Genomic DNA, 54,668 nt, shown 5'->3' with positions numbered 1-54,668 from the left:
AACGAAACGGCAGTGAACGAAACGATCGGGAACGAAACGGCAGTGAACGAAACGACGGTAAACGAGACGACGAACGAAACGACAACTGACGACGGGGCTGTGGGCGATCCAGAATCCGGGACCGGATCGACAGGCGAACCTGACGGCACCGGAACAACGGACGATGAGACCGCTGCGAAAGAGGCCGGCAGTACCACGACGCCCGAATCGGACAACCAGACCGGGTGAACGTCGAGATAGGGAGTGGTTCACGAAGTCAGCGGACGGCTGTGCTCGTTCTGTTTCTCCCTCACTGATACTGCCGGACAGAACGATGCAACCATCGCTCACCGTGAATCGGCCGTCACCTCGTGTGATGGTTAGAGACTGGTGGGCGAGTCTGTATTTACTTCTGTCCGGCAGTATGAGCACCCCGTAGAGGAAGGGTCACGCCACAAACGGGATCCCGACTGTCCCCGGCCGTCTACCGGGAGCCTCCACAGCCGTCGATCCACTACCGACCCTCGTTCCGGAGCCCCTTTCTCCGCAGCGCGCCGATATCGGATATGAGCATCATCCACGTCGTTTGCGGCGCCGGGACCGGCCCGACCGAGAAGGCCGCCTACGACGCCGCTCTCGCGGACGTGAACCTCCACAACTACAACCTCGTCCCCATCTCCTCAGTCGTCCCCGCCGAGGCCGAGGTGGTCCGGGTCGAGCGGGCGCCCGACCTCGGCCCGGCGGGCAACCGACTCAACGTCGTCCAGGCGACAGCCACCGCGGTCGGCCCCGAAACCGTCGCCGCCGGCGTCGGTTGGACGACCGGTCCGGGGCCGGGGCTGTTCTACGAGGCCGACGCCGAGAGCGAGGCCGAGATAATCCGACAGCTGGAACGCGGACTCGACGCCGGTCGGGAGCTTCGCGACTGGGCGTTCGACCACGAGGAGACGCTGGTCGAGTCGGCCGAGGCGACGCCCGGTGAGCACACCTGCGTGGTCGTACTCGCGGCCTACGGCGAGAGCGAGCCGGTACTGTAACGCGATTTTTCCGAATACCGGCGCCTCAGCCGATGACATGCCCCCGACAGACCGTGTGAAACCGACACACAGAGGGCGGTGGGTTTATCCGTGGATACCGCGAAAATGGGTTAAGATGAATGGAACTAACTACGCAGGGAGCGCCGGCGTCGTCGGTGGGGGTCGGCGATCGAACGACGTCGAGCTCTCAGCGGATCAGAAACAGGGCCTGCGACGCGCCGTCGCGGGCATCGTTTCTCGAACTGAGTCCTATCTGCCGGAAGGCTACGTTGTCGGTTCGGAGCTCTCCTACGGGACCAACGGCCCGCAGGCGACGGTCGCCGTTCGACCGCCCGCGGGCCATCCCGTGAGCGCCGGCTTCACGCCCGACGCGGAGGATCTGGAGGCCGGCCTCGACGACGCCGACCGAGACGAGGTGGCACAGGGACTCGCGGCGAGTGCCGCAGCACAGATGATGCACGCCGTTGGCGAGAACCCCGTTCCGACGGCACGCTAGCACGATGGCGGCGCAAGACGGTCCACACGGTGTTTTCACCGACTCCTCCCGTGCAGCCGTCGCTGATACCTCGAGACCGAACCAGGGTGACCACTCGTGACGCTGTCGACCGCGAGCGCCGCGCTGGAAGCCGTCAGCGACCCGTACTTCGTCGTCGATGAAACGGGAACGCTCTGGGAGTGGAACGACACCGTCTCGGAACTGACGGGTGTCGACGATCAACGGCTCTCGGAGTACGCTGCCGCCGACCTGTTCGTCGACGAGGACGGTGACACGGTCGGTGCAGGCGTCGAAACGGCCAGAGCGTCCGGGAAGGCGACAATCGAGGCAACCCTCCGGCTCGCCGACGGAAGCGTCTGTCCCTACGAGTTCGACCTCGCTGGGCTCGAGGACGGCACCGTCGCCGCGCTCGGCCGGGACATCAGCGAACGTCGGGCGCAGCATGAAGCGACCCAGAGCCGCGAGCGTATGCTCAGGGGGGTGTACGACGTGATCTCGGACACCGACCGCTCCTTCGAGGAGCGGGTTCGTGCGCTGCTCATGCTCGGCCGGAACGAACTCGACGTCGACTACGGGACGCTCTCCCGAATCGAGGAGGAAGAGTACGTCTTCGAGGTCGTCCACACCGAGGACGATACGATCCAGGCGGACGAGATCGTGCCGCTCTCGGAGACCAACTGCGAACTGGTCGCGACCGACGAGCAGACGCTCGTGCTCAGCGATATCGGGACAGACGCCATCGAAGAGACTGACCGCGACGGCTACGAGGAGTGGGGAATCGCCAGTTACCTCGGTGCCCCGGTTTTCGTCGAGGGCGAGGTGTACGGCACGTTCTGTTTTTACGACACTGAGCCCCGGGCAGAGCCGTTCTCGGCCTGGCACGTGACGCTGGTAGAGCTGATGAGCCGGTGGGTAGGCTACGCACTCCAGCGCCGGCACGACCACGAATAGCTCCGCCGACAGAACGAACGCTCGACAGCTTCACCGCTATCGTGAGCCCCGACCTGCAGATCCGCTGTACGTGCTCTAGGGCCCGCTCGAACTCGTGGAGGGCGACGAAGACGAGAACATCCAGCGGGCGGAGCGAGCCGTCGACCGGATGGAGAAGGTCATCGACGACCTGCTCGTGCTCGCGGCTCTGTGATTTTGTCGGGGGACCCTTTGGAGGTGGTGTCCGTCGGATTCGTCTGGCGGGTTTGACCCCGACCGTCGGCTAAAACCCTCGAATCTGTGTAGAGTTTGGCTACTCAGACGCCTACTTCCCCCAGAACGGGTCCCGATTCCGCATCTTGTCCAGATACGCGTTCAGCGCCTCCCGCTCGTCGGCGGGAATCTCCTCTTTCAGCTCCTGTTCCAGGATCTTGGCGTGTTTCTCGGGGAGATCGATCCAGAGTTCGTCGCCTTCCTCGATCTGCCGACCCACGGTCGGCCCGTCGATGGCGACGCTGACGCGACTGCCCGCGCGGGCCTCGCTCACGTCCTCGCTCTGCTCCTGCATCCCCGAGAGCTCGCCGACGCGGACCTTCTCGCCGTCCTCGAACTTCGCCACGCGGCGGTTGTTCTGGATCGTGCCGGCGAGAATCTCGACGCCGACGACCGCCGGGTTGTTCTGGCGGAACGTGTGGTCCTCCAGAATCCGGAACCGGGCGGGCCGGTGAATCTTATCGAGCACCGTCTCCTGCTGCTCGCGCTGGAGCTCCTCGACGAACTCATCGTAATCCTCGACGAGCTGGTAGATGACGTCGTGGCTGAACAGCTTCACGTCGTGCCGTTCGAGTTCGCGCTCGGCGTCGGCGAGCGTGTCGACGTTGAACCCGAGGATGACGCGGTTCTCCTCCTCGTTGGCGGTGCTCGCGACGGCAACGTCCCGCGGCGCGATGTCGCCCACCTCGGCCCGGAGGATGGGGATCTCGGTCTCCTGAAGCGCGTTGGCCATCGCCTCGAGGCTGCCGAGCGTGTCGGCCTTGACGACGACGCCCTGCTCTTGCGTGTCGACCTCGATCTCCGAGAGCTCCTGTTCGACCTCCTCGATGACGTCCTCGAGCGGGCGCCCACGGACGACTCGGACCGGCGCGCCGGCCATCGCGTCGTCGAGGTCCGGCGCCGCCAGCTTCACTCCCGAGGCCGCCTGGACCTTGTCGAGGCGCTCGAACTGCTTTTCGGTGCGGATCTCCGAGAGCGCCTGCGGCCGCAGCAGGGCACGGGCCTCCGTGACGATCGGTCCCTCGACGCCGCCGACGACGACGCTGTCGCCCTCCTCGACGGTGCCGTCGTAGAGCACCACGTCGATGGTGGCGCCGAACCCTTTCTCGTCTTTCACTTCCAGCACCGTCCCCTTCCCGGGGCCGGAGAGGTCGATCTCCATCTCCTCTTTCATATAGCGCTGGGAGAGCCCCATCAGCACCGCGAGCAGGTCGGGGATCCCCTCGCCGGTCATCGCCGAGATTGGGACGACACCGATATTTCCCTGGAAGTTCTGGACGCGCCAGTAGAGGTCCGCCGAGAACCCCGCATCGGAGAGCTGGCCGATGATCTCGTAGAGGTTCTCGTCGAGCATCCCGCGGGCGCGCTCGGACTGGGCCTCGTAGGTCACCTCGACGGGCGCATCGGGCTGGGGGTTCCAGCCGGGCGTCGTGTCGATCTTGTTCGCGGCGACGACGAACGGGGTGCCGGTGCGCCGGAGGATGTCCAGCGCCTCCTCTGTCTGGGGCTGGAACCCGTCGTTCACGTCGATGACGAGCACCGCGATGTCGGCGAGCGCGCCGCCGCGGGCCCGCAGCGTCGAGAACGAGTGGTGGCCCGGCGTGTCGATAAACAGCAGCCCGGGGAGGTCGAAGTCGTCAGCCAGCACGAGTTCGCCAGCCATCGACGAGACCGTCTCCAGCGGGACTGCCGTGGCCCCGATATGCTGGGTGATCGCGCCGGCCTCGCCTTCGGAGACGGCGGAGCCGCGGATCTTGTCGAGCAAGCTCGTCTTCCCGTGGTCGACGTGGCCGAGGACGGCGACGATCGGCGTTCGGAGCGACTCGCGGGAGGCGTCTGCATCAGCGTCTGAGTTGGCGTCAGGCATCGAAAATCACCGAGAGAACTCTCTTCTCAGAATTTTATCGGGGACGGCAGTTACCTGTTTCGACTCCCGCATGAGACCGCGGCGAGGTTCTGTGGCCGCCGAGCCGAGTCCGCGGCGGTTCAGATAGTCACGACGTCGTCTCCGTCATCGGAGCACGAGGCTGCGGTCGGTCGCTCGCCGTGACTGGCTATGCGCGCCGCGGTCAGTTGGGGCACACTCACGGAGATATCCCCGTGGCGTTTATTTGGTAGCACGCTGTTCAACGGGGTATGGCCGATATACTCGCCGAGAATCTCTCGGGGAAAGCAGTCATGGGCTCAGACGGCACGGAGCTGGGCATGCTGTACAACATCACGATGGACCTCAAAACGGGCGAGCTTCACGACCTGCTGGTCTCGCCCAACGAGGACACACCTCGAGGGAAGATCAACTTCGAGCGCGACGAAGGCGGCCGGTTCCGGGTCCCCGTCTCCCGGGTGCAGGCCGTGAAAGACTACATCGTCATCCGTCGGTAGATGGAGGTCCTCGACACGTCCGCGTTTATCCACGAGTACCACAGCGATGCCGACGCGGTCTCCATCCCGCTCGTCCAGGAGGAACTGGAGGACGAGCACGCCTATCGCTTCGACGCGATGGAGGGCGCCGGCATGGAGATCCACCTCCCCGCAGAGGAGACGGTGAACCGCGTTCGCCGCGCCGCCGGGGAGACCGGCGACGCCGGGGAGCTGTCAGACACCGATACGCGGCTCCTCGCCGCCGCCTTCGAACTCGATGCGACGCTGGTCACTGACGACTACGCGATGCAGAACGTCGCCGAGAAACTCGGCATCGACGTGCAGGTAATCGCCCGCGAGGGCATCGAAGAGGAACGCGAGTGGACGTTCCAGTGTGTTGGTTGTGGTCGGGAGTTCGACGAAGACCGCGAGCGCTGTCCGATCTGCGGGAGCGATCTCTCGCGGAAGAACCCGGCTTAAGCACCGGTATCAGCGAGTTTTGCGGTGTCTTGATTCACAGGGACGATGGGTGTCGGAAGCGGTGGCTCTATTCGGCAGGTTTTGAGAATTAACTAGCGCTCGAAAGAGGGTCAACAACACAGGTAAGCCCTGCCCGCTCGGCTCGGGGGCCTCGCTGCGTCCGTACGCGACCCGGCGCGAGGGATGTGTGAGTAAAAGGAGCGAATCGGCTGGGGAGGCTGTGGCCGGTGCCGTGTGGTTGGGCGGGACTGATAGTGATTACTGCGAATAGTGTCATCGACGGTGTCGAAAGCCGCCGGTTCAGGGGCTCCCCTCACCGACACGGATGGTCACGGCGGGACAGACTCGCAGTAATCACTATCAAACGACACGGAATCAACCCGTCACAGCGAGATACTGAATCGCGAACGCGACGGCGTTGAACCCGCCATGTGCGAGCGTCGGAACGACCAGGTTCCCCGTTCGCTCGTACAGCACGCCAAGCACCGACCCGAGCAGGAACGCGATGAGCACGTAGGCGAGCGCACCCATCACCGACCCCGAGCCGACCGAGTAGTGCAACAGCCCGAACAGCGCACTCGCACCGACGATGGCCGGCCACGCGCCCCAAGCACGCTTCAGTAGCCCCTGGATCGCCCCGCGGAACAGCAGTTCCTCGGCGGGCCCGACGACGAGAACGGAGAACAGAACCATCCAGAGGAAGTAGACCGGCTGGTGGCTCTCCGGGTCGATCGCGCGGTTCTGGACGGGCGCGATTCCGAGGGCGCCGAGCGCCGCGAGCAGTCCGTACTGGAGCACGTAGAGGAGCACGAGGCCGCCGATGGCGAGCGCGAGTTCCCGGCGGTCCGGCGCGTCGGCAGGGAGCAGCGACCGGTCGCCCGCAGCGGCGACGAACAGTAGCGCCGGCGCGACGAACCCCGCGAACTGGAAGGCGGTCTGTGCGAGCTGGAACGCCGTGGTCCCGGCGGCGACGCCGATGGGCGCCGCGAGCGCCTCCCACGCGCCAACGGCGAAGCTCGCGCCCACGATCCCGCCGACGAAGAGAATACACGCCTGCACCGTGCCCAGAAGCCGCGAATCCGACGCCGTCGACGGCTGGCTCATACGGAACGAAGTCGGCCGTCGGGGATATCCGTAACGGTCGCGCCTACTCCACGAGGAGCTGCGCTCGGTCCCGGACCTGCTCGGACTCCGCGAACTCGCCGCCGCCGAGCAGGCCGCGCGCCGCCTTCTTCCCCCACTCGACAGCGGGCTGGGTGAACGTCGAGAGCCCGGCGAGTTCGCCGTAACAGATGCAGGCCGCTTCCATCCCGAACAGCAGTTCGCCGAGTCCTCGCTCGTCGACGCGGTCGATCTCCACCCGGACGTTCGGGCAGTCCGCAGCCGCCAGGCTCGCCTCCGTCGCGTCGAGCTCCGCGTCGAGCAGCGTGCCGAGCGAGGAGCCCCCGAGGTACGAGAGCCCCGAAAGCTCCGTCTCGGGAATATCCCGGTCCGCGCGCTCGGTCGGGCGCACGAGCGTGACGAGTTTGTCCCGCGGGCCAGCCCGGTAGAGCTGGAGCTGGGAGTGCTGGTCCGTCGCGCCGAGTGCGCGGGCGGGCGTCTGGCCCTGGCCGTCCTTCCCGAGACTCTCGGCCCAGAGCTGGGCGAACCACTCCGCGAACGTCTCCAGGGACTCGGCGTAGGGCATGAACGCGTTCGTCGCCGCGCCGCGCTCGGCCAGCGCGTAGCTCACCGCGCCGTAGGCGTAGGCGGGGGCGTCGTAGAGCGAGCCCGAGAGCCGGTCTCGCTCCGCGGCGGCGCCAGCGAGCACGGCGTCGATGTCGTGGCCCTGGATGGCCGCACAAGCAAGCCCGACCGTCGAGAGCGCGGCGAAGCGGCCCGGGACGCCTTCCGGGACGGGAAGGGCGGGCAGGTCGTGTTTTTCAGCAAGGTTCCGAAGGTTCCCCTCGGATCCGGTGGTGACGACAGTGCGCTCGGTCCAGTCGACGCCCTCGCGCTGCATCGCCTCCCGGACGACCAGGAAGTTCGCCAGCGTCTCCGCGGTCGTCCCGGATTTCGAGACGACGTTGACGGCGGTCCGCGAGAGGTCGAGGGAATCGAGCAGGCGCGTCGTCTGCTCGGGGTCGACGTTGTCGAGGAAGTACGCGGCTGTCTCACTCTCGAGCGCGTTCGCGATGGTTGCGGCGCCGAGGGCGCTCCCGCCGATGCCGACCGTGAGCACCGTCTCGCTGTCCTCGAACGGCGCCACTGCAGCACGAATCTCGTCAGTATCGGTTCGTTCGGGCAGGTTGAGCGCGGCGTAGCCGAACTCGTCGGTCTCCATCCCCGTGGTGATACGGTCGTGGACGGCCGCCACCTCCGCGTCCAACTCGTCGAGCGCCTCGCGGTCGAGTGCAGGCTCGCCCCCGAGCGCGTTGGCGATGTCGATGCGCATAGCGGAGGGCGGGCCGGGAGGGGGAAGTAGCTTCTGAGAACGGCTAATAAACTGGATACTGCGATAGCGAATCGCGGTTGTACGATAACGAGAGTAGCCCCGGTACCAAGCTAAGACAGTTCCGACAGCTGGACGACGACTCGGCAAGAAGCTCGAGCGGTTCGGCGAGGAGAGCATCCCCCTGACAGCGAGGCTGACACCCACACCCGGCGGTCGTAGAGCGTCTGCGCGACGGCGCTGGCTCGGGGCGTTTAACCATCCCCACCGCGAAACACAGCCGATGGGAGACGGCTACCGCGGCCTGTTCGGCGCGTTCCCCTACGCCTTCACGCGAAGCGAGTCGAAGCTGTTCAAAACGTACGTGGTTGTTGGGGGCCTCGCCGCCGGTCTGCTTGCGCTCGTGTTCGCACTCGCGGTGGTCGTCGTCTTCGGGCGGACCGCCGGCATGCAGGGGGGGAGCCTCACGCTCTCGCGTTCGTTCGTCGCACTCATCGGCCTGCTCTCGGTGCTGCCCGTAGTCGCGCCGGTGCTACTGGTCGCGCGAGCGCGCCGGAAGGGCGAGGTGGGCTCGCCAGCCTACGAGCCGCTGCTGGCGGTCGGCGGCTACGCGTTCCTTCTCTCGCTCTACCTCGTCGCCATCGCGTCGATGCCCGAGACGTTCGTGCTGGATGGCGAGACGATGACGAGACCGCAACCCAGCGGCGTGTTCGCGCCGGTAGTCGCTGCACTCTACGCACTCCCACCGATCGCGTCGCCGCTGATCGCACTCGTTCCTGTCGGGGTCATCGCCGCCGTGCAGCGGTGGGTAAGCTGAGTCGGTGACGGCCAGCCGTCCAGCGCAGTGGGCTGCGACGGTGATGGCCAGCCGTCCAGCGCGATGGGCTAACCCCCGAGGAGAGCGAAATCCCGAAACCCCTCGGGCGCCCAGTTCGCGTATGAGCGATATCGAGGGCGGGACCGAGGGCGTTTTCCTCGTTACCCACGCAGACGACGAGAGTGCAGTGCTGAAAAACGTCGACAGCGGGCAGGTTCACACGCTCTCCTCGAACCCCGGCGTCGAGCAGGAGGACGTCATCGAGGGCACCGTCGCTCCTGAACCGCCGCTGGACGTGACCGCCGAACTCGTCGAGGTGGACGAGCGCCGCCCGCTAACTCTGGAGGAGAGCCGGGAGCCGCCGACGACCCAGGAACGCGAAATTGCCGAGAGCCAGGAGGTCGGGGAACTCACCCGGAAAGAGCGCGCGGGAATCGGGGAGCTCCACGTCATCTCTGTCCCGGAGGAGGAGACCGAGGCCGCCGTGCAGGACGTGCTCGACGACCGCGAGGCAGCGCTCTCGCGGGCGGCTCGACTGGGCGTGAACCGGGTAGAAATTCGGTCGGAGCCCGGGCTGGTCAGCGTCCGGTATCTGCCCTGACACGGCTGTTAGTCGCTTCCGCCGGCCGCCTCACTCTACGCGTCCGGCCGACCTGCGCCGGCCGCCTCACTCTACGCGTCCGGCCGACCTGCGCCGGCCGCCTCACTCTACGCGTCCGGCTACCTCGGACAGGCTGCTTCGCTTTGCACCAACCACCCGCCCTCAATCGGCGCGTCGCGGGTCGTGAACTCGACTTCCGTCTCGGGGCCGACCCTCTCACCGTCCGTTTCCTCGATGCGGAGCGACACGTCCAGCGAGTCGCCACAGCAGCCCACGTCGACGAACTCCTCGAACTCGTCGCCGACGGCGACATCGCCGAGCGTCTTCCGGAGATAGCCGACGTAGCGGTCGGCGGTTAGCTGGTCACGGCCCCAGTCGCTGAGCTCCTCCGGGTAGGATATGACGACCTGACTTGCAGTTCCCATACCCGAAAATAGGGGTCGCGCGTGCCTAAACGTTCGGTCCAGTTCGCGGTCCTCGATGATCTCCACCCATTCTCGGTCGACGCGCCCGCTCCCGACGACTGAGGAGTCGACGAGTTCGTCTCCCACCTGACCCGGTTCCCTAATCGCTCGGGACCAACACAACCGAAATATGTAGATTCAGGACCCGGCGGGACGGTAGCCCGTCGCGCCGGCTTAGAGAACCCGGTTGACGTAGGGTTCGTCGGTGCCGAAGCGGCGGTAGTTCTCCCCGATTATCTCGGCCCAGCGGCCGGCTTTCTTCGGCGTCGAGCCCGCCATATGCGGGGTCAGCAGCACGTTCGAGAGGTCCCAGAGCGGCGAGTCCGCGGGAAGCGGTTCGGTCTCGAACACGTCGAGTGCGGCCCCGCGGATCTGGCCGTACTGGAGCGCACGGGTCAGCGCCGCCTCGTCGGCGACGGCGCCGCGGGCAATATTGACGAGGACGGCGTCACGGGAGAGCAGGCGGAACTCGGCGCTCCCGATGAGCCCCTCGGTTTCCTCGGATAGCGGACAGGCGAGCACGAGATAGTCCGCGCGCTGGCAGAGTTCGGTGTAGCCGTCGGTGCCGAACGCCTCGTCCACGGCGTCGGGCATAGTCTCCGGGTTCCGTTTCGTGCCGAGCACCTCCATCCCGAACGCCGAGCCGAGTTCGGCGACGCGGCTGCCGATCGAACCGACGCCGACGATGCCGAGGGTTTTCCCTTTCAGTTCGCCGCCCTCGACGCGCTCCCAGCTGTTGCGCTCCTTGTTGTGCTGGGACTCCAAGAACCGCCGCTCGAAGCTGAGCATGGCGCCAAGCACCTGCTCGCCGATTGGTTCGGCGTGGACTCCCGAGGCGTTCGTGAGCACGATACCGGCCTCCGCCATCGCCTCCCGCGGGTAGCTGTCGACGCCGGCCGAGAGCGCCTGAACCCACTGCACGTCCGCCCGGGTGAGCAGGTCGGCGTCGAGTCGGCCGGTGACGAGCGCGTCGGCCCGGTCGAGGCGTTCATCGGTCTCCTCGGGCGTCGCCGCGGACAGGATCTCCGCGTCTGGAAGCTCCTTCGCCAGTGCTTCGAAAAGGTCTTCGGCGGTTTCAGGCGGGACGGTATGGGTAACCAGCAGTGTCGGGTCGGTCATGGCCGCCGGTTTCCCCGCCCGCGTCAAAAGCACTCGTGTCGTGGCTCCTTCTCGGGGTCGAGCTTACTCGTCGTCGAACGCCAGCGCAACCGAGTTGATGCAGAACCGCTTCCCCGTCGGTTCAGGGCCGTCGTCGAACACGTGGCCAAGGTGGCCCTCGCAGTTGGCACAGACGACCTCGATGCGGGACATACCGTGGCGGTCGTCCTGACGAGTATCGACGGCGTCGTTCTCGGCAGCGTAGAAGCTGGGCCAGCCACAGCCGGATTCGTACTTGGTCTCGGAGTCGAACAGCACCTCGCCACAGCCCTTGCAGCGGTAGATACCGTCGTCGCTCCGGTCGACGTGCTCGCCGCTGAACCTGGCCTCGGTGCCGCGCTCGCGCAGGATCTCGTACTCCTCGTCGCTCAGTTCTTCGCGCCATTCTTGCTCGGATCTGGTTTCGGGCTCGGTTTCGCTCATTAGTGACTGTAAGGGTTCTGGTGGCCTAACGGTTCCGCTAATTCGGGGTCAGTTGGGAGGAACCGAGGTGGGAAAACGCGAACAGCGTGAGCGGCAACCCCCTCCGAAACGCGAGCGGCGACGGCGCCGCAAGCAGTTGCGGCCGCTGGGCAGAAGGCGGTGCGGGACGATTGGTCAGGGGAACTCCGCGGTCGTCCCTGGAGAAGCGGTCCCAGAAGTAGTCGTCATCACAATAGTTTCCGCGGCCGGACCCCGAACCCCACCGTAAGCCAACCCACTACCCTATTCCACAGAAAACCGAACTACCGAACAATCCCACGCACGTCGTGCAGGTCATCGACGACGTGGGTCGGCCGAACCGACAGCTCGTGATGCCGCCTGTGGGGTCGGCGAATGAACGCCGAGTCGATACCAGCGTTCACCGCTGCCGTGATGTCGTCCTCCCGATCCCCGACGTAAAGCGCGTCCTCGGCATCCAGATCCACGAGCGCGCGCTCGATGAAATACGGGTCGGGCTTCTTGCGTCGCAGGTCGGCCATCGTCGGTTGCCGACCGTAGGCCGTGTCGAACAGCTCCGAGACGCCGAAGTGGTCGAGCAGGAAATCCACCGTCTCCTGCTGGTTCGAGCTCACGACTCCCATCGGAAGGTCGAGATCCGAGAGCGTCGGCACGTCTTCGAACAGCGGTTTCCCGCCCGACTGGACGTACTCCCGCTGGGCCTCGTGAGAGGTGCGATCACGGATGCGCCAGAACTCCTCGATCGAGAGGTCGTAGGCGTCACAGACCGCCGAGAGCGACTCGGGGGTGACGCCGACGACGATCTCCTCAACATGCTCGGGGTCGGGGTCCTCAACACCGGCCTCGTCGAACGCCTGCCAGGCTGCCTCGTGGAGGACATCGTACGCCGTCGTGTCCACGAGGACGCCGTCGTTGTCGAAGACGACTGCGTCGTAGGTCATATGTATCCGAGACGGAGCCCGGTGAAAAAGGTTGTGTGGGGCCTCAGAGCATGTATTATCCGATATACTGGCGCCCACTGAGATCACGACCCACACAACGACGAGCATCCATCGACGACCGCTTCAACAGGTGTCCCTGTGGTCCACTGGCCTCTGCGGGAGCCGAACCCACGGCCAGCAGACAGTCCGTCAGTCCAACCCCTCGGCGTCCCACCCGTCGCGGTAGCCCTCGAACCGCGAAAGAGTCCGTCGATGCTGGTCCGGCCCACGATGGGTTCCCCGTCAGGTGTGTCCGTCCCGAGGCCGACCCACTCGTCTCGCAGTTCCGCCTCCGCCAGCACAGGAAGCAGCCGTTCGGCCCAGCGAAGCGCCGAGTCGTGGGATTTGAGCATCGGTAACGTGTACGACAGCGGCTCGTCGAGCTGGAGGGCGAACACGGGTGAGTACATATGTTCGAGCGGGAGGTCGAGCCCCGCAAGCGCGGCGACGCTGTGGTTCCACGGCCCTGGCGCACAGACGACGTAATCGGGGTCGACCCTCCCGCTGCCATCCGTTTCGAGACGGGTCACCGTTTCGTCTGCCGTATCGATATCCGTGACCTCGGTGTTCGTCTCGAACCGCACACCGTTGGCGGTGGCGCGCTCGACGAACTCCAACGCCAACGCCAGAGCGCCCCCTCGACGAGCTCCGTCTCGAGTGGCGGGATGATGAACTGGTCCCGAACCCTATCGCCCGGAACGGAGGTAGCCGGAGTGGTGACGAACGGCCTCCGTACCGCCGTCGTCCGCGTTGGCGTCGGAGGGACCCGGCTCTTCGAGTGCGCGCGCGCCGCTCATCGACGTGGCGACGCTCGCTCCGACGAGACCGCCGCCGACGATGGCGTACCGGGACCGACCCATCAGGTCGGCCGTTCGGGGATGCGCTAGAGAGTGACTGTAGTGTGTTGAATGTGCTTGCGGCGGGGGCCGCCTGTTCCGTTCCTGGCGGTCCTGTCGTCCCTCGACCGTTCGCTCAGAACCGCGGCCCGTCGTCGTCTTCTTCCTCCTCCCGCTCGTACGGGCCCTCTCGCTCCTGGCGCTCGACGAACTCCTCGAGTTTCCGCCGGCCGAGGAAATCCGTCTTGCCGGTGAGTTCGAGCAGCACGAGCGCGACGAGGAAGAGCCCGATGACGAGTTCGATGAGTGCGACCATAGGGGGCGTGAGGAGTCCACGGGCAAAACAGCACCGCGAAGGGCGGCCCACGCCAGGACAGGACGAGCATCGGCAGTTACCTGCAAACCACTGAGTATCGAATGAAACTTGCGTTGGCGCGTGCGTCGGCAGCAGCCAGCCGACGCACTCAGTCGTCGTCGGCCGCTGCTTCCGCGCCGCCACCATCCTCGTGAATCCGCTCGCCACGGTGGAGCCGTGAGGCGATGGAGAACGTCTGCTCGCGCTCCCGCCGGGTCGGATAGTGGGCAGCGAGATAGCGCGCGACTGCGGTGGCGAGCACGCGTTGCTCCTCCGGATCGTCCCGCAGGTCGAACTGCCGGAGCCCCGCCTCCAGCGCCTGGAACGTGTGGAAGCCGGTGTCCTCCTGCAGCAGCGCGCCGCCGAGTTCGGCCTTCAGTCGCGCGGGGTCGCCGCCGGCATCGAGGAAGTTGGCGGCGTACCGGCCGGCCGCGTTCACCTCACCCTCCATCTCGAAGCAGTGGAGCAACCCCCGGATCTCCTCGTCGGGGTCGGCACCCTCGTCGACGCCGGGCACCGGTGCCGCGGGCGTGTTGAGGAAGCGGTCGAGATAAACGTTCGTCGCTGCGTCGTAGACGCCGCGGTAGAGCGGCGTTGAAGGGGCGCGCTGGGCAGCCCGGTGGACCGCGTTCGCGAACGTGAACGTGTGATGGACCGTGTTCCAGTCGTTGAACTCGTTGGCCGTCGAGAACTGTGCGACCCGCTTGCCCGCGGCGAAGGCGACGGCTCGGGCCAGCTGTTCTACGCTCGCACCGTTGCGAATCGCCTCGTCGAGGGTGTCGTACACCTGCTCGGGCTCCTCGCTGTGGAGCCGGTCGGTGAACTCGTCGGGCTCGGTCCACTCCGAACCGGCGCCCTCGGCGACCATCTCGTCCAGCCGGTCGAACGACTCGGCACAGCGGGACGCCAGGTCGTAGGGCTGGCGCCAGGCGGAGAGCTCCTCACTGCGCTGAGCGTTGGCGAGTCCGCGAACCAGCGACGCGAGCACGTCGGCCGTTTCGGGATGGTCCCAGCCGATGTGGTCCAGCGCCTCGGTGGCCTTGTTCAGGTGGTCGAACCGGTGGCCGGTGTCGAGATAGCGGTGGTCCGTCGCGGCCACCGTCAGCAGCTCGGTCAGCTGCTCGGGGCTGCAGTCCGATGCCACGGCGGTTCGGAGCACGCGCTCGGCGCCGTCGGCGTCCCGCACCTCGATGTTCTCCCGGAACCAGGACTCCAGGCGTTCGAACGGCACGTCCGTGGCCTCGAACGCCTCCTGGTCGAACTTCGGCGGCTGGTCGGCACAGTCACTGGCGACCTGGACGAGCCCCTGATAGAGCGCTCGTTCGCGGTCCTTCCCCGCGAGGTCGTCCAGCCGGTTCACCAGCGCTGTCAGGATAGTCAGCCCCGAGCTCCAGCCACCCTCGCGGTATTTCGTGCCGAAGACGACCGCCGTCTCGAACGGTTCGACGGGGGCGACCCCGGCGCCGAGCAGGCCGACCGCGGATTTCGCGAGCACCAGCCGGAGATTCTGTTCCAGCCCGTCCTCCAGACGAGTGGCCCAGTGAACCGTCGGCGGCTCGTCCCGCTGTGGGTCCGGGTCGACGTAGACGGTGCCGTCGATGATCTCGACGGGGTAGCTCTCCACGTCGTCGGCCCAGGGGTCGAACGTGTCGCCACAGGAGAGTTCGAACCGCGCGTGGTGCCAGTGGCAGGTGAGCACCCCGTCGTCGACGCTTCCCTCCTCCAGCGGGAACCCCATGTGGGGACAGCGGTTGTTGACCGCGCGAAACTCCCCTTCGTGGAAGAAGACGACAATGGGAGTCCCCTCGGCGTTTGTAACTGTCCGTCCCTCCTCGCGGAGCGTTGGGGCATCTGCGACGGCGACGTAGCTGTCAGGAACTGCTTCGCTATCGGACATGGGAACCAGTAACGTCGCAGACGACTAAAACGTGTCCTGAAACTCGTTTCAGTAACGAACCGGAACGCATCCCGCTGACCGCTTGCGAACCCTCGAGCGCTCCGCGTCGTCCGACTCGCGCTCCGGCTCAGTCGGCGACGATCGTCGGCGCGTCGGCGCCGTTGGCCATCGCGAGCACGTCCTCGAAGAAGTCGAGCGAGTCGTGCGGGCCGGGGTTGGCTTCGGGGTGGTACTGGCGGGTGATGCAGTCGATACCGACGCCCTTCAGCCCCTCGGCGGTGCCGTCGTTGACGTTGACCTGGGTGACCGCGAGGTCGCCCGGGTCGGCAACGCTGTAGCCGTGGTTCTGGGTCGTCATCACCACGCGATCGGTTTCGAGGTCACGTACCGGCTGGTTCAGGCCGCGGTGGCCGAACTCCATCTTCTCGGTCTCCCCACCCAGTGCGCGGGCGACGACCTGCTGACCGAGACAGATGCCGGCGACGGGCGTCCTGCCCGCGAACTCGTCAACCACCTGGCCCGCGGCCTCGAAGTTCGCCGGGTCGCCCGGGCCGTTCGAAATGAACAGGAGGTCGGGGTCGAGGTCGGCGACGGCCTCGGGCGTCGTGTCGTAGGGGAGGACGTGCACCTCGGCGTTGCGCGCGGTCAGCGCCTCGATGATGGAGCGCTTGGCGCCGCAGTCGATAAGGGCGACGCGGGCGCCGTTACCCTGGTACACCTGTGGTTCGGAGACGCTGACGGTCGCGCCGATATCGGTGTGGTCGCTCATCTCGACGGCCTGGTCGAGCTGCTCGCGAGCCTGCTCGGGCGTGGCGTCCGGGCCGGCGGCGACGCCGCAACGCATCGCGCCCTCCTCACGGACTGCGGTGACGAGTTCACGCGTGTCGATGCCGTCGATGGCGGGGACGCCCGCTTCCGTCAGCCAGTCGGCGACGTCGTCAGTGAACTCTCGGGCGACAGCGATTCGTGGCTGGACGGAATCGGACTCGAAGCGCTCCTCCCGGACCCCGTAGTTCCCGATGAGGGGGTAGGAGAACGTCAGCACCTGTTCGGCGTATGATGGGTCGGTCAGGCTCTCCTCGTAGCCAGTGTAGGCGGTGGTGAAAACCAGCTCGCCCCGACCCGTGCCGGGGGACTGCGAGTGACCCTCGACGACACGTCCGTCGGCCAGCGCGAGATACGCGCTCATTACGATATACGAACAACTGACGGGTAATAACTGTGTCGTTCGAAGGTTTCTTACGAAATTCGTAACCGGTATGACGGACGGGCCACATGGGGGTGTATGGACGAGCTCGACCGCGAGATTCTGAGCATTCTCCGGCGGGACGCACGAACCCCCTACACAGAGATCGCCGAGCGCGTCGGCACCAGCGAGGGGACGGTGCGCAACCGCGTCGAGGGGATGGTCGAAGACGGCGTTATCGAACGGTTCACGGTGACGACCCGCACCGGGAACGTGAAGGCGATGATCGAGATCTCGGTCGCGATGGATGTCAACACCGACGAGGTTGGCGAGCGATTGGCCGAGTGGGAGGAGGTGGATTTCGTCTGGCAGGTCTCCGGCGAGGACGATATCGTGCTCGTCGTCGACTGTGTGGACACGCGGGCCGTCAACGAACTCATCGGCCGCGCGCGCGAACAGGAAGAAGTCGAGAACAGCACCACGCGCCTCATTCTGGACGAGAAACTGGGGACGTAGGGAGTCGGCACCGAAGCGTCCTTATCGGTGGTGGACGAGTACTCGTCCATGAGCACCGAGAACGCCGACGCGGCGGAGAGCGCCGCGGGAGCCGAGCGCCATCCGAACGCCGAACAGCAGGTCATCACCGTCGACGAGCAGGACGAGGAGACGGGACTCGCCAACCGCCTCGACGCACACACAGGAGAGGGCCAGCGCCACCGGGCGTTCACCGCGCTCGTCTTCGACACCGAGGGGCGGATTCTGCTCGCCCAGCGCGCCGCGAACAAGCGCCTCTGGGACACCCGCTGGGACGGCACGGTCGCCTCCCACCCCGTACACGGACAGAGTCAGGTCGAGGCGACCCGCCAGCGCCTGGAGGAGGAACTGGGCGTTAGCCCGGCCCAGTACAGTGACCTGCGGGTAACTGACCGCTTCGAGTACAAGCGCTACTGGGAGAACGACGGGCTGGAGTGGGAGGTCTGTGCCGTGCTGAAGGTCACGCTGGATGACATCTCGCTCGATCCAGACACCGACGAGATCGAGGGGCTGCTCTGGGCGGATTACGAACTGCTGCACGACAATCCGGAGTGGTACCGGCAGCTTCGGTTGTGTCCGTGGTTCGAAATCGCCATGCGACGGGACTTTGATGGCGTGACGGTTGACGACGGTGGTGTGGGTCTGGAACGGTAGGGTACGAACTGAGAGTAGCTATTCTCCTGCGACTGTCGTTCGAGAGAGCGACAGGAGTGCTTGGACCGCTCCGTACAGCAACAACATCTCGAAGCTTGGACACGTGGACCGCACCGCCTGCCGCTCCGTAGCCACAAGTGCTCGCGGTACCGCCGCCGGGTCGCGGTGTGGGTGGCAGCGCGCGCTCGCCTGCGGTGTAGACGCGAGCGCGCGGCGAGGTGTGGGGATTCCGTGCTGTGCCGGACCTCGTGTCCGGCACGCTGTGGTCCTTGAGTCCAAGCACACTCCGCGGTCCTCTTCACAGCGCTATCGCCGGCGAGCTATTCAGACGTACCAAAAACACCCGAAATATCGTCGCCAACCTATCCTGACTGGTTCGTCATCGACCAGACCGCCACCACACCCAACAGCACCGCCGGAACAAACGGCAGCACCAGCATCGCCATCAAAAACGGTACCCGGTCGGCCAGCAGCGCCGGATAGAGATAGATAATCCCTGGAATCACCAGCGTCCCGAACACGACGGTGGCGAGTAACACCGTTCCCTTGTAGTCGTCGCCGGACCCAGTATCCGCCTGAACGTCAGTCTCGGCGTTGACGCCATCCTCTGCTGCGCTCTCGGGCGTATGAACGTAGCCGGCGTCTGACTCTTCAGAGCTCACTATCGGGCTTTAGCACCACCTTCCCAAAGCCCTCCCGGTTCTCGAGTTTCTCGTGGGCGCGTGCGGCCTCGGACATCGGCACCACCTCTCGGGTCTTCGGCTCGAACGTTCCGTCCCAGACCAGCGAGAGCACGTCGTCGACCTCCCCCGGAGTGGCCATCGTCGAGCCGAGCACCGAGAGCTGGTTCCAGAAGATACGGTTCACGTCGGTGTGGGGCTGGCCGCCGGCGGTGGCGCCGCAAGTGACCAGCTTCCCGCCCCTCGCCAGCGAGGCGAGTGAGTCCGACCACGACTCGCCCGCGATGTGGTCGACGACGACGTCGACGCCGCGCTTGCCCGTGCGCTCGCGAATCTCGTCGGCATAGTCGCGCTCGGTGTAGTCGATACCGTGGTCGGCGCCGAGGTCAGCGGCGTAGCCCAGTTTCTCCTCGCTGGAGGCGGTGGCGTACACCTCGCCGCCGACGTGGTCGGCGATCTGGACTGCCGCGTGCCCGACGCCGCCGGAGGCGCCGAGCACGAGCACGGAATCGGTGGGCGAGAGCGCCGCCCGGGTGACGAGCATCCGCCAGGCGGTCTGGAACACCAGCGACGCGGAGCCGGCGACCTCCCAGTCAACGTGGTCCGGAACGGGGACGAGGTTGTCCTCGTGGACGGTCGTGTACTCGCTGTGGACCCCTGGGCGGTGCTCGCCGATAATCTGGTACCGGACACACATGGACTCCTCGCCGTCGCGACAGAACTCACAGTGGCCACAGGAGACGCCGGCCGAGACGGCGACGTGGTCGCCGAGGTCGAAGCGGCTGACGTTCTCGCCGACCTCGACGACGACGCCCGCCGCATCGCTCCCGGGGACGTGGGGCATCTCCAGGTCGAGGCCGGGCATCCCTCGCCGGGTCCAGATGTCGAGATGGTTGAGCGCCGCGGCTTTGACCTCGATTTTGAGTTCGTTGGCCGTGGGTGTTGGTTGGGGGCGATCTGCGTACTCGATGACCTCGCGGCTGCCATGTTCGGTGAACTGAACGGTTTTCACGCGACTGGGTTGGGAGGGGGCTGACTAAACGGTTGGCGCGAATTGGTGGGTGTAGTTGGTTGGAGTGCTATGGAGCGGGTTTCAGTAATTGCGGTCGCGGAAAACACCGCGATGCGTGCTTGGACAGTTGGAACCACAGACAGCACTGGAAACGTCACCGCGGAGTGGGGTCTGACTCTGGGACCGCAGAGTGCCGGGCACAGCACAGAATCCCCGCAGGTTGCGGGTCGCGTACGTCGCCGGCTTTGCCGGCGAGCGCGCGCTGGCAACGCCACAACCGCGGCGGCGGTGCGGTCCAAGTGTCTCTGGGAACTCCGCGGTACTGTTCTCCAACCTACCCACTCACCCACCGAACTCCATGGCGGCTGGAGTTTAGTGGCCCCCCGCCTCAGAGACGTACATGAGCGACCACGACGACGAACACGACCACGACGACGAACACGACCACACCCATGGCCACGAACACGGCGAGCCCGGAACCCACGAGCACCACCATCACGACGTAGAGAGCCTCGGCGTCGCCGTCGTGACGGTCTCCTCCTCGCGAACGCTGGACGACGATGCCGCGGGCGACAGCATCGTCGCCACGTTGGAGGAGGCTGGCCACGAACTCGCCACCCGCGAACTCGTGGGCGACGACTACGACACCGTCCAGAGCGTGATTCACAACCTCGTCGGCCGCGATGACGTAGACACTCTCGTCACCACCGGCGGTACAGGCGTGACGCCCGACGACGTGACCGTCGAGGCCGCCGAGCAGCTGTTCGTCAAGGAGCTCCCGGGCTTCGGCGAACTGTTCCGCCAGCGCTCCTACGAGGAGGTCGGCACGATGGTCGTCGCGACGCGCGCGACCGCCGGCATCGCCGAGTGGACCCCCGTGTTCTGTCTCCCCGGGAGCGAGAACGCCGCATCGCTTGGCGCGGAACTGGTGGTCGACACCGCTGGCCACCTGAGCGGACTGGCGAGCCGGGACGAAGAGGAGGACCAGGAGGAGGACGAAGAGTGAGCCACCGTCCGTGAAATCGTTCCCTCCGACGCCGACTGCCGAGGACGCCCCGGAGCTGTTCGAGTCGGGCCACCTCTGGCTGCTGGAGCGGGTCGACGGCGCGCCGCTGCGGGTGCAGCTCCAGTCGTCGGGACTGCTCCGGTTCGGCGACGGCGACCGGGCGTACGACGACGCCGACGAGCTCCCGCTTTCCGTCCAACATGCCGTTCGCCACATCCAGGAGCACCTCGACCGGGACGCGCTGCGGGCCGCCGTCGACGACCCCGAATCGGTGGTGCTCTTGGGCGTCGCAACCCGATACGAAGGGGTCGACTACGACTGGGAGCGGTTGCCGGCGTTCCTCGGCGTCGACGTCTGGCCCGGGAGCGAGAGTGGGTTCCGGCCGCCCGACGCCGGCCAGGCCATCTTCGAGCGGCTGGGGCTCCAGCCGGTGAACACGTTCGAGCGCGAGCGCCGCGCGCGGGATTTCGATCCCGGTGACTACGAGATGCCGACGTCGAACTGGTATGACGGCCCCGCAGCGGGTGTGCTCGTCCGGAACAAGCGAGGCGGGCGTGCGGTACTCCGGAACTCCGAAGTTGAACAGGAGCCAGCACCGCTGAATCTGCCCGCTGAAGAACTGGCGGCGGCGTACGCGACGAGCGAACGGTTCGAGTCGGTAGCGACGACGCTCCGCGAGCGCGACTGGACAGTGACGGTCGAGACGCTGTGTGAGCGCGTCGTCGAGGAGATCGTCCGGGAGGAGTACGCGCGCCTTGACGCCGGGAGGGAACAGCTCGACGAGTCAGCGTTTACGTCTGCCGTCGCCAGGCGGGCACGGCAGCATCTCGGGTCGGGCTGAGTCGCCGCTGAGAAGTCGTCGTCAGTTCGAGTTGGACCGGATCGAGAGCGCGAGCTCCTCGATACGGCCCTGCTCGTCGGCGATGCGCCGTAGCTCGACCGCCATCCCCTCGGCCTCACCTCCGCTCTCGACCTGCGCGATGCGGTCGGCAGTGCTGGCAAGCAGCGCCGCCGCCTCCGACACCGTCTCGCGCTCCGCCGGGTCGAGCTGGGCGAGAACCGTGGCGTAGCAGTGTTCGGTTGCCTCCTCGGTGCTCATAGCGTCGCCTTCACAGGGCAGCCACATCAAACCCCCTGCGGGTTGTGACGCGCTGCAACCGTCTCGTGGATTGCCAGGACGACCGCCGGAACGACGACGATGAACAGATGCTCCTCGACCGGAATGCCAAGCAGTTCGACGCCGGTCCGCATCGGGATGCTGAACACGCCCACCGTGAGCGTGTACCAGTCCCAGAGATAGGCGACCGGGTAGAGCAACGCGATGGTCGTCAGCGCCCGAGATACGGCGCCGACGCGAGCCAGCGCGAGAAACGCGACGCTGCCGAAGGCGAGCTCCGTCGCCAGATACGTGTACGGGCCGAGTACGGTGATGTCTGGGAGTCCGAGCCCCGAGAGCGGCCGGAACCAGACGGCGACGACCAGCGCCGCGAGAAAGAGGTAGGAGCCCCGAACGAGCAGCATCGTCGCCAGCGAGTCGTCGGCCCGGAGCGCGATCAGCGCGACGGCGGCGAACACCAGCGGTGCAAGCGCAGCGCTCGGCGGAAACACGCCGTCGACGGTGAGTGCGAGCGTGAGAAACAAGCCCAGGCCCATCAGTGCGGTCGCCCCACGGCGCGTCGCTGCACGCCCGACCACCACGGCGACCGTGCGCTTGCCGATCGAGCGGTCGTAGGCGAGGTCTTTCGCGTCGTCGACGAGCTTGATTCCGGACAGCAGGATGAACAGCACCAACGCGAAGGCGAGAGGGAGCGCAGAAAGCGCGCCAATCTGAATCGTGTAGCCGCCGAGCAGCGCGAGCGCGATCCCCAGTGGGTAGCCCGCCGTCGCGCCCACCGGTGTCATGTCCAACTGCGGCGCGTGGAGGTAGGCGATGACCCACGTGGGGAGTGTTAGCGCCGCCGCGAGCACTCCGCCGAAGAGCCAGACCCCGACGAGCGCGACGGCAAACAGCGTCGTCGCGGCGACGAGTGCGTGCCGGCAGCCCCGCGCCGTCAGCGGGTGGTCCTCGTCCTCGTCGCGGCGGTGGAAATCCACGTAGCCGTCCTTCAGGTGGGCGGTATAGACGGCGGCGAACACCGCCACTGTGTGGAGGAGCGCCAGCTGCAGCGAGAACGACCCCGCGAGCGCCGCGCCGAACAGCGAACACGCGAGTGGCGGGAGCATGAACACTGGATGCACCTGCGAGGCCAGCGCCCGTGCGAGCGCGACGCTGCCACGACCGCCGCGCACGTACCCAGCTGGCTGTCTGCTGTTCACATACACTAATGTAGTGAGATACTCAAAACAGTTTCGCGGGACGCAGTGATCAACACCGACAAGCCACGCTCGTGGCGCCGAAACGGTTTTGCGGCGGCCGCGTGCACCCGTGTCAATGACCGTGGCACGGTGGCTGTGGCGACACCGCCGACAGCGAGCGTGGCTCCTCGCGCTCACGGGCGTGACGGCGGTTTCTCTGCTGTCGTCCCTCGTCGTGGACGCACTCGTGCGGGCCGCAGGCTACGAGCCAGCGCGCTACGAGACGGCCCTGCTTGGGGTGGCGCTGCTGGGGTTCCAGCCGCTCCTGCTTTCGGTGAAACTCGGCCAGACTGCCGGCCTCCTCGCCGGGATGCTCTCTTTTGCCGGCGCGGCGGCGCTGTCGAGTTGTGAGGACCCGACAGTGGTTGATGACGAGGATTCGGGGATTGCGGTGAGGCGCCGCGCTGCGGTGCTGAGCGGGGCGCTCACCGCCCTCGTCGGGCTGGTGAAACTCCCGTACGCGCCAGCATCGGCGCATCTGCTCACCGACCGCCGGCGCCTGCTCGGCGGCATCGCCGCTGGCCTCGCCCTGGTGGGACTCTCACTCGCCGTCTTCGGCCTCGAGACCAACGCGACCTATCTGGACGTGCTCCGCTGGGGCGCCACCGACGGGCTCGAACGCCGCCCGCCGACGCTCTGGCTTCCGCCGTACTACCGGCCGTTCTATCTCGTCGACAGCGCAGTGGGTCGCCAGTTCGCGCTTGCACTCAGAGTCGTGCTCGCTGGCGGGATTGCAGCACTGGCAGTGCGGCGAGGGGGCGACGACGCCGCCACGTTCGCGTTCGGCGCCGCCGCGGTTCCGCTGCTCGCGCCACAGACCTACACCTACTACCTCGTCGCACTCGTGCCGGCAGCGCTCGCGCTGCTCCCGCGTGAGCTCCGCGGCGGGGGGTCGCCGTCGCTCCCGGTGCTCGCGGTGTTACTGGCACATCTGCACGCCTACGGGCTGAAGCTACTCGTCTCCGTCCTCTCGGAGTCCTGGCTGCTGGCGCTGCTCCAGCCGGGGCTCTGGGGGAACCTGCTGCTGGTCGGGGTAGCAGGGTGGCGGATCAGTGCGGAGTAGGCGGTCGGCCGGCTGACCGGTCCCCGAGCCGTCGTTACAGCCGAACCGTCGGTCGGACCGCGAGCACCGCGACCGCGAGGACGTACGCCGCAGTTCCGAGGAGATACGTTCCACTCGTAACCGCCGTGGCCACAGCGAAGCCGGCCCCAGCACCGCCGAGCGCGCCCCCGACCGCCGCAAAGAGCGGGAGCGCACAGCTCGCACAGGAGCCGAGTGCGAGCAGGCCACCGAATCCGGCTGCGAACCCCGTCTCGATAACGTCTCGAACGGCGAGGGAGACGAGATAGCCGAGCGCGGCGTAGCCAGCGACCCGGTAGGGAAACAGGACGAGCGAGACGCTCGCACCGCTGTACGTGAGGACGGGCCCCCACCCCGGCGGGAGCAGCACCACGTTGAGGCCGGTCGCCGTGCCGACGGCGGGGCCGATACCGCCGGCCAGCCAGGCAAGCCCGAGAGCGTAGAGCCCACCGATACCGGCGGCGAGAGCCCTCGTCGCCCGTTCCGTGCTCGGGCGGTCAGTATGCCGAAGCGCAACCGCGGCGACGGTGACCCAGATGAACGGAATGACGAGCGTCGGCGGCGCAGCCAGGCCGGCATCAGTCAGCCCCAGATACGCCAGTGCGAGCGCTGACTGCGCACCGAGAGCGAGTACCGCCGTCCTGAGCGGGGCCGGAAGCGACCACGCCAGGAGCGAGCGAGCGTGTCGGTTCACGCTCCATCACCCCCGTCAGGCGCGCGGAAATTCGAACTGTCGGGGTCCGTATTCGGACTATCGTCGTCAGTGCGGGAACCGTCACCGTCGGGACCCGTCGCTCCCTGAACCCGAGTCGGGCTCTCGGAGCCGCCATCGGTCACTGTCGGTCCGGCAGATTCGGACTCCGCTGCAGGGCTGACAGGCTGTTCGGCCCCACCGCTGTGCTCGGGTTCGGCTCCTGCCGTCGTCGTCTCCGGCGCCGCGCGAAGCGGTCGAGCGGTGTTACCGACGACGAGGAGGCTCGATGCGGCCATCGCGACCGCGGCGATCAGCGGCGTCACGACGCCGAGCACCGCCGCCGGGAGCGCCACCGCGTTGTAGAGGAACGCCCACGCAAGGTTCTCCTGAACGCGGCGGCGCGTCGCCGCGAGCGTATCGAGCGCCCGGTCGACGGCCGCGAGGTCCCGACCGACCATGACGGCGTCGGCAGCATCGGCTGCCAGTTCGGTGCCCGACGCCACCGCGATTCCCAGGTCGGCGGCGGCGAGCGCCGGCGCGTCGTTGCTCCCGTCGCCGACCATCGCAACCGTCCCCGAATCGGCGAGCCGGCGGACCGTCTCAGTTTTCGCCTCCGGCGGCAGCCCGGCGTACACCTCGTCGATGGCCGGCTCCTCGCGGAACCGGTCGGCCGCCGCGCCGTCGTCGCCGGTGAGCACGACGACACGTCGCTCCTCGCTCAGCTGCTCGACGGCGTCGCGCCAGCCGACCCGTGGCTCGTCGCCCGCAACCAGGACTCCCCGGACCGCGTCCGCCCAGGCCACGTAGACGCCGAGCTCTCCGTCCGCCTCGGCAGCCTCGTAGCGCTGACGGAGCTCAGCGGGGATATGGGCGTCATCGAACAGCGACTGCCCACCGACGGTCACCCGCGGGCCATCACCAACCCGGCCGGAGACGCCGCGACCGGGGTGAGTCTCGTAGTCGATCACCGTCGTGTCGGGACTGGGGGAGCCGTCATCGCGAGCTGTCGCCGCGTCGACGACCGCGTCGGCAACCGGATGGCTCGACTGCGCTTCCACCGCCGCGGCCCGGCCGAGAAGCGTGTCCCGGTCCGTGCCCGCAGCGGGCACCACTGCGCGCAGCCCCATCTCGCCGGTGGTCAGGGTACCGGTCTTGTCGAGTGCGATGGTGTCGACCTGGCCGGCGACCTCGACTGCACTGCCGTCAGTAAGCACGATGTCGTCCGCGAGGAGCGCCCGCGTGCCGCTGGCCATGGCGAGCGGCGTCGCCAGCCCGAGCGCGCACGGGCACGAAACGACCAGTACCGCGAGCCCGGTGAGCAGCGCCAGGGACGGCGGCGCGCCGAGCAGCAGGTGGACGACGAACGCGAGCGCGCCGAGTGCGAGCACCACCGGGACGAACACCGTCGCGAGGGCGTCCGCCAGTCGCTGTGGCGTCCCCTCGCCGCGCACGTCCCAGAGCAGCGACACCACGCGGTCGAGCGTTTGCTGGGTTCCCTCCGCCGCACGAACGATCAGCCGGCCGTCCGAAACGACGGTTCCGCCGCGAACCTCGTCACCCCGGTCCCGGCGGGCCGGGAGCGATTCCCCCGTCACGAGTGACTCGTCGACGGCGGCAGTCCCGTCGACGACCGTCCCATCGACCGGCACACGCTCGCCCGAGCGGACAACCAGTTCGTCGCCGCCGGAGACAGCCTCGACAGCGACGGGCTCCGTCCCGTCGGAAGTCCGGAGCCGCGCCTCCGAGACCCGGTCGCGCGTGAGATCAGTCAGCGCTCCCACCGCGCCCCGCTTCACCCGTTGCTCGTAGTAGCTCCCGACGGTCACCGCCATCACGACCACGATGGTCACGTCGAAATACAGCTCGATGCTGCCGAGCGCGAGTGCGAGCGCGCTGTAGAGGTACGCCGTCGACGCTGCGAGCGAGACGAGCAGGTCCATGTTCGGCTGGCGGGTCCGGATCGCGACGTAGGCCCCACGCAGCAGCGGCGCCCCGGTGTAGCCCAGGACGACCGTCGCCGAGAGCCAGACGTTCGCCATGAGGAACCGGCCGGCGTTGCCGCGCAGGTCGAACAGCAGCGCCTCCGGTGGCAGGCCGAAATACGTCGGGTAGAGAAACAGGACGTACCAGCACATCGCCATCATTCCGAAGAAGCCACCGACGAGCAGTCGACCGATCGTCTCGTCGTCGTCGCCGAGCCCGTCGCCGTCCCCGGTTGACGGGGCTGCGGTGTAGCCCACACCGGCGATGGTGTCAGCAACCGCATCCGGCTCGGTCGTCGCCGAATCGTACCGAACCCGCATGGCGTCGGCGGCAACATTGGCGTCGGCCGCGGCGACGCCGTCGACCGCCTCCGCCCGCCCCTCGAGGAACGCCTCACAGCTGGCACAGTGCATCCCGTCGACCTGCAGATACGTCGTCTCGGCGTCCGCCGGGAGTTCCGACACAGCGGCGTCGGCGTCGTCACCGTCCGACCCTTCCGAGAGCGCGGCACGGGCGTCGGCGGCATCCGTGGCCTCTGGAGCGTCGACCGTCCGGGCGACTTCGAGACAGCCGCGACAGCAGAACGCGCCGTCGACGCCGTCATCTCGAACAGGCGGCTCCGGGGTCGGCAGGCCACAGAGAGTGCAGTCGTCCGTCATGGCGACACCTCCGCAGTCCGTGGAATGAGTTCGGCGTAGTGTGGAAGCTGGACATGCGGGACGGGAACGCCGAGCAGTGCGAGCCCGTGCAACAGCGGGAGCAGGCCGAGCAGGAGAAACGCCGCGCCGAGCACGCGGTGCATCCGGCTCCGGACGGAGACGGGGACGGCGCCGAGCACGGTCGCGTAGCCCACCATCGCCGGGGCGGTGCCGATGCCGAGCGCGGTCAGTGCGAGCGCGCCGCCAGTTGGTGAGCCACGGGCGAACGCGTAGAGATACGCGGGGTAGAGCAGCGGACACGGGAGGAGCGCGTGAACCGAGCCCAGAACTGCAATACGCGGACCTTGTGCCCACGTGTCTGCCCGTTCGCGGGCGGCGCCCGCAAGCCACGCGAACGCGCCCGCGACGCCCGGGATCGGGAGCCGGCCGGGGTCGAGCGGGCGGCCGCGGAGATAGCCAGCGCCCGCTGCGACGACGACGACGCCGGCAGCGACGCCGACGATCCCCCGAACGAGATCGGTACTGGCGAAGAGGCTGCCACCGGCAATCGCGGCGCTGCCGAGTGCGCCGAGTCCAGCGCCGATAGCCGCGTACGTGCCGACCCGACCGCCGGTAAGCAGCGCCTGTTGACGGACATCCCGGAGCGTGACGCGTCCCTGTTCGCTGCCTGCCTCGCCCGCGTAGGCGGTGACAAGTGGGCCGCACATTCCGAGACAGTGGCCGCCGCCAAGCAGGCCGACGAGAAGGAACGTCCCGAGCTCGACTGCGCTGCCCTGAGCGACGCTCATCCCGTCAGAGACCACCCGGCTCGGTGGCACCGGCGGCCTGCTCCTCGTGCGGTGCGAACATCAGGTAGAGGGAGGCCCCGATAAGCAGGACACAGATGGAGGAGGCGAGCGCAACGGGCAGTCCACCGGACACGCCGAGCGCGTACACCCACACCGGGACGAGCGCCAGGAGCGCGAAAATGGTCAATCTCCGTGGAGACATACACGCGCTGGTAACCCCTGGTAGATGTAGGGCCCTGTGGTCGTTCTCAGTTTGTGGGAACTGTCGCGCGCGCTTTACAAGCGGGTGCGTAACGGCGCAGTATGGTATCGAACGGGGGTAGAGAGCCGACCACGACCCGTCGGCGGCTTTTGACTGCCAGTACCGTGGCTATGGGCGGAGCTGCACTCGGTAGTGCCGCCCCTGCTGCGGCCCAGTCAACTGGCGAGTTCGACGGGTGGTTCGACGGCGTCGGCAACTACGAAGGCGTCGTCGATAGAACCGGCCAGTCGGAGGTGACCGTCGAAGTCGGTGTCCCGAACGGCCAAGGCCCGTACGGGTTCGGGCCGGCCGCGGTTCGGATCGACCCGGGCGCGACCGTCGTCTGGGAGTGGACCGGCGAGGGCGGCTCGCACAACGTCGTCGCCGAGGACGGCAGCTTCGAGTCCGAACTCGTCTCCGAAGCCGGTCACACGTTCAGTCACACGTTCGAGTCCGAGGGGATAACGAAGTATGTCTGTCAGCCCCACGAGCAGCTCGGGATGAAGGGCGCGATCGTCGTGGGCTCGGTCGGTCCGGTGTACGAACCGGATTACGAGGGCTGGTTCGACGACGTCGAGAACTACGACGGCACCGTCGACGAGCGCGGCGCCGACGAGGTGACCGTCGACGTCGGCGTCCCGAACGGCCCAGGTCCGTACGGGTTCGGTCCGGCCGCGGTTCGGATCGATCCGGGCGCGACCGTCGTCTGGGAGTGGACCGGCGAGGGCGGCCAGCACAACGTCGTCCCCGAGGACGGCAGCTTCGAGTCCGAACTCGTCTCCGAAGCCGGCCACACGTTCAGTCACACGTTCGAGTCCAGCGGAGTGACCAAGTATCACTGCGACCCACACCTGTCACTCGGGATGAAAGGCGCCATCGTCGTCGGAGCCGTCGGCGAACCCGGTGGCGAACCCGGTGGTGAGGCCGGTGGCGGAGGCGAGGGTGAGGGCGAGGGCGAGGATGCAGGGGACGGCGGGCGCGCCATCCCCATGCCGTCGGATTTCGTCGGCTGGGCCGCGCTGGTGTTCGGTGGTGGGTTAATGCTCGCTCTGACGGCAGTGCTCGGCAGCGAGGGCTACGTCGCCTATCGTGACCACGAGTCGGCCGAAGAGGCGTACGTCGGTGAGCAGTCGACCGAAGCGTCCGAAGAGGAGCTACCCGTGGAGGTCGAGGAGGGGTACGACCCGATGGGGACGGCGGCGCTCGTAGCGGGCTATTTCGTCCTGATCGCGCTGCTGTGGGTGTTCATGTACTTCGTCGAGTTCCTCGGCGGGCCAACTATTACGGGGTGACCACTGATGCATATTCACCGATTCGAGAAACTCTGGTTCGGCGTATCGCTCCTGTTGATTGTCGGGCTCATCGGGACCATCGTCTACGGGGCGGTCGGCCCCGGCGTCGCGATGGTCAGCGACGAGGGCGGGACGGTCGATGCCTCCGAGGTCGCGAACGGAAACTACGGCGATATCGACAACTTCCGTGAACCCGGCGTCTACCAGTCCGAGGACGGCGAGAGTATCGAGGTCTACATGATCGCCCGACAGTATCTGTTCGCCCCCGGCAGCTCTGAGCCGGTTCGCGTGCCAGCGGGCGTGCCGGTGACGTTCCACGTCACTTCGCCCGACGTGACACACGGGTTCAACCTCGCCGGGACGAACGTGAACGCGATGGTGGTCCCCGGGCAGATCTCCGAGTTCACCGTCACCTTCGAGGAGCCCGGAGAGCACGGCATCATCTGTCACGAATACTGCGGCAGCGGCCACCACACCATGGCGGGTAAACTGGTTGTCGTGCCCCAGTCTCAGTACGACATCGCTGCGGATGGAGAGAACTAATGGCAACCGGACATCCTGAGGACACGACACAGGAGGAGGTAGAGTTCGTCGAGAGCGAGGACGGCACGCGACGCCGCCTCGCGTTCATCGACCGCTTCCCGGAGGCGGCCAGGACGGTTCGCATCTGTCTGGGCATCGCCTTCGCCTCGTTCGGGGTCGGCGCGCTGTTCGGCGTGATCCAGGCGCTGCACCGCACGGACGTCTTCCGGTTCATCCCCTCCTCGGACTACTACACGCTCCTGACGGGCCACGGCGTGCTGATGGCGCTCGTGTTCACCACGTTCGGCATCGCCGGGCTGTTCCACTGGGCCAATACGCGAAGCCTCGGCGTCGCCCCAACCAGCGCCAGGCTGACCCAGGGGTGGCTCTGGACGATGACCATCGGGACGCTGCTGGCCGCCGGGACGATACTCGCCGGGCTGGTCGATGGGATTCCCGCGAGCGCGGACGTGCTCTACACGTTCTACGCACCGTTGAAGGCACACCCGCTGTTCTACATCGGCGCCGCGCTGCTGATCGTCGGCTCGTGGGGAGCCGGACTGGACTGGTTCCTCCAGTACCGTGAGTGGCGCTCGGAGAACCCCGACGCCCGCATCCCGCTGCAGTCGTTCATGGTGATGACGACGTGGCTGATGTGGTATCTCTCGTCGCTGGGGGTCGCCATCTCGGTCGTGGTCTTTCTCATCCCGTGGTCGCTCGGTCTGATCGGCCAGGTCGATCCGCTGCTGACCAGGACGCTATTCTGGTACTTCGGCCACCCGGTCGTCTACTTCTGGCTGCTGCCGGCCTACCTCTTGTGGTACACCGTGCTGCCGAAGCTCTCCGGCGGCCGGCTGTTCAGCGACCCGCTCGCACGGGTGACGTTCGTGCTGTTCCTGCTGCTCTCGACGCCGGTCGGGTTCCACCACCAGTACACCGACCCGGGCATCGCCTCGGGCTACAAGTTCGTCGCGATGACGAACACGATGTTCCTGCTGCTGCCGTCGCTGCTGACCCTGTTCACCGTGGTCGCAAGCATGGAACACGGCGCGAGACAGCGCGGTGCGAAGGGGTATCTGAGCTGGCTCACGACGCTGCCGTGGGAACGACCCGAGTTCTCCGGTATGGCGCTCGCGGGCATCATGTTCGCCGCAGGCGGCTTCTCCGGCATGATCAACGCCGGAATGGACATCAACTACCTCATCCACAACACGATCTGGGTGCCGGGGCACTTCCACCTCACCGTCGGGACGGCGTTCGCACTGACGCTGATGGCCGGCGCCTACTGGCTCGTCCCGCAGGTGACCGGAAAGCGGCTCCAGTTCCGCGGCCTCGCGGCGGTCCAGCCGTTCGTCTGGTTCATCGGCATGGTGCTGATGTCGAACGCGATGCACCGGGGTGGCCTGGCGGGGATTCCCCGTCGGACGGCCGAACCGCAGTACGACCAGGTGAGCTTCAGTGCCGTCGTCGGCAGCGTGAGCGAGATGCGGCTGCAGATCGCGATCGGCGGGACGCTGCTGTTCATCGCGGGCCTCATGTTCCTGATAGTGATGCTTGGGACGTGGGTGCTCGGGAAGAAGAACAGCGCGCTCAGAGTCAACGGCAGTATCCCGGAGCCGCTCTCCGGGGCGACGGAGTCGCCAGTGGTGCTCGACAACCTGAAGCTCTGGACGGCCATCGCCGTCGCGCTGGTGCTGCTCGCTTACGGCCTCCCGCTGGCCGATATGATCGCCGACGGCCTGTTGTGGCCCGGCAGCGCGCCCGTCCCGGGCTAACGCTCGCCACCGCTCGGTTCGACTCCCGTTATGCCATCTGACCAATCACACGACAAGGCCGAGTCCACCACTGCGGCCGACCAGTCCGGGGCCGCCCAGCCACGGGCCAGCCAGCCGGACGACGCCGACGAGATCGACCGCCGGAAGCTGATCCGGTGGATCGCCGGGCTCGCGTTCGGCCTGGCGTTCCTGCTCGAACTGTACACGTTCAGGAGTCTGCTCGTGAGCCAACTGTTCCCGGGCGAGGACTCCGAGAACGGTTCCGGGGCGACGGAGACGGAGACGCCGACCGAGGAGACGGTTGGCGTCGGCGACGAACTGCTCCCCGAGACGGATGCAACGGAGACGGTGGTCACCTCCGAGGTCCGCGGCGACCCGGGGGGCGAGGGGACCTACGTGCTCCGGGTCGAAATCGAGAACACGACCGACGTGACCGTCCAACTCCACCTGACGACGCTCCGCTTTCGCAACGAGACCACCGTCGAAAGCGTCTCCAGTTCCGGCCCCATCGCCGCCGGCGAGGCGGGGGAGGTGACCGGCGCCTGGACGCTGCCGAACGAATCGATGCCCGACGCCGTCAAGACCATCGCCCTCCGGGATGGCGAGACAGTCGTCGAACGGTTCGTCGACCTGCAGCGGCCGCCGATCCGCGGCTGAGCCCGCCTCCGAACGAGTTCGCCACAGCGTTGGGACCCGTCGAGAGTTGTCGCTAAACGATGATTTCGACAGACGAGCGCGCACCGACGTTTACGGCCACGTACAGGGTAGCGACCACGAGACGTTCGATCTCGTCAGCGACATGGCTGGCGACGCCATCGAGGTATACGGCCTCTCACTCAACATCCCCGACCTGGGGCTCAACGGCACCGCCAACCGCGCGGTGGTCGTCATCGACGACGAGGGCACCGTGACCTACCGCTGGGTCACCGAGGACCCGACGAACGAACCAGACTACGACGCCCTCATCGACGCCGTCGAGGCTGCATAGCGCGACCGTACAGCACGCGAACAGCCCCAACCCACACCGCTCCCAGATAGCTATTTCCGTGCACGAACTCGACACGGAGTACTACGAGATCGAGCCGAGCGCGTCCACCCGGGAGCTGCTCGCGGTCGCGAAGCTGTACGCGCGGGAGGTCGCCGAGAGCTACGGGCTATCGGTCGACGTGAGCGCGCTGGAGTGGGAGGTGAGCAAGCGGGCAAAGCGCCGTGCGGGGGCGGTGCGCCACCGGAACGGGGAGCCCGAGACGGTGTTGCTCACCTGGGAGCAGTTCCAGCGCCAGGGGTGGCGCGCGACGGCCGAGACGGTGCGCCACGAACTGATCCACGTCCACCTGCTCAACGAGGCCGACGACCCGTCCCACGGCGAGCGGTTTCGGTCGTTGGCCGAGGACCTGCAGACGACGGTGCACTGTGAGCGGTTCGCGGAGCCCAACTGGTGGGTCGTGTGTGCTGAGTGTGGCGGGAAGCTGGCTCGGTATCGGCGGTCGAAGTTGGTGATGGAGCCATCGTCGTACCGGTGTGGGGGGTGTGGGGGAGCATTGTTCGTCGAGGAGAACGTGGGATAACAAGCGGCGGGGACTGATCCGTCCCGGCCTCATCGAACTGCTCAGCTTTTTTTTTCGAGAACCACCGTCACTCACTGATTACTCGGTGGGAGCCACACGAAAGATCCCAGCACGGATACCGAACCCTACGCACTCGACGTTATTTCTGTCGAGTTGATAGTTTCTTTCGGCCCCCAGTTTCAGCGAGAGTTCTGTTCAGTTACTGCCGCATTAATTAAATATTCTCGAACATTCATTTACACTAACATTTAATACCGAATGACAACGGGTAAACAGTATGTCTCTGGGTTGGAGTCGGTGGCAGCTGCTACTTATTGGGGTGACGGCCGTAATTGTGCTACTCGCTGTTGGGTTTGCTCCTGCCAGTAATAGTGTTCAATCGGCAGATACTATCAGTACAGGAGTAGTCGAAGAAAGGTCTCCAGCAGCGGACACAGCTTCTCGGACCGATGATACCGAGGTTGAATCAACGACGTCCGACGGGTTCGAGGCACCACGTCAGCCTGAAGTCGTATCAGTCGAGCAATCACCGAGGGAGGGGGTGAACCTCTCTGTCGGTGAGTCCGCAACTCTTTCGTTCGAACTGACCGCGAAGTACCCGCTTACCGAGATAGCGGTATCTGCCACCGATCCGCTCGGGATTTCTGTCGATGCGAAAAGACGGAGTATCGATCGGCTCGATACTGGAGAGACGTACGTCTACGAAATCGTCGTAACAGCAGACCGTTCGGTCTCCCGAACGCTCGACATCGTCGTGGAAGCGACCAACGGGGACGAACCAGTCACCCAGCGAATCCCGTATTCGGTCGATGCGACCGAACAGAGCGGAAACGGATCCGCAGCAGGCACTGACGGGACGTCACAGTCGAACCCCGCTGTCGGCGAGTCGACGGATGACTCGACTTCGACGAACAACACCACCAGTTCGATCACGGCATCGAGTTCGCCGATTGTGGTTTCAGGGCAAGCAGCCTACACTGACACGGACGGGAACGTGTTCGGTCTCACTGATGTCGCCATCCGGTTGTACGACGTGGACGGAGGTTCGACACTACTGGCGACAGGGTCGACGGGCCAGGACGGCTCCTTTCAGTTCGCGGTGGAGCCGAGCAGTGACGCCGACGGCGACGGTGAAATCATCGCAGAGGTCGTCGTCGTCGCCGAGAACGACGCCGTCTACGTGACTGACGGGAACACGAGATACTCGTTCTATGCACAGACGGGGACGTTAACCAGTGGAGAGAGTGTGGTCGTCGGAACGGACGTCGACAGTGATGGGTCGAAAGAACTGGTCTCTTCGGGGGATAACGCACCGTTTCAGGCTGTCGATTGGGCGTACGACGCCTCCGAGTTCGCGGCAACCAACGGCGTTGTCAAGACGAAGCTCCCGATCAGCTACCCGTATGGCGACTGGCCGCAGTATCGGTACTGGACAGACGGACGAGAACAGATTCGACTCCCGGACCGAAGTGACTACTACTGGGACGCGGGAACGGTTGCTCACGAGTACGGACACGCCGTCCATTTCCAACTCATCGATTACACGATTCTGGATGTCGGGAGCTACGACTGCCACGCCGTTCCGAGTGAGACGGACCCGTCGTTCGCGCTGGTCGAAGGGTTCGCCGAGTACTACGAAGCGGCGGTTGCGAACGATCCTGACGCGGTATTCTGGGGCAGCGAGAATATCGAGACGAACCAGTTCTACGATATGAGCTATACCGGGAGATGTGCAAATGGAGACGCCAGTGGCGAGTACGACGGGGGCAGCGTGGAAGGGTCGGTCGCGAGTATCCTCTGGGATATTACCGACGGCGGTGCTGGCGACGATGATCCACTCTCCTATCAGTTTGCAGCGATCGCTGCGGTGCTGGAACACAACCCCGCTGACATCAATCAGTTCTACCAGATCTGGGATAACGGTCACGTCGAGGCCCTCGATTCGATCTATACGACCTACGGTATCGATAAAGAGCCGCCGACAGTCGAGCCAGCGCTTCAATCGTCACCGTACACCGACTCCAGCGTGGCTCTCAGCGGATCGGTCGATGACGAAGCCGCCACCGAGATACTGGAGATACGTATCGATGGCGGCGCATACAGTACTGTCGCGACGAGCGACGGCGCCTGGTCGGCGACGCGAACGCTCGAAAACGGGACTCACACGGTCACGTTCAGAGTCACGGACGTGAACGGGAACACCAAGAAGGTTTCCCGGACGATTCGGGTGAGCTCCGCCGGACCGACTGCCACGGTCGACCAGTCACAGACGTCCGATTTCGGCTCACCCAACGGGAGCGTCTCCGTCGGGATCTCGTATCAGATGCGCTATCCAAGTACCGCCTCGGTTCGGATTCTCGACGACGGGTCGGTGGTTGCCACGAAATCGGTGAGCAGTCTCGAGGAAGCACCCACGGGGACCGTCGAATCTGTCTCGGTCCAACTCCCAGACTCCGTCACGGACGGCAGCTACGACGTCGAGGTCGTCGTCACGGACGAGGCGGGTCGGACGAACTCCACGCGACTGGACGACGCGGTTCTCGTCGATACGACAGCGCCGGCTATCGAGACCGTCACGCTGGCCGATAGCTACGTGAACGCATCGACGCCACTCGCGTTCGAGGTCGGGGCCAACGACAGTGGCGCCGTTGTATCAGGCGTAGAAACGGTCGAAGTTGTCACACTGGAGACGGAGGGCGCTGCAACGCTATCTGAGTCAGCGGGTTCCTGGGCAGGAACGGTTGGGCCGAACCAGACTGCTGGAGAACACACTGCGGTGGTGCGCGTCGTAGACAGAGCAGGGAACACCCACCGGACCGAACTGTCCTATCGAGTCGATACTGACGCCCCAACGATCACCGGCCGCGCGCCGCGGTATACGAACCTGAGCGAAGTCAACGTGACCGGGCACGTACAGGATACGAACCTCACGAACGTCACGATTTACAACACAGACGGAGCAACGCACCTTCGAAACACCTCGGGTAACTACACGACATCGGTATCGCTGGATACCGGGACAAATACGCTGGTCCTCGTCGCTACTGACGCAGCCCAGAACACGGCCCGACACGAGATCGCCGTCGGCGTCGACCAGACCCCACCAGAGGCGAATCTCTCTACACCGGGGCGAGTTGGGGATTCTCCTGGCCCGCCCGCCACGAATGACTCCGATCCAACCCTCGTGTTCAGCGTCACAGACGACCTCGCAGAGATCAACGAGACGGCGATCACGGCGAAGATCGACGGGAACGCGACGGCGTCTGTCGCCTCTCGGGCGAACGGCACCGTCACGGTACAGGGGTCGAATCTCTCCGATGGGACACACACCGTCTCCGTCAACCTCGTCGATCGCGCCGGAAACGTCAGAACGGTCGACAAGCAGTTCCACGTCGACACCGTCCGGCCGACGATCGAAAACACGACGCTCCCCGAAATTGCGAACCTGACGATCGAGCCGAAAGACGAAATCGCGGTGAACGTTTCTGCGAGCGATGAGGGGACCGGACTCGGCGTGGTCTCTTTCAGAGACGCTCAACTCACCAACGAATCGGGGACGTGGCGCGGAAACGCCATCGCGCCGGTTCGAATCGGAAACCGGACACTCGACATCCGTGCCGTAGACGCTGCCGGAAACGTACAGCAGGCGACGGTATCAGTGTATGTCGGCTCACGACAAACAGCAGCGGTGAACGCGACTGGTGTGGCGACGGCGAAGCCATCAGCTCCAGAAGTAGACTCCGTGGCAGTTCAGCTAACAGGAGCGGACGGTGGGAACACGAACGCCACTCGGCGCGTCGAACTTACTGCTGCAGTAACCGACTCGAATCCGGTTTCCCAATCAGTCCCTGACGAGCGCGTCTCCTACTATCCCCAGTTCGCGTTCAATATCTCCAGTAACGAGACCGACGGTGGCACGTTCGTTCTGAAGGTGTCGAAAGAGAAGCTCCGCACCGAGTCTGGGCTGGCCGAGACGGTCACGTTCTGGTTGTTCAACGAGACCGAGGGGACGTGGACGAGGCTGAACGCCACGACGCAATCGGAGTCGGAGACGTCGCTACTCTACCGGGTTGAGACGCCCCACTACTCCACGTTCGCGGTCAGTTCGGCCGTCGACGACACGTCGCCAGATGTGGTCATCGAGCAACCGGCTGGTGACGAGGAGATCGAAGCGGGGGACCACTCCCTACAGGTAGCCTTCTCGGACAACGAAAGCCAGGTGCTTCCCAACCAGACGTCGGTGCGTCTCGACGGGGAGCCAGTCAACATCTCGAGGGCGACCGTTCTGAACGCCTCACAGCTTCGAATCCCGATTTCACTCGACAGCGGTACTCATACGATATCCGTGGCTACCGTCGATCGCTTCGGGAACGAGCGGACGGAGACTCGCAACGTCACCGTCGTTGAACCATCCGTCTCAGGCGGCGGCGGAACCAGTGGCGGCGGCGGTGGTCAGTCCGGGCAAGCGGTAGAGACAGATGTCACGATCTTCGAGCGTTCGACAACGGTCATGGTCGCCGACGTAAGTTCAGGGTCGGCGTTCGAGGTCGAACTCACCGAGGCTGCGAACGACGGCGTCGCTGTGGAGTCACTCGGGTTCAGGTTCACGTTCGATACCCAGCGGTTCCGAGTCGAGGTAGGCGACCCACAAGCATCCATCGATGATCTTCCGGAGGTTCCCTCGGCGACGCCCATCACGTTTGTCGACATCGAAGCCTTCGGGCTGGATCGGGATGCGCTGGACTCGGCAACCGTGACAATCTCCGTTGCTGACGCGGAACTGCCCGCTGATGCCTCCCGGGACGACGTCGCAATCTATCAGTACGCTGGTGGCGAGTGGCAGGAGAAGGACGGTACCTCACTCGGAGGAGGCCGCTACAAGCTCCAGGTAGCGCAGTTCTCACCGATTGCCGTTGTCGTTGAAACGCCCGAGACCGAAACACCGACCGCGACACCGACCCAGACGGAGGTCTCGAAAACGGCTGCGGAACCGGCTTCAACGGCGACTGAGACAGCAACGGCGGCACAAACGGTAACGAAAGAACAGATCCCGGGGTTCAGTGTCGTCCTTTCGCTGGTCGCGTTGCTCGTCGGGGCGCTCATCGCGCTCCGCCGCGCCTGACGCAGACGTTCACCCATCGCTTTCGAACGTTGGTGTTCCAGATTGAGGATGTTCGACCAGAAACGTGCCCGGAAGCGAGCAAGGCTGCGATTCGGAGGGTTGGACCCGGAGAGTCAGCTCCTCGCGAGGATCAACCGCCGTCCGGTGACCGCTATCCCTGCGAGATCAGTCTCCCCTGACCGGCCGTCGGTACCCAATGAGTCGGGCTATCGTCCCAGCGGTGTCGACCCCGGCTTGCAGTGTTAGCAACTCTCAGTAGGCCCACGCGAACCACCGCCGCGAATCGAGGGACGCACTCCCCGCGTTCACCGCCTTCGGTGTCGAACAGCCCGATGAGCGCCAACTGTCATCCAATTTCTGCCTCTAACTGGTTGTAAAAGCATGCGCGTCTTACGATGGCACGTTTCTGTGAGTTTTAAGCTCCCCTGAAACGTCAGGTGCCGTTTGGGAACCCCCAGACAGGACGATGGGCCAGACACCGGTCCTCAAGCGAAGATGGAATCGCGCTGGAGGCGAAACAGGTCGCTCTCGGACGATGCGCCTGACTGTCGTGAACTCGGCCAGAAACCGCGAGAACACCCACAGCGAGCACTCACTGCCGCGACTGCCAGCGTGCGATGGCCCGCTCGCGAAGCACCAGCAGGCCGGGGAGCATCGTGACGACAGCAGCGAAGGCAAAGAGGATGGCCAACCCGGTCACGGTGCCGAACCGCTGCAGCGGCGGTGAGAGCGCGAAGACGAGGACGCCGAACGCGGCGGCCGTCGTCGCGGCGCTGGCCAGCAGCGTCCCGCCAGTCCCGGTGATGGTGCTCTCGACGGCCCCAGCGAGGGTCGCGCGTTTCTCCCGCTCGTCGACGAACCGTTCGCCGAGGTGGATGCTGTAGTCGACGCCGAGCCCGATCGCGAGGCTCGTGATCACCGCCGTCTCGCTGTTGAACGCGATGCCGAGCACCGACATCACGCCGAGCAGCCACGCAAGCGAGACGACGACCGGCAGGAGCACCAGCGCGCCGAGCGAAATCGACTGGTAGCGAACCCAGAACAACAGCGTCAGGAAAAGCAAGATCACCACCAGCGTCACCGCAAAGGCCTCGATGAGCGTCTCCAGCAGCGCGTCCTGGATCACCGCCGTCGTGACCGTCCCACCTGTTGCCACCGCGCTGATACCGGGCGCCTGGGCCTCGATCCGGTCGGCGTAGGCGCGGGTGTCCGCGGCGATGGTCTGTGCCGATTCGTCAGCCTGGACAGCCACCAGCAGGCGTGCGGAGGTGATGGTCCCGTCGTCGTCTCGGCTGAGCACCTGCTGGGCCATCGCCGGGTCGGCCTCGAACAGCGCCGCGTACACCCGCGAGACGTTTTCCTCCGGCAGCCCGTCGCCGTCCCGGTCGTTCGCCTCGACGACCGCCGCGAACGTCTCGTTCTCCGCAGCGACTGCCCGAATCGCCGTGTGTGGGCCGTCGACGGCCGCCGCTCCGTCGGGCCGAACCTGGACCGAACTCCCATCGGTGACGCCGTCGCTCGCGTCGTCGAGCGCCGTCAGAACGGCGGGGTCGGTGACGTTCCCGCGTATCAGTATCTGTGATCGGCCGTCGTCACCCTGGAGCTGGAACTTCTGGCTGAGATACGCGAACTCCTCGGCGATGCTGTAGCTGTCGGGGGCCAGCGGCCCTGGGAGCGACTGTGCCCACGCCGGCGCATCCTGGGGAAGGAAATCAGCCTGATTGAACTCCGTGTCGATCGTCGTCGCCCCGTACGCGCCTGTCGACGCCACCAGGAGTGCAACGAGAACGACCCCGACCGGTGCCCGCACGATGAAGGCAGCGAGGCGTTCGAGCACGGCGTTTGCCCGCCCGCTCTCGACCCCGAACGCACTCTTTCGGCGGCTCCACCCGAGCCGGTTCTCGAAGAATCCGTCGACCTCGATCTTCAGCGCCGGCAGGAACACGCCGAAGGCGACGAACGTTGCGACGATGCCGCCCGCGCTGAGGACCGCGAAATCGCGGATGGCCGGTAACGGACTGACGACGTTCGAGGCGAACCCGACGGCCGTCGAGACGGTCGCCGCGGCGAGTGCGAGCACGACGCTCCCGAAGCCGACCGTCATCGCAGCCCGGATGGATCGATTCCCCGCCCCGTCCTCGGCCTCCTCGGTGTCCCGAAGGGTCCCTTCACGCGCCTCGCGGTAGCGCATGACGACGTGCAGCGCGTAGTCGATGCTCAACCCAACCAGCAGGAACGGGACCGCGATGAGGATGACGTTCATCGGGATCGCGAGCCAGCCCATGATGCCCTGGAGCCAGACCAGTACGATACTGATACCCGCGAAGGCCAGCAGGATATCCAGCAGGTCACGGTAGGTGATCCCAAGAACCAGGACGATAAGCACGAGCGCGAACGGCGTGATAATCGCGAAGCTATCACCCGTCGCCCGTGAGGAGGCGTCGTCACGGACGCCCTGGCCGAAGACGAACGCGTCATCGAATCGGTCCTGTACCAGTCCGTCGATGACTACTTGTGCGTCGTAGGCAGCCTGTGGGTCCCCGTTCTCGCCGCTGTCATCGACTTGGAGGATGAGGGTGAGTCGAGCGGTGGCATCTGTCGCACCGGGTTCGTAGCTCCGGGGCAGGAACTCGTAGGGGTCCTGATCCCCGAGCGTGTCACGCCCCGGGTCGAGAACATCAGCCAGTAACTGCTCGATCGCTGCCGCATCCCGGGATTCGAGCGCCTCGATCTGTTCCTCCAGCGACGGCGCACCAGTCGGTGGCGGACCGTCACCAGCGGTGCGGTCCTCGTAGACGGCCGCCGTCGCGACGATGTTCTCGATGCCGATGAACCCCTGCTCGGCGAGCGTCTCGTTGAGCGTCTCGTTCTCCCTGATCTCCTGCTGGAGTCGCAGTCCCGCGAGCAGCGAGTCCCGTGAGAGGACGTCGCCGCTCTCGTTTCGGACAACCAGTTGCGCGGCGACGCCGTCGTCACCCCCGTAGTTGCCTCGGACGAACTCCTGGGCCGCCGTCTCCTCCGAGTCGACGTCGAACCCACCGATATCCTCCGCTCCCGCGCCACCGAACGCCGCCCCCGCGGCAACTACGGCTGTCACCACCAACACGACGACGATGACGAACTTGCTGTACGTCGTTATCGCGTCCGCGTACCCCTGTGAGAGCTTCCCCGCCATACTCAGCCACCTGTTCCAGGCCGCGAGGGTCGGCCGAGCGGTCTCCACCTGGGACTATCGTTGCCGTTCACCTGTGATCCCTCAGTTACTCGTCTACACCTCAGCGCTCGCATCTGTTAAGTGTTTGTAGATATCTACTATATTTGTAGCCGGTACGGTGTCCCAGTGGACAACGGAAATCGAATTACGCCGGCCCCGAGAAAGAGCAATAATGAGTGGAGAAGAAGCGGTCGACGCGTTGCGAACGCTCGGGCTCTCCAACTACGAGGCACGGGTGTTCGTCGCGCTCCAGAAACTGGGGCGGGGGACCGCACAGGAAGTGAGCCGGCTCTCGGAGGTCCCCCGCTCACAGGTGTACGGCGCCGCCGACAGCCTCGGCGAACGAGGGCTCGCCGAAGTCGTCGAAGCGTCGCCGAAAGCTTACCGGCCGGTCGCGCTCTCGACGGCGCGGGAGGTCCTCACCGACCGCCTCGAACGGGAGACCTCGCGGGCGTTCGACCGCCTCGAATCCCTCCGTACAACAGCGGCCGACCAGCGCGACGGACAGGACGTCTCGGTGCTCCGCGGTCGGCACCCGATCGACGACCGTATCGCCTCGCTGATCCGGTCTGCCACCCACACCGTCGTCTTCGTCTCGCCAACAGCAGCGTCACTGACGGCGGATATCACGGGGGCGCTTCGTGAAACTGGTGCAAACGAGATCGACGTCACTGTCGTCACCGCCGACCACTCACTCGAGGATCGGTTCGTGACTGATCCCGTGACCGTCTTCGTGATGTCCGAGGACAACCCCGCCGACTTCGCCGGGCGTGCGCTGATGGTCGACGACCGAACCGTGCTCCTCGCTGCCGAGACGGAGGACGAGCCGGTCGACGAGGAAGCGGTGTGGACCGGCGACTCCAGCATCGGCCGGATTCTCGCAGCGTTCATGCGGTCCGGAATGGAGTCCGGCCGCGAACGCCATGCCGAGTGACTCCGCTGTATTCGGGCGTATCGTCGGACGGCCGGACCGAGTCCGCCATCACGTCTGCGGGACCGATATCGCCGGCGAGTAGCCGTCCGAGATTCTCGGATCGGTCCCTGCGTGATTGCTCACACGGGTCGTTCCTCGAAGACTCGGTCCGTGTGCGCCGTCGAGTGAGATCTTCCCGGAGACGCTAACCCTGACTCGACGGACAGTTTCTTGGACGTGTCCTCCGTTTTCGCCGCATGATCGAAGAGCACACCCCGACCGAACGAACTGGTCGCCCGGTTTCCGTCATTCTGGTGAACGACGACGGCAGGGAGCGGAGCGAACACTCCACGTACAGAGCGGCCGTCGAGACGATCAAGAGCGTCAGTGAACAGGCGACCGTCGCGAAACTCGAGACAGAAGACGGCGAGATCGTCTTCCGCTCGGACGAGATGAGTATCGAGGACTGGGAGAACGAATGGAAGCGGGCCAAGCGGCGACTCTCGGTCGACGTCGAAGACCGGGATGCCCCTACGATACCGTCGGCTGCATCTCTGACGACCGCTGTGTGCAGTGCCAGATGGATCGGGTCCAGGACCAGTACTGACGGGTTCCGGTCAGGGATTTATGGCGTCTATTCTGCGTTCTCCACCTACCGTTATCGTTCTGGAGCAGACACCGCAGGGACGACGACGCACCGACCGGGACGGCAAACTGTGCGCGAAGTCGGCGGGGCTACCGGCAGAGAGACCGGCGAAGCCAGGCGGAGCGAGTGAGTATCTGACGATTGGCGAGGGGTTCCCCACCGGGTTGAGAAAGCGGCTATTTACCAGTCAGCGCCGAATACAGAACCATGAAGGAGTACTCCCTCCCCGTCCAGGCACTCTGGTTCCTGCTCATCGGATGGTGGGCAACGCCAGTCGTCGTCAACCTCGCGGTGTTCTTTTTCGGGACCATCGTGGGGATACCGGTCGGTATCGTTCTGATCAACAACGTCCCGAGAGTCCTGTTGCTGAAGTCGAAGCGGGACACCGGCCTGGAGGGTGACACGGAACAGCACTCGATCCTCGTTCGAGCAGTGTACTTCCTCTTCATCGGCTGGTGGCTGGGCCTGCTCTGGGGGAACCTCGCCTCGCTCTTTGCGATCACGGTCATCGGTCTCCCAGTCGCGATCTGGATGCTGAACCGGTTGCCGTACGTCGTCTCGCTGTACCGCTACTGATACTGCCGGACAGAACGATGCAACTATCGCTCGCCGTGGATCGGCCGTCACCTGGTGTGATGGTTAGCGGCTGGTGCGCAACTCGGTATTGACTTCTGTCCGGCAGTATGGGGCCGGACACAGCCAGCCCCCTCCGAATCGCCGACGTCGGCCAGCTATCTCCGTCCAATCAGCGTGATTTCGACGGTCGCAACATCGTCGTCCACGTTCGTCGATGGCGCTGCATCCCCCCAGGTCGTGTTGTCGAGAACGAAGTAGTGGATGCCGGGATTGATCGTCCCCGTATTGCTCCCGTCGGCTGCGTCGAGCACGCTCGTCGCCGTGAGGTACCGAGCACCGTCGCGGTTCGCGTAGTGCTCGTACTCGTCGGCTTTGAACAGCAGCACGTCGATCGCCGGCCCGTCGCGAACAGTGAACTCGTAGCTGATCTCGGTCTCCCCGAGGAAGTCGAACGACCAGCGAGCCCACTCCTGTTCCGGAATCCGGCGCTCGTCGTCGATGAGTTCTGCTTCGACGCTGTAGGTCGAGTTCTCCGGGAAATCGTCTTCGGTGTCGGGGACCCCATCACCGTCGGCGTCCTGCGTGTCGCTACCGGCCTGGCTCTGGGAGTCACCACCGACCACACTCCCGAACCCGGAACAGCCTGCCAGGAGGGCAACGCCGGACGTGCCGAGAACGGCTCTCCGGGTTTTCCGACCCATTACCCGCTCTTTGCCGTGGAAAGTGTAAATGCCTGACTATTACTGTAGTTGGCGGGGAGCCAGAACGACACCCACTCGCCCTCCCGCGACGTCACGAACCGTCGAAGGCGCCGCCCCCGCTTGATGCCGCGGGGCGACTCCTATGGATGAATTGCCCCGCCCACGCCGCCACCGTTGCCGAACAGGACAACCAAGCAGGGGCCAGCCGGTGCACTACTCAGCGGGATCTGCAGTGCGAGCTCCAGCGCCTCCTGATAGTGACTGCGATGACTATTTTCAGGAGTAGCGTCGAAGGATGTCGTATCGGACGCCAACTCCTCTGTATTCTTTCGCGATGGTGGTAAAGAATCATCGCAGTCAGTATGAGACGCCGGGGGAATCCCGGATGACCGCGGCGGTGATGAGACTGAGACCGGCGAGCCCCGACAGAACTCCTCCCGGCCCGTTCATCACCATCCTGTGTCAGTTGTGGTGACGTTCTGTGAACCCCACGCTGTGCGACCAGTACCGGGATCCAGTAGGGAGCGGGAGGAGTGAGGAGCCTCTGAGATCAGGTTGTGGAAACAGACCGTCTGCAACGCGGGCAGTGCCGCAGCTGCAGTGTACACACTGTCAGCAGCGTGGCGACGGAAGCCAGTCGGAACCGTGCTCGGGACAGCGCTGACAGTCGGGCTGAAGCGCTGGTAGCTTCGGGTGCTGGTCAAGCAGTACGACCGAGAGATGAGTTGAGAGACGACTGTTCGGTAGGAGAGAACGGAGAGATTTCGGCAACGCTGGTGGTCGGACGGCCGATTACCCAGCGAGGGCAATATCCAGGTACAGCATGATGATGACGCCAGCCATGAGTCCGAGCGTCGCCACGCGTTCGTAGTCGTTCCTGTGTGTCTCGGGGATGATCTCGTCGGAGATGACGAACAACATCGCACCGGCGGCGAACCCCATGGCGTACGGCAGTAGCGGCTCAACTCTTGCCACGGCGAACGCCCCCAGCACTGCTAACGGGATTTCGACGACCCCTGCACGGATGCCAGCGATCACCGCATAGATCCGACGGTCCAGACCGGCGTTGATCGCTGCGACTGAGACGGCCAGTCCCTCGGGGATGTTCTGGAGCCCGATAGCGAGCATCAGGGACAACGCTCCTCCGATCTGTGCGGGGTCTCCGCCAGCGGCACCGAATCCGACGCCGACGGCCAACCCTTCGGGCATGTTGTGCAGCGTGATGGCCAGGATGAACAGGATCACTCCAGCCAGCCGCTCCTCGGAGACCGGAAGCCCTTCCTCCGATGCTGCTGCGTCCCTCCGGCGCTCGCCCGTCAGAAGATAGTGTGCGTGGGGAACGAGCGTGTCCGCCCGGTCGAGGAACAACGCGCCAATCGCGACGCCGATGAGTGTCGGGAGCGGGTTCCCGCCGGAGTACTCTTCGATACCCGGAATAATGAGACTCGTAAAGGCCGCGGCGAGCATGACACCGGCCGCGAACCCGAGCATCCCGTCCAGTGCCCGCTCGGATGGGTTTCGCCAGACCAGAATGAGCGCCGCGCCGAAGAGGTTCATCATGGCGATCACGATCCCCCCCGCGAGCGCCTGTATCAGGGGGGAGGGTCCGACGAGTCGAACGAAGGTATCTGCAAACTCGAACGGCATTGCTAACGCTTGGAGAATGGAGCGATAAATACGTACGCATATGGCTGGGGAAGGAACCCGCCACACCAAACAGCGGACCCCTACTCGAGAGGCGACGAACGCACCGTGTAACGTGCTGAAGATGACGGCCAGAACCTCGCGGTCGACTGCGTCGCTGTAGAGCGAGTTCAGGACGACCTGAACCCTGAACGGGCGTTGCCCTGCGGAGTAGGTTTATTGTAGGTCATGTGAATAATCAGGGCAGACGATGAAGGCGAGTGAACGGCAAGAACTGACAGCGAAGGCAGCGTTCGGCGAGAAACCCGGGGCGACCGCAGAGGAGGCGATGGCAATTACCTCCCATCCACTCGCGACCCGCGTTGCCATCGAGATCATGAAGGATGGCGGGAACGCGTGTGATGCAACGTTAGGAGCAGCAGCCACACAGAGCGTCGTGCAACCGCATATGACGCACATTACCGGTGTCCTGAGTCTGCTGTACTACGACGCAGCCGCCGACGAAGTGACGTATATGAACGGCAACATGAACGCGCCGTTAGAGCCCATGCCGGACTTTTCCGAAGAGGACATCACCACCGGGCGCGGGGTCGGCGTCCCCGGCTTCTGGGCCGGATTCGAATCCGCTCTCGAACGCCACGGGTCCATGGACAAACACCGGTTGATGAGTCCAGCGATCGAGTTTGCCGAAGAAGGGTTCGAGGTCCATCCGTTCCTCTTCGGCGTGATGTTCGAAATGGTCGAACAGATCGGGAAAACTGAGGAAGGGCGTGAGACGTACATGCCCGACGGGAATCTGCCGTCGCCAGGCGAGATTTTCACGAACTCGAAGAAGGCTGACGTTCTCAAACGTCTCCGCGACGAGGGGAACGACTACTTCTATCACGGGGAGTTCGCCGACGAGTTCGTCGACGTAGTTCAAAACCACGGCGGCGTGATCACGAACGAGGACTTCGAACAGTACGACGTGAGATGGCCGGAGCCAGCCGAAAGTACGTACAAGCAGTACGACCTGTTCGCCTCACCGCCACCGGACACCGGCGGGACACACGTGCTGGAAGCGCTGAACATGATCGAACAGTTGGATCTGGAATCGTCCGGTCCGCCGAACGAGGACGCAGACCTCCTGTATTCGATGATTCGGATACACAACGAGGTGCTTTCGGAGGGTCGCAAGCAACGGGACCCCCAGAGCCATCATCTCCCACTGGAGACGCTCCTCTCGAAAGAGTACGCGAAAACCCGCCTCGAACTGCTCGACATGAGCACTCCCCGGGACGCACCAGCGATGGGCTATCCGGGGAGCTGCCACGTGACGATGGTAGATCCGCAGGGGAACGTCGCCACTGCGCTGCATTCGTGTATGGCGTACCCGTGGACGAACGGGCTCCTGGTTAACGGAATCAACATTCCAGCATCAGGAACACATTTCCTCCGCGGCGAGATGCCGGAGCCCGGCCATCGGCCGTCCACACCGCTGATGCCGAACATGGTTTTCGAGGACGGACAGCCCGTGCTCGCGTCCGGATCCCCGGGCTCCGGACTGGTCGCGAACGTCTTCCAGAACACGCTCAACATCCTCGAGTTCGACATGGATATCAAAGAATCAGTTCACCGACCGCGGTTCGGTGGTCCCCAGTCGGACGATCCAGGCAGTATCTGGCAGGGGCCGAACGCGATCGAAGGGGATCTCGATGACGACCTCATCGAAGAACTCCGTTCACGCGGCGTCGATATGCAGGTCGTCGATCAATGGAACTGGCACTGTGGGAGCTTCGAGGGGATTCACATCACGGAGGACGGTAGGTTGCACGCGTGCGGCGATCCACGGCGTGCTGCCCGAGCGGAGGGATTCTAACACGCAGGCCGGCGATCTCCAGTCAGTACCCTGAGAGCGGTGTAGAGAGGCGACCGCTGGGGTTCTTTGTCGAGGTGAGCACTGCAACGACCACGCGGAGCGACCCACAGGGGTCAGCGAGACCGTTCCCCCGCGAACTCACGAGGCTCCCATCTCAGAAGATTGATTCCGTGAGAACGGAAATCGGCCCACTGAGGGGTCAAAGTCAGGATTTCGTGGGGAATAGTTTGGTATATGGAAACACACAACACGATGTTCTCTCTCAAATTTTGGGTTTAATCAAAGTCCTTTTGTGTTCTCACAATCCACATAGAACTAACTGACACGAGAGCTCGGACGGGTCGGTCAGTGGTCAACTATGCGTGAACAAACACAGGGAATCGACGTCGATCAGGCAGCACCAGCGGCTGTCGATCTCGAGCAGTTCGCCAGTTACCAGGACGACGACGGGTTCGTGATCTGTGATCGGAAGAACCCGAACGCGTGGGTCAAGGCAGAGACGACAGAACAGATAGAGCAATAGCTTACCGGCAGTCCCCGCAGACGTAGTTTTTCGGAGTGACGTCCCCACTCACGTCGGGCATGACGACGTAGGTGCCACACTCGATACACCACGTCCAGTAGATCAGTTGGTCAGTTTCGGTACTCTCGCGCTGTGGGTGTTCGCTCTGGATTTGGATGTGTGTCTCGGTCACGTGAGTTACCTTGCCTGGAACCGATGCATGATGGGTGTTTCCGATGTCGTTCCCTGCCGGCGTCGCGATCATCTCGCCCTGGTCGACGCGATCGCCGGGTTCGACGATCGGTCGACTTCGCTCGACGACACCCTCGAACGCGGGGTTGGTGATCAGCGGAATACGGACGTACGTCGGCGAGAGCGTCGCCGTCGGCTCCGTTTCGTGATCAGCGTCCCAGTCGTACGGCTCGCGGATGTCGACCCGTTCTTCACCACGGATGTTCTTCTCGGCAACCGCCTCATCAGCAACCAGCAGACAGTTCGTCCGCTTGCGGAGCCCGAACTGCTCCGGCGGGACCTCGATCTCGAAACACCACCCCGGGCCGCCATCGAGCAGCCGCTGGTCCTCCCCGGTCTCTGGGGGTGAGAGTCCGGCCGCTTTGAGCAGTGCCGTCGCTGGCGTTCCGATCGGTGCCGAGAGGAACCGGTGGCGCGGAACGTCGCCGCCGACGTGGAGGTGTTTGTGTGTGACCGTTTCGCCGTGTTCGATCGCCCGATAAATGTTGTAGAGGGTCTCGGTGTTCTGGACGATCCACCCGTGATCCATCGGGAGATCCTTCCCCATGACGACGTCGGCGACGAGACGCAGGATTACGCTCTCCATCCCGTACTCGTATCGATCTTCCGTGTACGCGAAGACGACGCCGGACTCCTCGTCGGGATCGAGCGGCAGTTCGTCGGGTGTGTACACCTCGCCGCCTGTGGCGGCCTCGAGGTCTGTCAGCCACCGGTCCCGGTCCTTCTGCTTCGCACCGATAACGATCACGTCCAACACCGACTCGAGCAGCGCATCGAAAAAGGAGGCGAGTTCGTCAGCGTGTTCACGGGCCAACCACCGGTCCATGTAGTAGTTGGGTTCGCTCTCCTGCTGGTTCACGAGGAGGTAGTCGACCTCGCCGAGTCGCTCCCATTTTGCGTACGTCGGGAATCCAGCCCCGCCCGCACCGCTGACCCCCGCGTTCCGGATCGTCGTCGCGATCTCGGACCGTTCGACCTGGGGTAACCGATTGAGGCCAATGCTCATAAATCAAATATAATGAACAATAGTGTATAACTTTATCGGAAGCTGTCCCATTTTTGAGAGGAGGTCCAGCAGTACCTGTGAGCTCGTCGAGCGATATCGTTTCACTGGCCTCCCGACTGGCGGTTCACTGATGTGTACACGCGAGTTGTCCACGAACGAATCTTCGTGAAAACGCTGGTTCAGCCGGTATGGCTGACCGACGTCGAAGTCAGGCGACCGGCCAGTAATCGCCGTGTGCGGCGACGAGGTCGTCGATCCGGTCGGCGACCAGCTCGGAGTCCTCCTCGAACAGGGGGAACTGGTCGTCGACACCCGTTTCGACCGTCAGCATCCCCTCGAGCGTCCCGAGCATGGCGTACGCGAGGTGGGTCGGCTGGTAGCCGCCCTCCTGGACCGCGGCGAGAGACCCGTCAGTACAGTCAGCTGCAAGGGCGCGGACTCGCCGGCCGATCGTCTCGAACCCCGCCTTCGTCAGGAGGTTGCGGCCGAGCGGATCGAGCGCACCCGCGTCGCCGCCCGCGCTCGCAACCACGGTATCGGGGTCGTACGCGCGGACGACCGGTTCCACCAGTTCGTCGAACAGGCGCTCGTAGCCGGGGTCGCCGATACCGGCCGGGAGCGGGACGTTCACCGTGTACCCTTCGCCCCCCTCCGTGCCGCGCTCCTCGAGACCGCCGGTTTGCGGGTGCGTCTCCGGGTCCCACGCGCCGTGGTCGTTGTGGATGGAGACGACGAGGACGTCCTCGCGGTCGTAGAAGCACTCCTGTGTCCCGTTACCGTGGTGGACGTCCCAGTCGAGGATGACCACCCGGTCGGCGCCACACTCCGCCAGCGCGTGCTCAGCCGCGACCGCTGCGTTGTTCACGAAGCAGAAGCCGTCCGTGACCGCCGGTGCGGCGTGATGTCCGGAAGGGCGAGTGCACGAGTAGGCGACCGTGTCCCCGTCCGTTTCAGTCGTCGTCTCCACAGCCGCGACGGCGCCCCCGGCTGCCCGCCGAGCAGCGCGATAGGTGTGTTCGTTGATTCCAGTCGTCGGCGTGATTCGCTTACCCTCCGGCCCAGCCTCCGCACAGGCCGCCCGAAGGTCATCGAGATAGCTCTCGTCGTGGGCGCGCTCGAGCTGTAGCCGGCTCGCCAGTGGCGCATCACGCCAGTCCACGGCCGCGACGGTTCCGAGCTCGGTGGTGAGTATCGAGCGGATGTTCTCGACGCGCTCCCGGCGGTCCGGGTGCGCCTCCGGAGCTGCCAGCCTCCCGGTCCACGCGTACTCGAACTCCCCGGCTGGAGGCTCGTGAGCGAGACAGTCGTCGTGCCAGTAGGCGACGACTCGTGGGTCGCCCATCAGTCCACCGCCCTGTGATTCGTGGCGGGCCGGATTTCAGTCTCTCGAGACGACGCCCGCAGTGCGATCAAGCTGTCTCTGCTCATGAGTCTGTCTGCGATGGGCGGTCCCTTAGCTTGCAGGGCAGGCCCTGGGTTCTGCCGTCGATAGCCACCCGACAGGTGGGCCGAGAGCCAACTGTCTCGACTACTGCGTCGACTGGTCGGGGGAGCCCTCACGACAGTTTGCTGCCAGTCCACCCCGCATCCGGCCACTTTCACTTTCAACGCGCTCATGGCTCGGCACTTTCCCACGCCCACCCCACCCGCCGTCCATGGGAACGACACCAGAGCACACCGGCCCGAGCCGCCGCCGAGTTTACACAGACCTCTTCGACGAACTCGCGTTCCACCGCCACGCCGAGTACGCCGGCCACATGGCCCGGGCACTGCTCCGCATGGAACGCGACGGAAAGGACCTCGTCGGGCTCACCGACGACCACGAGCGAGCAGTCTACTACTCCAGCGCCGGCCGTACGCTCCGGGGCTACGCGTTCGACAAACACGGGGTTCGCGAGGCCGAGTTCGACACGGTCTGGCGCCTGCTGAGCGACGCCGCCTCCTGGGTCGACGCACACCAGGACCAACTCGACTGGATCCATCCGCACTACCGCTGGGTGCTCGACCTGGAGGACGACCGCGACGTGTGGGGGTTCCAGCCGTGAGACCGTCGCCGAGGGAACGCAGTCTCCCCCCGGAGCGTCAGTGACTGACTCGGAACCGCAACGCGAGTCCATCCACGGAGGGCGTGACCGTGGCCGGTTGCGCTTCGCGACAGCCTCACGCGTACTCTCCCGACGAACCGATCGGCGGTGAGTACTCCGCTCCAGAGAGGGTGCGTCTGACCGAGTCCGGAATCGGGATCTCCCACGGCTTGTTCCTCGGGCGGACGAGATGGCCGTCGACCTGGAGTGCATCTACCGAAAGCCCGCTGCTGTCGGTCGTGAAGTGGTAGAGGAAGTGACGAAACCGTTCGTCGATCGCCAGAATCGTCACCTGCGCTGGGTTCCCGGACGAGGAAGCGTCCACGTCGGCGACGACGGTCAACGCACCGGCCGGACTCACACAGTGAGAACTGCAGTCGGGGCACCGACCGCGGGGCTGGCCACAGCCGAGATACCGATACTCGTGCCCGCACGCGTAGCACATGATACCCCCGGAGTCGGGCATCTCACTCGGCCTCCTCGGTCGCCGCCAGCACCTCGGGATACCGGTTCCGGATCGTGACCTCACTCACGTTGGAGACCTCTGAGACGGTTTTCTGTGTTAGCTGTTGGTTGGTCAGTTGTCCCGCTGCGTACAGTGCACTGGCCGCGATGCTGACCGGATCTCTCCCGCTGTGGACGCCCGCTGAAATCGCCGTTTTCACTAACTTGCGTGCCAGATGCTCGGTCTCATCCGAGCACTCCAGTTTCGAGGCGAACCGACCGAGATACTCGATCGGGTTCGTCGGGGGAATCGCGAGATCGAGTTCACGAGCGATATAGCGATACGTCCGTTTGGTCTCCGTGGCGCCAATTCGACTTACGGCAGCGACCTCGTCGATCGAGCGGGGGATTCCTTCGAGTCGGGAGGCAGCGTACAGTGATGCGGTTGCGACACCTTCGATCGACCGACCGGGAAGGAGGTCGTCATCGAGCGCTCGCCGATAGATGACGCTTGCAGTCTCCCGTGTCGGGTCGGGGACGCCGAGCGCGGAGGCCATCCGATTGATCTCACCGAGGGCCTGTTTGAGGTTTCGCTCCGACGAATCACGCGTCCGGAACCGCTCGTTCCACGTGCGAAGCCGTGACAGTTTCTTGCGTTTCGGCGCCGAGACCTGATTCCCGTGGACGTCCGTATTTCGCCACCCGATCGTCGTCGATAGCCCTCTGTCGTGGAGGAGCGGCGTCGTCGGCGCCCCAACCCTCGATTTGGTCTCTCGCTCCGCGGCATCGAACGCCCGCCATTCCGGTCCAGTGTCGATCTGTTGATCGTGAATGACGAGCCCACACTCCGCACAGAGACTTTCGGCTGTCTCGGAATCGGTGACGATCTTGCCAGCACACTCCGGGCAGGTCTGGACATCCGATTCAGTGGACTGGCCGGCCGCGGTTTCACCGCGGAGCTCCGTCCGTGTCTGGTTATCCGTCATTCGCGCTCACCCGGACGAACCAGCACGTCCCAGTATCCAAAGCAGGAGTACTCGGATGGACAGTATCGGCGGTCGACCTCGAAGAGTCTCCAGTGGGTTCGAGCAACCGGTGGCCGAGCGCTGCGGTATCGCGCCGGTGAGATCGTTGTGTGGAACCATACCATACCATTGTGGCCTGTTCGAGGTAAATGTTTTCGATTATGAAAAATAGTTATGGACGTATAGAGTAACTTTTTCCAGTTACGTCATGGCGGTTTTCACCCCTAAACTTTTGGGAGCACACACCAAATAGGAGTTGATGAGTTCCGAACAAGACCACCTCCGCAAAACCGATACCGAAGACCGATTCGATTTTAAAAAGGAAGAAGCCGCTGCCCTCAGAGCTGATAAAGGACTGACTGACGAAACGATTCGGCTCATCTCCGAGGACAAAGACGAACCCGAGTGGATGCTCGAACGTCGGCTGCGCGCCTTAGAGCTCTGGCAGGAGATGCCCATGCCGACGGACTGGCCCGGCCAGCCGGATCTCTCAGAAGTCGACATCAACGAGATCGTCCCGTATATTCGGCCGGACGTCGACGTCCGGGCCGGTGTCGACGACTGGGAAGAGCTCCCCGAGGATATCAAGGATACGTTCGACAAGCTCGGGATTCCGGAGGCCGAGAAGAACGCCCTCTCGGGCGTGGGTGCCCAGTACGAGTCCGAGGTCGTCTACCAGAACATGCAGGAGCGCTGGGAGGAGAAAGGCGTCGTCTTCTGTAACATGGACGAGGCCGTCCAGGAACACGAGGAACTCGTCAAGGAGTACTTCATGACGAACTGTGTTCCGCCGAGTGACAACAAGTTCGCGGCGCTCCACGGTGCCATCTGGTCTGGGGGCTCGTTCGTCTACGTTCCCGAGGGCGTCACTGTCGAGATGCCCGTCCAGGCGTACTTCCGGATGAACTCCGAGGGGATGGGCCAGTTCGAGCACACGCTCATCATCGCCGAGGAGAACTCCGAAGTCCACTACATCGAGGGCTGTTCGGCGCCCAAATACTCGGCGTTCAACCTTCACTCCGGGGGCGTGGAGGTGTTCGTGAAGGAGGGTGCGCACGTTCAGTACTCGACCGTGCAGAACTGGTCGAAGAACACCTACAACCTCAACACCAAGC

At 65.1% G+C, this 54,668-nt stretch carries 52 protein-coding genes and 2 pseudogenes; 27 read left to right on the top strand and 27 right to left on the bottom strand.

Annotation, left to right across the window (positions count from 1 at the left end; translation table 11 throughout):
* The 4 genes and pseudogenes from V5A38_RS02180 to V5A38_RS02165 form a co-directional block, all read left to right on the top strand.
* Positions 1–228: pseudogene (locus tag V5A38_RS02180) on the top strand (hypothetical protein); the annotation flags it as partial.
* A 317-nt stretch (positions 229–545) separates the two neighbouring features.
* On the top strand, positions 546–1,016 hold the full coding sequence (locus tag V5A38_RS02175) for a pyruvoyl-dependent arginine decarboxylase (protein ID WP_332324108.1): 471 nt from the start codon (positions 546–548) through the stop codon (positions 1,014–1,016).
* A 115-nt stretch (positions 1,017–1,131) separates the two neighbouring features.
* Complete coding sequence (locus V5A38_RS02170; protein WP_332324107.1) at positions 1,132–1,512, top strand: DUF5811 family protein; 381 nt, start codon at positions 1,132–1,134, stop codon at positions 1,510–1,512.
* A gap of 96 nt (positions 1,513–1,608) precedes the next feature.
* Entirely contained in the window at positions 1,609–2,463 is an 855-nt protein-coding gene (locus tag V5A38_RS02165) for a GAF domain-containing protein (RefSeq protein WP_332324106.1), read from the top strand.
* 304 nt (positions 2,464–2,767) lie between these two features.
* Here the strand turns inward: V5A38_RS02165 and infB are convergent, their stop codons facing one another.
* The gene (infB, locus tag V5A38_RS02160; protein WP_332324105.1) at positions 2,768–4,582 is read right to left on the bottom strand and encodes a translation initiation factor IF-2; all 1,815 of its coding nucleotides are present in this window, start codon (positions 4,580–4,582) and stop codon (positions 2,768–2,770) included.
* Between the two features lie 269 nt (positions 4,583–4,851).
* Here infB and V5A38_RS02155 point away from each other — a divergent pair, with 269 nt between their 5' ends.
* Positions 4,852–5,097 (top strand): PRC-barrel domain-containing protein, encoded by a 246-nt coding sequence (locus tag V5A38_RS02155; protein ID WP_332324104.1) that lies wholly within the window; start codon positions 4,852–4,854, stop codon positions 5,095–5,097.
* Complete coding sequence (locus V5A38_RS02150) at positions 5,098–5,556, top strand: NOB1 family endonuclease (protein ID WP_332324103.1); 459 nt, start codon at positions 5,098–5,100, stop codon at positions 5,554–5,556. It begins immediately after the preceding gene.
* 375 nt (positions 5,557–5,931) lie between these two features.
* Here the strand turns inward: V5A38_RS02150 and V5A38_RS02145 are convergent, their stop codons facing one another.
* Both V5A38_RS02145 and V5A38_RS02140 read right to left on the bottom strand, forming a co-directional pair.
* Entirely contained in the window at positions 5,932–6,660 is a 729-nt protein-coding gene (locus V5A38_RS02145; protein WP_332324102.1) for a CPBP family intramembrane glutamic endopeptidase, read from the bottom strand.
* A gap of 43 nt (positions 6,661–6,703) precedes the next feature.
* Positions 6,704–7,990: a glucose-6-phosphate isomerase gene (locus V5A38_RS02140; RefSeq protein WP_332324101.1), complete on the bottom strand. Its 1,287-nt coding sequence runs from the start codon at positions 7,988–7,990 to the stop codon at positions 6,704–6,706.
* Positions 7,991–8,270: 280 nt separating this feature from the next.
* Between V5A38_RS02140 and V5A38_RS02135 the strand changes: the two genes are divergently transcribed.
* Together V5A38_RS02135 and V5A38_RS02130 are read left to right on the top strand one after the other, a co-directional pair.
* Positions 8,271–8,804: a hypothetical protein gene (locus tag V5A38_RS02135; protein ID WP_332324100.1), complete on the top strand. Its 534-nt coding sequence runs from the start codon at positions 8,271–8,273 to the stop codon at positions 8,802–8,804.
* Between the two features lie 121 nt (positions 8,805–8,925).
* Positions 8,926–9,405, top strand: a complete 480-nt coding sequence (locus V5A38_RS02130; RefSeq protein ID WP_332324099.1) for a DUF5812 family protein — start codon at positions 8,926–8,928, stop codon at positions 9,403–9,405.
* 119 nt (positions 9,406–9,524) lie between these two features.
* Here V5A38_RS02130 and V5A38_RS02125 read toward each other — a convergent pair whose 3' ends face one another.
* The 9 genes from V5A38_RS02125 to carA form a co-directional block, all read right to left on the bottom strand.
* A complete protein-coding gene (locus V5A38_RS02125) occupies positions 9,525–9,830 on the bottom strand; it encodes a hypothetical protein (RefSeq protein WP_332324098.1) in 306 nt (101 codons plus the stop codon).
* A 213-nt stretch (positions 9,831–10,043) separates the two neighbouring features.
* Complete coding sequence (locus V5A38_RS02120) at positions 10,044–10,988, bottom strand: D-2-hydroxyacid dehydrogenase (RefSeq protein ID WP_332324097.1); 945 nt, start codon at positions 10,986–10,988, stop codon at positions 10,044–10,046.
* A gap of 63 nt (positions 10,989–11,051) precedes the next feature.
* Positions 11,052–11,450, bottom strand: a complete 399-nt coding sequence (gene msrB, locus V5A38_RS02115; RefSeq protein ID WP_332324096.1) for a peptide-methionine (R)-S-oxide reductase MsrB — start codon at positions 11,448–11,450, stop codon at positions 11,052–11,054.
* Positions 11,451–11,752: 302 nt separating this feature from the next.
* A complete protein-coding gene (locus tag V5A38_RS02110; protein ID WP_332324095.1) occupies positions 11,753–12,409 on the bottom strand; it encodes an HAD family hydrolase in 657 nt (218 codons plus the stop codon).
* 83 nt (positions 12,410–12,492) lie between these two features.
* Positions 12,493–13,071, bottom strand: a complete 579-nt coding sequence (locus tag V5A38_RS02105) for an FAD-dependent oxidoreductase (RefSeq protein ID WP_332324094.1) — start codon at positions 13,069–13,071, stop codon at positions 12,493–12,495.
* 63 nt (positions 13,072–13,134) lie between these two features.
* Entirely contained in the window at positions 13,135–13,308 is a 174-nt protein-coding gene (locus V5A38_RS02100) for a hypothetical protein (protein WP_332324093.1), read from the bottom strand.
* Between the two features lie 112 nt (positions 13,309–13,420).
* Positions 13,421–13,600, bottom strand: a complete 180-nt coding sequence (locus V5A38_RS02095; protein ID WP_332324092.1) for a hypothetical protein — start codon at positions 13,598–13,600, stop codon at positions 13,421–13,423.
* A 148-nt stretch (positions 13,601–13,748) separates the two neighbouring features.
* Complete coding sequence (locus V5A38_RS02090; RefSeq protein WP_332324091.1) at positions 13,749–15,536, bottom strand: Rieske (2Fe-2S) protein; 1,788 nt, start codon at positions 15,534–15,536, stop codon at positions 13,749–13,751.
* A gap of 127 nt (positions 15,537–15,663) precedes the next feature.
* Complete coding sequence (carA, locus tag V5A38_RS02085) at positions 15,664–16,725, bottom strand: glutamine-hydrolyzing carbamoyl-phosphate synthase small subunit (RefSeq protein WP_332324090.1); 1,062 nt, start codon at positions 16,723–16,725, stop codon at positions 15,664–15,666.
* 96 nt (positions 16,726–16,821) lie between these two features.
* On the opposite strand from carA, the gene V5A38_RS02080 reads away from it, so the two are divergent.
* Entirely contained in the window at positions 16,822–17,238 is a 417-nt protein-coding gene (locus V5A38_RS02080) for an Lrp/AsnC family transcriptional regulator (protein WP_332324089.1), read from the top strand.
* 48 nt (positions 17,239–17,286) lie between these two features.
* Positions 17,287–17,910, top strand: coding sequence for an NUDIX domain-containing protein (locus V5A38_RS02075; RefSeq protein WP_332324088.1), 624 nt, complete (start codon positions 17,287–17,289; stop codon positions 17,908–17,910).
* A 362-nt stretch (positions 17,911–18,272) separates the two neighbouring features.
* On the opposite strand, the gene V5A38_RS02070 is transcribed toward V5A38_RS02075, so the two are convergent.
* The gene (locus V5A38_RS02070) at positions 18,273–18,572 is read right to left on the bottom strand and encodes a hypothetical protein (protein WP_332324087.1); all 300 of its coding nucleotides are present in this window, start codon (positions 18,570–18,572) and stop codon (positions 18,273–18,275) included.
* The gene (locus V5A38_RS02065) at positions 18,562–19,602 is read right to left on the bottom strand and encodes a zinc-binding dehydrogenase (RefSeq protein ID WP_332324086.1); all 1,041 of its coding nucleotides are present in this window, start codon (positions 19,600–19,602) and stop codon (positions 18,562–18,564) included. Before V5A38_RS02065 ends, V5A38_RS02070 begins: the two co-directional genes overlap by 11 nt.
* Before the next feature lie 400 nt (positions 19,603–20,002).
* Between V5A38_RS02065 and V5A38_RS02060 the strand changes: the two genes are divergently transcribed.
* Both V5A38_RS02060 and V5A38_RS02055 read left to right on the top strand, forming a co-directional pair.
* The gene (locus V5A38_RS02060) at positions 20,003–20,608 is read left to right on the top strand and encodes a MogA/MoaB family molybdenum cofactor biosynthesis protein (RefSeq protein WP_332324085.1); all 606 of its coding nucleotides are present in this window, start codon (positions 20,003–20,005) and stop codon (positions 20,606–20,608) included.
* 10 nt (positions 20,609–20,618) lie between these two features.
* A complete protein-coding gene (locus V5A38_RS02055) occupies positions 20,619–21,449 on the top strand; it encodes a hypothetical protein (protein ID WP_332324084.1) in 831 nt (276 codons plus the stop codon).
* 21 nt (positions 21,450–21,470) lie between these two features.
* On the opposite strand, the gene V5A38_RS02050 is transcribed toward V5A38_RS02055, so the two are convergent.
* Positions 21,471–21,707 carry a hypothetical protein gene (locus V5A38_RS02050; protein WP_332324083.1) on the bottom strand — a complete coding sequence of 79 codons (237 nt, stop codon included), beginning with the start codon at positions 21,705–21,707 and terminating at the stop codon, positions 21,471–21,473.
* 26 nt (positions 21,708–21,733) lie between these two features.
* Positions 21,734–22,924, bottom strand: a complete 1,191-nt coding sequence (locus V5A38_RS02045; RefSeq protein WP_332324082.1) for a UbiA family prenyltransferase — start codon at positions 22,922–22,924, stop codon at positions 21,734–21,736.
* A gap of 115 nt (positions 22,925–23,039) precedes the next feature.
* Here V5A38_RS02045 and V5A38_RS02040 point away from each other — a divergent pair, with 115 nt between their 5' ends.
* Entirely contained in the window at positions 23,040–24,026 is a 987-nt protein-coding gene (locus tag V5A38_RS02040; protein WP_332324081.1) for a glycosyltransferase 87 family protein, read from the top strand.
* A 34-nt stretch (positions 24,027–24,060) separates the two neighbouring features.
* On the opposite strand, the gene V5A38_RS02035 is transcribed toward V5A38_RS02040, so the two are convergent.
* Genes V5A38_RS02035 through V5A38_RS02020 form a run of 4 tightly spaced genes read right to left on the bottom strand, consistent with a single transcriptional unit; the run spans position 24,061 to position 28,355 of the window.
* A complete protein-coding gene (locus V5A38_RS02035; RefSeq protein WP_332324080.1) occupies positions 24,061–24,738 on the bottom strand; it encodes a hypothetical protein in 678 nt (225 codons plus the stop codon).
* Complete coding sequence (locus V5A38_RS02030) at positions 24,735–27,380, bottom strand: heavy metal translocating P-type ATPase (RefSeq protein WP_332324079.1); 2,646 nt, start codon at positions 27,378–27,380, stop codon at positions 24,735–24,737. The genes V5A38_RS02035 and V5A38_RS02030 overlap by 4 nt, the downstream gene beginning before the upstream one ends.
* The gene (locus V5A38_RS02025; RefSeq protein WP_332324078.1) at positions 27,377–28,168 is read right to left on the bottom strand and encodes a sulfite exporter TauE/SafE family protein; all 792 of its coding nucleotides are present in this window, start codon (positions 28,166–28,168) and stop codon (positions 27,377–27,379) included. The genes V5A38_RS02030 and V5A38_RS02025 overlap by 4 nt, the downstream gene beginning before the upstream one ends.
* A gap of 4 nt (positions 28,169–28,172) precedes the next feature.
* Complete coding sequence (locus V5A38_RS02020) at positions 28,173–28,355, bottom strand: hypothetical protein (protein WP_332324077.1); 183 nt, start codon at positions 28,353–28,355, stop codon at positions 28,173–28,175.
* A gap of 185 nt (positions 28,356–28,540) precedes the next feature.
* On the opposite strand from V5A38_RS02020, the gene V5A38_RS02015 reads away from it, so the two are divergent.
* The 7 genes and pseudogenes from V5A38_RS02015 (at position 28,541) to V5A38_RS01985 (ending at position 38,688) form a co-directional block, all read left to right on the top strand.
* Entirely contained in the window at positions 28,541–29,701 is a 1,161-nt protein-coding gene (locus V5A38_RS02015; protein ID WP_332324076.1) for a halocyanin domain-containing protein, read from the top strand.
* Between the two features lie 6 nt (positions 29,702–29,707).
* The gene (locus V5A38_RS02010) at positions 29,708–30,244 is read left to right on the top strand and encodes a cytochrome c oxidase subunit II (RefSeq protein WP_332324075.1); all 537 of its coding nucleotides are present in this window, start codon (positions 29,708–29,710) and stop codon (positions 30,242–30,244) included.
* The gene (locus V5A38_RS02005; protein ID WP_332324074.1) at positions 30,244–31,998 is read left to right on the top strand and encodes a b(o/a)3-type cytochrome-c oxidase subunit 1; all 1,755 of its coding nucleotides are present in this window, start codon (positions 30,244–30,246) and stop codon (positions 31,996–31,998) included. Before V5A38_RS02010 ends, V5A38_RS02005 begins: the two co-directional genes overlap by 1 nt.
* 30 nt (positions 31,999–32,028) lie before the next feature.
* The gene (locus V5A38_RS02000; RefSeq protein ID WP_332324073.1) at positions 32,029–32,655 is read left to right on the top strand and encodes a hypothetical protein; all 627 of its coding nucleotides are present in this window, start codon (positions 32,029–32,031) and stop codon (positions 32,653–32,655) included.
* A gap of 124 nt (positions 32,656–32,779) precedes the next feature.
* Positions 32,780–32,986, top strand: a pseudogene (locus tag V5A38_RS01995) (hypothetical protein); the annotation flags it as partial.
* 58 nt (positions 32,987–33,044) lie between these two features.
* A complete protein-coding gene (locus V5A38_RS01990; RefSeq protein ID WP_332324072.1) occupies positions 33,045–33,566 on the top strand; it encodes a SprT-like domain-containing protein in 522 nt (173 codons plus the stop codon).
* 541 nt (positions 33,567–34,107) lie between these two features.
* Entirely contained in the window at positions 34,108–38,688 is a 4,581-nt protein-coding gene (locus V5A38_RS01985; protein WP_332324071.1) for an Ig-like domain-containing protein, read from the top strand.
* A 592-nt stretch (positions 38,689–39,280) separates the two neighbouring features.
* Here V5A38_RS01985 and V5A38_RS01980 read toward each other — a convergent pair.
* Positions 39,281–41,863, bottom strand: coding sequence for an MMPL family transporter (locus V5A38_RS01980; RefSeq protein ID WP_332324070.1), 2,583 nt, complete (start codon positions 41,861–41,863; stop codon positions 39,281–39,283).
* Positions 41,864–42,074: 211 nt separating this feature from the next.
* On the opposite strand from V5A38_RS01980, the gene V5A38_RS01975 reads away from it, so the two are divergent.
* From V5A38_RS01975 to V5A38_RS01965, 3 genes are all read left to right on the top strand, one after another.
* Complete coding sequence (locus V5A38_RS01975; RefSeq protein WP_332324069.1) at positions 42,075–42,836, top strand: helix-turn-helix domain-containing protein; 762 nt, start codon at positions 42,075–42,077, stop codon at positions 42,834–42,836.
* A 236-nt stretch (positions 42,837–43,072) separates the two neighbouring features.
* Entirely contained in the window at positions 43,073–43,591 is a 519-nt protein-coding gene (locus V5A38_RS01970; protein WP_332324068.1) for a hypothetical protein, read from the top strand.
* A gap of 77 nt (positions 43,592–43,668) precedes the next feature.
* Entirely contained in the window at positions 43,669–44,037 is a 369-nt protein-coding gene (locus V5A38_RS01965) for a YccF domain-containing protein (protein ID WP_332324067.1), read from the top strand.
* 155 nt (positions 44,038–44,192) lie between these two features.
* Here the strand turns inward: V5A38_RS01965 and V5A38_RS01960 are convergent, their stop codons facing one another.
* On the bottom strand, positions 44,193–44,738 hold the full coding sequence (locus tag V5A38_RS01960; protein WP_332324066.1) for a hypothetical protein: 546 nt from the start codon (positions 44,736–44,738) through the stop codon (positions 44,193–44,195).
* 792 nt (positions 44,739–45,530) lie between these two features.
* Positions 45,531–46,385, bottom strand: a complete 855-nt coding sequence (locus V5A38_RS01955) for a ZIP family metal transporter (protein ID WP_332324065.1) — start codon at positions 46,383–46,385, stop codon at positions 45,531–45,533.
* A 247-nt stretch (positions 46,386–46,632) separates the two neighbouring features.
* On the opposite strand from V5A38_RS01955, the gene V5A38_RS01950 reads away from it, so the two are divergent.
* Together V5A38_RS01950 and V5A38_RS01945 are read left to right on the top strand one after the other, a co-directional pair.
* Entirely contained in the window at positions 46,633–48,240 is a 1,608-nt protein-coding gene (locus V5A38_RS01950) for a gamma-glutamyltransferase (RefSeq protein ID WP_332324064.1), read from the top strand.
* Between the two features lie 358 nt (positions 48,241–48,598).
* Positions 48,599–48,763: a hypothetical protein gene (locus V5A38_RS01945; protein WP_332324063.1), complete on the top strand. Its 165-nt coding sequence runs from the start codon at positions 48,599–48,601 to the stop codon at positions 48,761–48,763.
* 1 nt (position 48,764) lies between these two features.
* Here V5A38_RS01945 and V5A38_RS01940 read toward each other — a convergent pair whose 3' ends face one another.
* Positions 48,765–50,000, bottom strand: coding sequence for an NADH dehydrogenase subunit (locus V5A38_RS01940; protein ID WP_332324062.1), 1,236 nt, complete (start codon positions 49,998–50,000; stop codon positions 48,765–48,767).
* Between the two features lie 208 nt (positions 50,001–50,208).
* On the bottom strand, positions 50,209–51,342 hold the full coding sequence (locus tag V5A38_RS01935) for a class II histone deacetylase (RefSeq protein WP_332324061.1): 1,134 nt from the start codon (positions 51,340–51,342) through the stop codon (positions 50,209–50,211).
* A gap of 313 nt (positions 51,343–51,655) precedes the next feature.
* Between V5A38_RS01935 and V5A38_RS01930 the strand changes: the two genes are divergently transcribed.
* On the top strand, positions 51,656–52,045 hold the full coding sequence (locus V5A38_RS01930) for a hypothetical protein (RefSeq protein WP_332324060.1): 390 nt from the start codon (positions 51,656–51,658) through the stop codon (positions 52,043–52,045).
* A 115-nt stretch (positions 52,046–52,160) separates the two neighbouring features.
* On the opposite strand, the gene V5A38_RS01925 is transcribed toward V5A38_RS01930, so the two are convergent.
* A complete protein-coding gene (locus V5A38_RS01925; RefSeq protein WP_332324059.1) occupies positions 52,161–52,445 on the bottom strand; it encodes a hypothetical protein in 285 nt (94 codons plus the stop codon).
* Between the two features lie 106 nt (positions 52,446–52,551).
* Complete coding sequence (locus V5A38_RS01920; RefSeq protein WP_332324058.1) at positions 52,552–53,514, bottom strand: TFIIB-type zinc ribbon-containing protein; 963 nt, start codon at positions 53,512–53,514, stop codon at positions 52,552–52,554.
* Between the two features lie 298 nt (positions 53,515–53,812).
* Here V5A38_RS01920 and sufB point away from each other — a divergent pair.
* Positions 53,813–54,668: Fe-S cluster assembly protein SufB (gene sufB / locus V5A38_RS01915; protein ID WP_332324057.1), on the top strand; the 856-nt coding region annotated here is incomplete at its 3' end.

The organism is Halolamina sp. (assembly GCF_036626355.1).
Lineage (GTDB): Archaea > Halobacteriota > Halobacteria > Halobacteriales > Haloferacaceae > Halolamina.
This window is presented reverse-complemented; position numbering and strand designations above follow the sequence as displayed.

What these genes read in the sequence shown, in the direction of transcription:
- V5A38_RS02175 (WP_332324108.1), top strand. Translation starts at nt 546, where the DNA reads ATGAGCATCATCCACGTCGTTTGCGGCGCCGGGACCGGCCCGACCGAG.
- V5A38_RS02170 (WP_332324107.1), top strand. Translation starts at nt 1,132, where the DNA reads ATGAATGGAACTAACTACGCAGGGAGCGCCGGCGTCGTCGGTGGGGGT.
- infB (WP_332324105.1), bottom strand. Translation starts at nt 4,582, where the DNA reads ATGCCTGACGCCAACTCAGACGCTGATGCAGACGCCTCCCGCGAGTCG.
- V5A38_RS02155 (WP_332324104.1), top strand. Translation starts at nt 4,852, where the DNA reads ATGGCCGATATACTCGCCGAGAATCTCTCGGGGAAAGCAGTCATGGGC.
- V5A38_RS02150 (WP_332324103.1), top strand. Translation starts at nt 5,098, where the DNA reads ATGGAGGTCCTCGACACGTCCGCGTTTATCCACGAGTACCACAGCGAT.
- V5A38_RS02145 (WP_332324102.1), bottom strand. Translation starts at nt 6,660, where the DNA reads ATGAGCCAGCCGTCGACGGCGTCGGATTCGCGGCTTCTGGGCACGGTG.
- V5A38_RS02140 (WP_332324101.1), bottom strand. Translation starts at nt 7,990, where the DNA reads ATGCGCATCGACATCGCCAACGCGCTCGGGGGCGAGCCTGCACTCGAC.
- V5A38_RS02135 (WP_332324100.1), top strand. Translation starts at nt 8,271, where the DNA reads ATGGGAGACGGCTACCGCGGCCTGTTCGGCGCGTTCCCCTACGCCTTC.
- V5A38_RS02130 (WP_332324099.1), top strand. Translation starts at nt 8,926, where the DNA reads ATGAGCGATATCGAGGGCGGGACCGAGGGCGTTTTCCTCGTTACCCAC.
- V5A38_RS02125 (WP_332324098.1), bottom strand. Translation starts at nt 9,830, where the DNA reads ATGGGAACTGCAAGTCAGGTCGTCATATCCTACCCGGAGGAGCTCAGC.
- V5A38_RS02120 (WP_332324097.1), bottom strand. Translation starts at nt 10,988, where the DNA reads ATGACCGACCCGACACTGCTGGTTACCCATACCGTCCCGCCTGAAACC.
- msrB (WP_332324096.1), bottom strand. Translation starts at nt 11,450, where the DNA reads ATGAGCGAAACCGAGCCCGAAACCAGATCCGAGCAAGAATGGCGCGAA.
- V5A38_RS02110 (WP_332324095.1), bottom strand. Translation starts at nt 12,409, where the DNA reads ATGACCTACGACGCAGTCGTCTTCGACAACGACGGCGTCCTCGTGGAC.
- V5A38_RS02100 (WP_332324093.1), bottom strand. Translation starts at nt 13,308, where the DNA reads ATGGGTCGGTCCCGGTACGCCATCGTCGGCGGCGGTCTCGTCGGAGCG.
- V5A38_RS02095 (WP_332324092.1), bottom strand. Translation starts at nt 13,600, where the DNA reads ATGGTCGCACTCATCGAACTCGTCATCGGGCTCTTCCTCGTCGCGCTC.
- V5A38_RS02090 (WP_332324091.1), bottom strand. Translation starts at nt 15,536, where the DNA reads ATGTCCGATAGCGAAGCAGTTCCTGACAGCTACGTCGCCGTCGCAGAT.
- carA (WP_332324090.1), bottom strand. Translation starts at nt 16,725, where the DNA reads ATGAGCGCGTATCTCGCGCTGGCCGACGGACGTGTCGTCGAGGGTCAC.
- V5A38_RS02080 (WP_332324089.1), top strand. Translation starts at nt 16,822, where the DNA reads ATGGACGAGCTCGACCGCGAGATTCTGAGCATTCTCCGGCGGGACGCA.
- V5A38_RS02075 (WP_332324088.1), top strand. Translation starts at nt 17,287, where the DNA reads ATGAGCACCGAGAACGCCGACGCGGCGGAGAGCGCCGCGGGAGCCGAG.
- V5A38_RS02060 (WP_332324085.1), top strand. Translation starts at nt 20,003, where the DNA reads ATGAGCGACCACGACGACGAACACGACCACGACGACGAACACGACCAC.
- V5A38_RS02050 (WP_332324083.1), bottom strand. Translation starts at nt 21,707, where the DNA reads ATGAGCACCGAGGAGGCAACCGAACACTGCTACGCCACGGTTCTCGCC.
- V5A38_RS02040 (WP_332324081.1), top strand. Translation starts at nt 23,040, where the DNA reads ATGACCGTGGCACGGTGGCTGTGGCGACACCGCCGACAGCGAGCGTGG.
- V5A38_RS02030 (WP_332324079.1), bottom strand. Translation starts at nt 27,380, where the DNA reads ATGACGGACGACTGCACTCTCTGTGGCCTGCCGACCCCGGAGCCGCCT.
- V5A38_RS02025 (WP_332324078.1), bottom strand. Translation starts at nt 28,168, where the DNA reads ATGAGCGTCGCTCAGGGCAGCGCAGTCGAGCTCGGGACGTTCCTTCTC.
- V5A38_RS02015 (WP_332324076.1), top strand. Translation starts at nt 28,541, where the DNA reads ATGGGCGGAGCTGCACTCGGTAGTGCCGCCCCTGCTGCGGCCCAGTCA.
- V5A38_RS02010 (WP_332324075.1), top strand. Translation starts at nt 29,708, where the DNA reads ATGCATATTCACCGATTCGAGAAACTCTGGTTCGGCGTATCGCTCCTG.
- V5A38_RS02005 (WP_332324074.1), top strand. Translation starts at nt 30,244, where the DNA reads ATGGCAACCGGACATCCTGAGGACACGACACAGGAGGAGGTAGAGTTC.
- V5A38_RS02000 (WP_332324073.1), top strand. Translation starts at nt 32,029, where the DNA reads ATGCCATCTGACCAATCACACGACAAGGCCGAGTCCACCACTGCGGCC.
- V5A38_RS01980 (WP_332324070.1), bottom strand. Translation starts at nt 41,863, where the DNA reads ATGGCGGGGAAGCTCTCACAGGGGTACGCGGACGCGATAACGACGTAC.
- V5A38_RS01975 (WP_332324069.1), top strand. Translation starts at nt 42,075, where the DNA reads ATGAGTGGAGAAGAAGCGGTCGACGCGTTGCGAACGCTCGGGCTCTCC.
- V5A38_RS01970 (WP_332324068.1), top strand. Translation starts at nt 43,073, where the DNA reads ATGATCGAAGAGCACACCCCGACCGAACGAACTGGTCGCCCGGTTTCC.
- V5A38_RS01965 (WP_332324067.1), top strand. Translation starts at nt 43,669, where the DNA reads ATGAAGGAGTACTCCCTCCCCGTCCAGGCACTCTGGTTCCTGCTCATC.
- V5A38_RS01960 (WP_332324066.1), bottom strand. Translation starts at nt 44,738, where the DNA reads ATGGGTCGGAAAACCCGGAGAGCCGTTCTCGGCACGTCCGGCGTTGCC.
- V5A38_RS01955 (WP_332324065.1), bottom strand. Translation starts at nt 46,385, where the DNA reads ATGCCGTTCGAGTTTGCAGATACCTTCGTTCGACTCGTCGGACCCTCC.
- V5A38_RS01950 (WP_332324064.1), top strand. Translation starts at nt 46,633, where the DNA reads ATGAAGGCGAGTGAACGGCAAGAACTGACAGCGAAGGCAGCGTTCGGC.
- V5A38_RS01945 (WP_332324063.1), top strand. Translation starts at nt 48,599, where the DNA reads ATGCGTGAACAAACACAGGGAATCGACGTCGATCAGGCAGCACCAGCG.
- V5A38_RS01940 (WP_332324062.1), bottom strand. Translation starts at nt 50,000, where the DNA reads ATGAGCATTGGCCTCAATCGGTTACCCCAGGTCGAACGGTCCGAGATC.
- V5A38_RS01935 (WP_332324061.1), bottom strand. Translation starts at nt 51,342, where the DNA reads ATGGGCGACCCACGAGTCGTCGCCTACTGGCACGACGACTGTCTCGCT.
- V5A38_RS01930 (WP_332324060.1), top strand. Translation starts at nt 51,656, where the DNA reads ATGGGAACGACACCAGAGCACACCGGCCCGAGCCGCCGCCGAGTTTAC.
- V5A38_RS01920 (WP_332324058.1), bottom strand. Translation starts at nt 53,514, where the DNA reads ATGACGGATAACCAGACACGGACGGAGCTCCGCGGTGAAACCGCGGCC.